This window comes from Parabacteroides sp. AF17-3, assembly GCF_003635445.1.
Classification (GTDB): Bacteria; Bacteroidota; Bacteroidia; order Bacteroidales; family Tannerellaceae; genus Parabacteroides; species Parabacteroides goldsteinii.
In genome coordinates this window covers 57672-108045 of the sequence record NZ_QTMM01000024.1, presented here as the reverse complement: position 1 = coordinate 108045, position 50374 = coordinate 57672, and the positions used below count along the sequence as shown (strand labels likewise).

Genomic DNA, 50374 nt, shown 5'->3' with positions numbered 1-50374 from the left:
AACAGATGTTTCCTGTCAACAGTAAGAATCTCCTTTCCCTCTAAAAAACATATATCTTTTGCATTCAAAAGTCCCTTATTTTATCTTCAAAACATATATCTTTCATCTCCGAAATAAGGGACTTTCAAATTTTCAATTCAACCTTCATTCGAATACGTATGAAGATATTTGTTTATCCTTCGTATGCGAATCATTACTATCATCCTTCTATTCATCACATGTAACAAAACCCAAAAGAAATGGCTTTGGTTGTAGCTGAATATCAGATTTGTATATTAATTTGTAGTTAATATTTCTATTAAATGATTCATGCATTTATCTTTACGAAAAAAATTATTGAAAAATAAATTTCCCTTTTTCCCTTTTTCTTTAAAATTATCTTTGTCTGTTAGTACCTTATTTCGAATCATTTCTACAAGAGATTTAAAATCTCCTGATTTTACTGCATATCCGCATCCTGACTCTTTGATTATTTCTGCTCCTTCACCATTTAACATTGCTATTACAGGTTTAGATGCAGCTAAGTATGCTTGTAATTTAGCAGGAACAGTTAAATTGAAAATGAATTCATCTTTAAGTGTTATCAACATTGCATCTGCTTCTTTGAATAATGCAGGCATTGTATCAATAGGATATCGACCTAAGATGTAGACAGTTTCGTGTAGATTGTGTTTTTTGATGAATGAATCAACCCATTCCCTTTTTCTTCCGTCACCAATCAAAATCCATTTAATATCCTTATCTTCTTTCATTAAAAGAGCGGCTTGCATGATAGATTCAAAATCCTGAGCTTCTCCTATATTTCCAGCAAACATTATTCTAAACCCTTTAGGTAGTTGGGGAATCGTAACTTGTGCAGGATTAGAAAAGACATCTTCTCCCCAGTTAGGAAAATAGACAAGTTTAGACTTATAATCTCCTTTTTCTAAAATGGATATTTCAAAACCTTTCGAACTCATCAATATCTTATCTGAAGAAGAATAGAGATATTTTACAATTCGTTCGAAAAAGGCTAGAATGTACCTGTTTTTAATCCCTCCGGCTGCAGATAAACTTTCCGGCCATAAGTCTAGAACCCAGAAATACAATGGTATTTTCTGGATTTTTTTTACAATTACGGCTGGTATTCCTACTGTTACAGGAGATGTCTCATGTACCAATATACAATCAAACTTCTTTGTAAATGATTGAAAAAAAGTAGTTACTGATGCTGTTATAAGATAACTTAGATAATTTAAAAATAACCTTATACCTTTTCCTTCTCCTCTTGGAATAACAGGAACTCTTAAAACAGTTACTCCTTTAATAATTTCCTTTCTATTTTTGAACAGACCATATCCTTCAAAAAAATGTCCAATAGGGTAGTTGGGAATGCAAGTAATAACAGTTACTTCATTCCCTTTTGTTGCCAAATCGAAAGCAACATCATTTACCCGAAATACTTCCGGATAAAAATGATTAGTAACAATTAATACTTTCATGTTAATTAAAAGCTGTTTTCATTCCAAACAACTCTTTTAATATAATCGGTGTAAGAGATAATAATCCGTACAACTTTATCAGAAACATTTGGCATTGAGTAATCGTATACAGGACGGAAATTTCGGATTTTCAGATTTTGATTTTGTAATTCGGCTAATCCTTGCATAACTCTTTCCGGGTTTAGTCCTACCATCATTACGCTTGCCTCTTCCATAGCCTCTGGTCGTTCATGTGCCTCTCGCATATTTAATGCACGGAAATTCAGAATGGAAGATTCTTCGCTGATCGTACCTGAATCTGATAACACAGCATTAGCATTGACCTGAAGTTGATTATAGTCACTCAGAGACATTGGTTTCATCAACTTCACGTTCGGATGAAATTGAATTCTTTTTTTCTCTATCATTTTGCGAGTACGAGGATGACAGGAAACGATAACCGGATATCCGTAAGTGGTAGCTATGCTATTAAGGATTTTCACTAAATTACTAAAGTTTATCTCTGATGTAATATTTTCTTCTCGGTGTGCAGATACTACAAAATATTTGCCTTTTTCTAAATTTAATGTTTGAAGGATTTTTGATGCCTGTATTTTGGGTAAATATTGTGTCAATACTTCAAACATGGGACTACCAGTCTTTATTATTCGATCGGCAGGTAGACCTTCTTTTAATAAATACTCGCGAGCTATAGAGCTGTAAACTAGATTTATATCGCTGATATGATCTACTATTTTACGATTACTTTCTTCTGGTACTCGTTGATCAAAACAACGGTTGCCAGCTTCCATATGAAAAATAGGAATGTGGCGTTTTTTGGCAGCTATAGCGCACAAACATGAATTAGTATCTCCTAATACAAGAAAAGCATCTGGTTGCACTTTTTCTAATATAGGATCTATATTGATTAGAATCTGACCAGCCGTTGCTGTTGCATTTGCTCCGGCGGCATTCAGGAAATAATCAGGTTTACGTAATCCTAAGTCTTCAAAGAATAGTTCATTTAACTCGTAATCATAATTTTGTCCTGTGTGAACCAATATATGTTCAATAGCCGGACTAGCATCCAACTTTTGTAATACACATGCCAAACGAATAATTTCGGGACGTGTACCAACTACTGTCAATACTTTTAATTTTTGCATTTTTATTTTTCTACTTGTTCAAAATAAGTATCTCCATCTTCCGGGTTATACCATTCGTTTATCCAAAATTGGGCATAAAGTACATCTGTCCCTATATTGGTTATATTGTGAGTGTACCAGACTGGTATATCTACATAGGCAGGATTTTCTCCGTCTAACTCAAAATTCAATACTTCTTCTGTTCCAACTTTCCGTAATTGGATTCTGGCTTTACCTTTGATAACAATAAAACGTTCGATTTTGCGAGTATGATAATGGTTTCCACGGGTGATACCCGGAATAGTCGTTGAAAAAGATACCTGACCACCTATTCCTAATTTTATTGTTTCAACAAAAATTCCTCTTGTATCTGCATGTTTAATTAGCTTACGGGGATAAATATCCTGAAGGTCGATATAACTACAAAATGTATTAAATAAATTAATCTCGTTTTTATCTTGTAAATCAGGTATAAAACCTTGTTCGAAATATAGATATTTGAATTTTTCCAGCGAACTGAGTATTTCTGTTACCCTTTTTTCGAAATCATATGGTATGGAATCACGTTCTATCAATCTGTCATTACATTTTTGTTTTATTCGAATCTTATTTATAATGTACTGACATAAATTTCCGACATAAATTAGATTGACCTGACTGTCTTGTAGAATCTCTGGTGTTTCTCCGTGAGTTAGTTTATAACAAAAGGTTGCTATAAATGAATTATAATTAGGGCGGCCAAAAGGACCATATACATTTGGTACTACCATACCTGTGAATGATGATTTGTTTCTTTTTGCCCATTCTTCTAACAATGCCCGTCCTTCACGCTTGGATTTGCCATATTCGTTTTCCCGTTCTTCCTGGGTGGAGGAGGAGAATTGTACATAAGGCGTAACTTGCTCTTTTTCCATAGCGGTTATCAGTTGACGTACTAATAAAAGATTAGTATCGTATATAACCTGCGGATCCGGATGACGATTTATTGCAGCCAAGTGCACTATAACATCGCATTGTTTAACAAAATTTCCTAATAGGTTTTCTTCTTTGAAGAAAGAATCTTCAAAAGGAATACGCTCGAACTCTTCCGGATACAATCCTAATGTATTATAAAGATGTGTTCCGACAAATCCAGCCTGTCCGGTTATGCCAACTTTTATCATAGTCCTAAATCTGTTCGGATTATATCCAGTTTTAATAACAACTGCTTCATTCCTTCTACATCCAGACGACGTGTATTGTGAGAATGGTAATCTTCTATTTTGGCAATTTCCTTATTACCTTCAACAAAGAACTTGTCATAATTTAAATCACGATTATCGCAGGGTATCCGGTAATACTCTCCTAAGTCCTCCGCTTTCGACATTTCTTCTCTCGTAACTAGCGTTTCGTATAATTTTTCTCCATGGCGGGTTCCTATTACGCGTACAGTGGTATCAGACTTATATAAATCTTTTAAAGCATTTGCCAGAACCTCTAATGTTGCAGCAGGAGCTTTTTGTACGAACAAATCTCCATTTTGACCATGCTGAAATGCATATAATACTAAATCGACAGCATCATCCAAGGTCATCATAAAGCGTGTCATATTAGGATCTGTAATCGTAATATCATTACCTGCTTTGATTTGTTCAATCCATAAAGGAATCACAGAACCACGGCTGGCCATTACATTTCCGTAACGGGTACAACAAATAGTAGTTTTCCCTTCCAACCCTAATTGACGTCCTTTAGCCATAGCAACTTTTTCCATCATAGCTTTACTTATTCCCATAGCATTGATAGGGTAGGCAGCTTTGTCTGTAGAAAGTACTACGACATTTTTTACTCCGTGAGCTATAGCTGAATCAAGAACATTCTCCGTCCCCAATACATTGGTCCGAACGGCTTGAGTCGGAAAAAATTCGCAAGAAGGGACTTGTTTTAAGGCGGCGGCATGAAATATGTAATCTACTCCATCCATGACCCCATCTACACTGCGTTTATCACGTACATCACCGATGTAAAATTTTACTTTAGGATTTTGTAGTGAATGACGCATGTCATCTTGTTTTTTTTCGTCGCGGGAGAAGATTCGGATTTCTTTTATATCTGAATCTAAAAAACGTCTTAAAACTGCATTACCGAAAGAACCAGTTCCTCCGGTGATTAATAAAATACTATTTTGGAACATTGTATTATTTGTTGTGTAAATTTTGTTATATTTGTAATATGTTTTTGTATAGTTGTATGTATTTATCATACTGATTATTTTTGCAAAAATGATTATTTGCATGTTTGCAACATGTCTTTAAATAGTATGATTTTCCATTAATTTTTATTTTGTTTAAAACACTTAATAGCTCGTTTATATTTCCTTGATCCACAATAAAACCTGTCTGATCTGTAATTGACTCTACACTACCTCCTGTTTTATATGTTACAACTGGCGTGCCACAAGCAAGAGCTTCGATATTTGTTGTGGGAAATGTATCTAAATAAGTAAGATTGAGATATACATTGGATAAAGAATATAAAATAGCTAAACTCTTTATATCATTTGTTCTTTCGAATCCTATAATATTAGAGGGTAACTGGTTCATTTGCGTTTTATTTAAACCTACAAGAATGATAACAGAATTATTGTCAATCAATTTTGATAAATTGATAAAATCATCGAATCCTTTCTGTTTGTTCCAAATATTAGCCACACCAAGAATAACAAATTTGTCTTTAATGCCTAATTTTTCTTTTTCTTTTGTATATGATAGATACGGTGTAAATATATTTGTATTAATGCCATTATTGATAACTGTTATTGGGTATTTATTTAAAAAGGATGTAGAAAGAATTGATTTCATCCATAATGAAACAGCAACTATTTCTATATGATTTATCTTTGTGAAATATTCTTTCTTTTCTAAGAAATTTTTGTAGGATCTATCGTAGATTAGACTTTTTGGATAAGATTGTATTTGTGGACAATTATGGCATTGTATTTGCCATTTATTACAGTTTATATTTTCAAAATGAGAACAATGTCCTGTGAAAGGCCAGCAATCATGCATTGTCCATACTATTGGTATATCTTTTTTTGAAATATATTCAAATAGTATCTTATAATTAATATAATATCCATGAATATTGTGGATGTGAATTATATCAGGTTTAATTGCATCAAGCCATTTGATAAATTGTTTTGTGGCTCTATTAGAAGATAAACCATGTCTATCAAATAACCTTGTTTGCAAAACGTGGTAATATGTGTTGAACTTAGAGCCTATATGGTATAACTTAGATTGGCTATGGTTTGCATATCTTCCATAAGCAATATAACTATTAAATCCTTCTTCAATTAGTTTTAGTCCTATTTCTTCTGCTATACGTCCAGTAGAACCCCAATTAGCAACTATATTTATTTGGACTATTTTCATTATTTGTATTTAATTGATTGTATAAAATTAGAAACGACTTTAGAGCGATTATATGTTTTCTCATAAAGATTATAGCTGATTTCTCCCATTTCTAACCATAATCTTCTGTTTTTCATTATGCTATCAAAAGCATTAGTGATTGATGTTTTTGAAGTTGGATCGAAAATAAAACCATTTTTACCGACAATTAATGCTTCAAAGTGATTTCCACAGCGTTCTGATAATAATAATGGTTTTTTTAATCTAATGGCTTCTACTACAGAAAGAGGTGAGGGATCAGAGTAGGATGGAAGAGCAAAAATATCAGCATTTAAATACTCTTCAATAATCTCAGTATAAGAACAAAAACCTATTAGTTTGATATTGTTGTCGTATGAATTGTCTATTATGTATTTGTTTATTAAGTCTTTGTCTTCTCCATCTCCTGCAATTCTTATTTTACAAGATTTTATTCTATCAGTTCCTAAAGAATTTAAAAAGTTTATTATGCCTTTTATTCTTTCATTTAAACGAGATACTATTAGAATAGTAGGTTGCATATTTTTACTAATTACTTCTTTGTGTTCATTTTTTGAAAAAATATCCTCTGATATAGTATTAGGAAGAAGTGAATATTTTTTTATATTTATATCCCATTTTTTTAATGTTATCAAAGCCATTTTCCCTGGTATAATATATTGACCATCTATTCCATTTAAGATGAATTTCCTGAATAAATGTTTTATATTGTTTTTTTTTATAGCACCTATTGTTAGATAATTAGCTTCCGACCATATATGTATGATATTTTTTAAAAAACCAATTTTCTTAAGAATTAGTAGTATAATTATGTTAATATCATTCCATGAACTTCCAAGTATACATTCTGAGTTTTTATTCTTTATAATATATTTTATTATTTTGGGGTTGAAATGTAAATGAAAATAACTTATTTGTTTATAAAATCCATTATCAATATAATATTCATATTGGATATTATCGGAAATTTTCCAATTACGATCTGATTCTTTTTCAGACATATATAAAACTTTGAAGTTTAATCCTTGTTTTTGAAATTCATTAAATAATGAATTTCTATATGGTGTCCAGGTGTTTTGTAATATAATATACTTATTCATAATGAGCTTAAAATATATAATAATAATAATAGTGAAATGAATACTTGTAATATAATTATCCATTTTGGATTTGTTTTGTAGTAATATTTGTAACAATTATATAATAATGGGTATATGATTATAAAGGCCATTTTATGGCGATGTTGCATAGAGATATATGTTATAAGTATTAAGGTAAATATGAAGTATATTGCTAAAGGGAAATATTCAATTCTTTTTTCAGTAAGAAATTTATATAATCCTATGAAAAAAGGAAATATACAGATTGTCCAAATTAAAATATTTATAATCTCCCAAATTGTTTCTATTCTAAATCTTATGATTGTAGTGGGGATATTTTCTGCTAATGAATCTTCAATGATAATAAAAGGACCAATATTTATTGGACTCACTAGATATATAGGTAACATTAATGAGATAGCAATAGGATTTCCACTATTATATAATTTCATAATACCACTAGAATCTCCTCCCTTTTCTAAAAAGGAATCAGTTCTTTCTGATATACTTTGAACTAATCCCTCTGTATCATTATTTTCATTACCACTAAAAGATCTAATATATTTTGAAGCATCAAATAAATAATCAGAAATGAGAAATAATGCTAAAAGCGAGGTTAGAATGATGAAAACATAATTTTTTTTTCTTATCATTTGTTTATTTACAAAATATTGTAAAAATAAAAACATTAGTGCTAGTAATCCATTAGCTCCTCTTAAGAATCCAGTAAGTATGCAAAAAACGAATGAAGAAATATAGTGCTTATTTATCGCTTTATTTATTGCCTTTGTTAAAAATAAAAGCATCAATCCATCTCTAAATAAATGAACAATCCCATTGGTGAAATTTGCATTGAATAAAATAAGAGCTAATGAAATGATGTATATTGATCTATTTTTATTTGGATAAAAATGATTTGCTAACTTTATTGATTCATTTACAACTAATGCTCCTATAAACCAGTTAAACGGAAGAAAATAAATATGTTTCAGAGGAATGAAGTATTGAAAGGGTAATATGTACATTGTTAGGACATATTCATATAAGGTCGAATTTTCAACGATGTAATATTCTAGTATTTGTTTTACATGATCATAATAATACCAATCATCGAAATAAGGTGTGTAACTACCTCCGGTCGATATTTCATATGATATAGCTGCAGTACTTCCACAAAATGAATAAAATAAATAACAGTTAAGGACTAAATAATTGTTACTTTTGTTTCTTGAAGATATGTAACAAAATAATAAAAAAAAGAATATTGATTGATAGTCAAAAAAAGTTCCTAGTAAGAAACTTATAATTGCAATAAAAAGAAGTTTAAAATAATTATCTACCATTCGACCGACCTCTAAGTTTATTGTAGATGTATGTTAAAGTTCTGTATCTTCCTATAAAATCCAGTATTTTTCTTTTTCTTATCCCTTTTTTCCCCATCCATGAACCAGCAAAGTGATGTATTGTATGTGTATTCTCTGTTATTATAATTTTTCCATGATCATTAGGACAAAAATATTCTTTAGGATAGAATACAACTCCTGTTCTTAATGTTTGAAATCCTTTTTCTGATTTAAATCCATATTTCTCTTTTGTTATTTGTGTAATTGTAATCACATTCGTTGTTAAATCTAAACTTCCATCTGGCTTTATAAAAGATTTATTATTATAATAATCTAATAAATCTTTTATCCAAGGATGTCCTTTTTCTGAAGCCATTATTCCTGTAGGTATATCATAATCATTTTCATATCCAGAGAATGCTCTATGATTTAAGAAAGCATCTAAATTTTTTAAAACTTCGACATCTGCATCCATATATATTCCTCCATATTGGTATAAAACATATAATCTAACATAGTCTGTTATAAAAGCCCATTTTCCTTTTTCATATGCTTGCTGTACATATTTATTGCTATTAATATTAAAATTTTGTTCGTTCCAGCAAATTATTTTGTAATCAGGTAAATGGATTTTCCAGCTTAATTTGTATTTTTGAACAATTTCTGGTTCTTTATTTGGACCAAACCAACAGTAATGAATTGTTTTTGGAATCATAAACTTAAATAATTGATTATTCTTTCGCTTGCATGACCATCTCCATAAGGATTTATTGCCAAGCTCATTTGATTATATAATTCTTTATTTTCTAATAGTGTGGAGACTTCTTTGGTTATTTTATTGAAATCTGTTCCTACTAGTTTTACTGTTCCTGCATTTAAAGCTTCTGGCCTTTCTGTTGTATTTCGCATGACGAGTACAGGCTTCCCTAAGCTAGGAGCTTCTTCTTGAATGCCACCACTGTCAGTTAATATAATATCACTTTTATTCATCAAATATAAAAAAGAAAAGTATTCTAGTGGTTCAATCAGAAATATATTATCATTGTTGTTGTTTGATAATATTTTAGTTATAGGTTCTCGTACATTTGGATTTAAATGCATTGGATAGACGAAATCTACATTTGGATATTTTTCTACTAAATATTTAATAGCATTACATATATTGATGAATCCATCTCCAAAATTTTCTCTTCTATGTCCTGTTATAAGTACGAGTTTTTTTTCTTTTTTTAAGCGATTTGTATTGTATCCAGATCGTTTTATTGTTGAAATTAAATTTGATGAAAGTTCGATATCATTTTTGATTTTATTAATTACAAGATGAAGAGTGTCTATAACTGTATTTCCTGTAATTATTATTTTATCATCGCTTATATTTTCTTTTATTAAATTTGCTTTGCTAAGTTCTGTAGGTGCAAAATGATACGTTGTTATTCTACTTGTGATTTGTCTATTTATTTCTTCAGGCCATGGATTATAAATATCATTTGTTCGTAAACCTGCTTCTATGTGTCCTACAGGTATTTGCTGGTAGAAAGAAGCTAAAGCAGCAGCCATAGAAGTTGTAGTATCTCCATGCACTAACACAAGATTTGGTTGTTCTAGTTTTAGAACTTTACCCATTTCTAATAAAACACAAGATGTTACATCATATAGATCTTGTCCCTTTTTCATTATATTGAAATCATAATTTGGTATGATTTCAAAGAGATTCAAAACTTGGTCTAGCATTTCTCGATGCTGTCCTGTTATACATATAGTAACTTTAAATTTTTCGGGAAATTTTTCTAACTCTTTGATAATTGGAACCATTTTTATCGCTTCAGGTCGAGTTCCAAAAACTAACATTATTTTTTTTATCATATTTAAATATTGAATTGTAAAACTTTTTTTAAATATATGATTTGTGCTATAAAGTGTAAAAAATAGCTAATAGTAATAGCTATTGCTAGGCCTGATGCACCAAGGTTTTGATTTACAAATAGTAAAGTGAATAGGATGATCCAAATAGACCAAATGGCATTAAAAAAAAATGCATGCCACATTTTTCCTCTACTAGCAATCACTTGCCCAACAACATTGCAACCGGATATCATAATGGATGAAATCATCATAAAAATAAGCGGAGTTGTATCAATAAATTCTTTCCCATATAATTCTAAAATATATTTTCTTAAAAGAATTACAAAGGCAGATATCACAAATGAAATTGCAATATTTAGAATGATATTTGCTTTAACCAGTTTAATGTATTGTATATGTTTATTTCCACTCAATGTGTTGGATAGTAATGGTAGTGTTATTTGAGTTAAGGTACTTGGAATGAATAGGACCATTATTGACCATTGATCTGCAATATCAAAAATAGCCATTTCACTAAAGCTAGATTTCGAAATTAAAAAAGTTCTGGCCCACCATAAGACAGGAATAACTAAAATTGAAGATAATACTGTTGGAAGTGAAAAAGACCAAAGGATTTTTATCATATCTTTTGATATTCGCATTAATAAATACGTTTGTTTGTGTTTTGTATTATACTTTGTTAGTTGTTTCTTTAACGAAAAATGATTGAATAATGATAAGAAAATACATCCAAAACCTAGTGCTATAATACATCCTGAAATGCCATAATAATAACTTAATAGTACTAGTAATAAACTTTGTATAGTGCCAGATATGAAAGTATTTAATGCAATTGATTTGAAATCTTCAAAACCAGATAGAGCACCACTTTGAGCTCCATTTATTGTTGTAAACAATAATACGATTGCTCCTAGTTGTATTTCAAAAGTCAGATAAGGAGCTTCTAATGATTTATCAGCAATATATGGAGAAAATACGATTAATGAAAAGGCTCCTATAAAACCAATAATGATTGAAATTGTGTTTGAAAGAGAATATATGTCTATAATTCTATTGGGTTCATTATTTCTATATTGAGAAATAAATTTAGAGGCTGTAGCTCCAATTCCCATACCTGCAAAAACAGTAAACATATTTATTGTGGAACGGATAATACCAAGTTCTCCATATGTATGCTGCCCTAGTATTCTTGCGACAAAAATGAATGAAAGTAGTACGAATCCTCTTCCACTAATAGCTCCTAATAATGACCAAAACGCTCCATTTAAGAATCTATTCCCTAAATCTGATTTGTAGATTTTTGTTATAATATGAGATTGTCTGTCTCGTAGCATTTTCTCGATAATTATAGATAGTTCTAAATGTTATTAAAAGGAAGGGTATTTCGATTTTTTTTAGTTGATTATATTTTATTTTTTTGAATCTCTTATCCAATCAAACCATAAATTCAAGATAATCCAAGTGACTATATCTACCAAAAGTAGTATATTATTATTTATGACAGATGCTAATATAATATTGATAACACTAAATGATAACGCCATCGTTAGTATACAAATCATTGCTTTGAGAGAACTGAAACCCATATCCAAAAATTTGTGATGTATATGATTTCTATCTGCGTTAAATAATCCTTTGTGATTTCGGGCGCGTACCAATATTACCCTAATCACATCGAACATAGGTACGATTAGTGTAGAGAAAGCTATAACGATAGCTCCCTCTGAATATGGTGCTCTTTCAGGATTGTTATTGGTATAGGAAATCGCCAAAAAAGCTAATATATATCCCAGTGTCAAACTACCTGTATCTCCCATAAATATCTTTTTACAGCGATCTACATTTCCAAAAACATTATAATAGAAGAAGGGAAGTAGTACTCCCAGTGTAGAAAATGCAAGCATGGCATAAATCCATTGGTCATAATAGATATATAAGCTGCCGAGAGTTAACAGTGATATACTGCTTAACCCGGACGCTAACCCATCAATACCATCAATTAGATTGATCGCATTAACAATGAATACAGTTAATAGGATTGTAAAAGGGATTCCTAGCCAGGGAGTCAGTTCCTCAATTCCGAAAAGGCCATACAGGTTGTTGATCCATAGGCCGGACAGGGGGATAAGGGAGGCTGCTATGATCTGTATAACGAATTTGCTTCGGTAACGCAGTCCGACCAGGTCATCTTTTATGCCTGATAAATACAATAACGTTAAGCCACAGACTAAGAAATAAAATTCAGGAACTATGAAATGAAGGCTCTCAATGGCGATTTCATAACCGATAAGATACCTTAATCCGGTGGTGAAAGCCAATGAAAATAGGATGGTGGGGACAAATGATATGCCGCCCAGACGGGGAATTATTCCGCTATGGACTTTTCGTTCGTCGGGGATGTCGAATAACTTTTTTCGGAAAGCTACGACGAGAATCCTTGGAATAATAAGCGCTGATAGAACTATTGATATAAGTAGAGAAATAGCAATGAATATATAAATCATAACAAACTATAAGGTATTGACACAACAAAGTTCGTCAGTCACAGATGTGAGCTGACGAAAAACAATGACTAGCTAAAACGATCGTTTTTTTTAGTCACCGCAAAGGTAGGCATTTTATTCATATCTACAACAAAGAAAAAATATTTAGATTTTAATTTTCAAAACTTATATAGAAATTGCTTCAATTGTTAAAATAGACAAAATAATGACTACTTAAAACGATCGTTTTTTTTAGTCATTACTTTTTATGGTATGTCTGTGGGTTATAGCTTGTTATTGTGTATTGTGAAAGGCGGTTCAGACCCTTGTTTTGAAGTTTTTTTGAAGATTGTTTTTATGTGTTAAATGATACAATAAGTAATGTGTGGTTGCTGGTTAAAAATAACAAATATAGTCTATGGTATATACAAATATTTGTATTTATTATAATGTAGTGATGAGTAATCTCTTATGGAAGTATAATATTTCTTATCACAATATCTGAAACTTCAGGCCAAATGACAGGCTGAGATAGTCTTTCGGCTTCAGATATTTGTTTCCAAATTTGTTAAGGATATACAGATCGCATGAGCTGAGTTCGTAAAACAGCGTGACTGATTTATGCCATCTTCCCGGATTATTGAATTTAAAGGTGACACGTTCGCCGAGAAAAATATGGGTCCGTACTCTTGTTGAAAAGAAGTAATAGCCTTTAGGGTATTTGTCAGGGCTTTGTACCCAAAAATCTCTGTCAAGCAGGGTGTTAATGTATAACCCTGTTGTTAACGGTTCGAAATCAATGTTTTTATGCAAAGGAACTCTCCAGGGGATATAATTTTGCTTTACCGTGAATGTTGCCATGGTGTGACGTTTTTTTGAACTTTCAGCTTTCAGGTTACGGGCGGTTTTGGGAACAAATCCGAAGAGAAGGTCTGTTTCCCAGTGATGGCGGTAGTAGTCCCATCCGATCCCGAAAGAGAACATGCCCATGGAACCGGCAAATTGTATTTTACTGTACCGGGGGATAAGATTTTCCCATAGTGAAGTGTATCTTTCTATATGTCTGTCATACAAAGTTGGGGCAGGGATACTGTCCTGAGCATTTGTATAAAACGGAAAAAGCAAGGTTAAGAGCAGTAGTAATTTAAAATTTAACGATTTCATATGAGTAGTCATCAGGTGTTACGGTAAAGAGTAAATAAGTACGTTTGCCGATATTGTCGCAGCAATAATAAATGATCCCGTCATCGAACAGGTCGCGGGCGGCAATGTTATGGTCGTGGGCATGCAAGCAGAAAAGAGGATTGGGAAATTCCCGTATCTTTTCCTGGAAGATATCTGCCACATTGTTATTGAATTGCTCGCTTCCGGGCGGCACATGCATAACAAAGATCGTGCATTTATCATCTTCTGTTGTACTGTTCAGTATACCCTTTATAAAGGAGAAATCGGGTACAGGAATAGAGTAATCGTATTCAAGCGCATTTGTATTCAGGCAGATGAAACGGATTGCACCACCTCCACCATAATACTGTGAGGGGCCGACGCTGAATGAGAAGTTTTTAGGACCGTACATATCCTCGTATACCAATTCCCCGTTGCCGATAATGTCATGATTGCCGATCAGGGCAACATAAGGTATTTTTAGCTTGGATAAAATTGAATGTTGCCAGATATATTCTTTTTTGATACCAAAATCGGTCAGGTCACCTCCGTGAATGACAAAATCGATAGAGTCCCGTTGGTTGACATGTTTCACGAAGTCATTCGTTTCATCCAGCCAGCGCTGAGTGTCGCCTGTAAAGATAAAACGGATGGTGTCTTTATCCTGGCAGGCGTTCCGGATTTTAAAAATATTCATTTCATTGATATCTTTGTCTTCCTTGTACGTGATTCTGCCGTCGTATGGATGGTAGTCTATCAGGTCACATGATGTGAGTAGTACGAATAGTACTAGTGCATATTTTTTTATCATAAAAGTAGTCCTGTCTTTTTGGTAACAAAGATAGGACTACTTTTGAGATTGGAAAGGTTTCTATTGAATTATTGATGGTCAGAAAGTCTATAGGCTGAATGCCTGTTCCAGTTCTGTGAAATCGGTAATAACCAGGTCGGCCGATTCATCCCCCCGGTAATCGCTCCAGCCGATGCTTTTCAGCCAGATTGTTTTGCAGCCGATAGACGTGGCGGGGATAATGTCTTTATCGTGAGAATCCCCGATTACGACGATCGTTTCTGCCGGTAATGATAATTCTTTTACACCTAATTCGAATATAGCCGGATCGGGTTTGCGGATACCGACAACTGCTGATTCGACAATCGATTTAAAATAAGTATCCAGATGAAAATCTTTTAGTACGGATTCGATGTTCCCATAGAAATTGGAGACCAGTACCAGCGGGTATTTTTGAGACAATGCCTCCAGTATGGGACGAGCTGTGTCGATCGACTTCCGTGCATAAGCATAGCACCAGTCGGCCAGCCGCTGTTTTAATCCGGGAGTGGCATACGCTTCGGGGATAAAATCGCCGGCTTTGAGCCATTCGATCTGTATGTCTGTCTTCAGGCGCAGCATGTCGAGGAAAGTGTGATGGGGCTTTACGATCGGATTTTTACCTAACGTCCGTTCGCCGTGCACATAGGCATTCCGGAAGATCTCTTTGCTCACCGGTACTTCTTCGGCCTGATAAGCCATCCAGATCACTTCGGCCCAGTGCATGCCATTGCTGTCGATGGTACCGCCATAATCGAATATGATTCCTTTTATCTTGTCTGATTCGAACATATATTTATGATTTTGATTCGAGTTCTTTAGTGAATTGGGCACAGAAACGTTCGTGTGTTACGATCATATATGCCAGCATGATATTCAATACTGTCATTTCAAATACGAAATACAGCCAGGGCATATCGATGAAAAGACTGACGAATAAAGCAATGACACGTGTGTTGAATGACAGCATATTCGTGTATTTCATCATCGGAAGGCTCTTTTCACGGAAGGCTTTCCGGAACCATTCCGGAGCTTCATCGTGATACTTGGTCCGGATGATGTTCATCATTTTCTGAAACTTCGGTGACAATGCTTCCTGCCCGACGGTATAGTTGATATAAAATGTTTCAAAAAGTTTGTAGATAAAATCTTTTTTCCAACTCATCGTCTTGTATTTCTCTTTCAGGGCGGGAGAGTGGGAGAGTTCGCTTCCGGCTTTTCCTTTCAGGAATAACAGGTGGATATTCCGGTAATAATCAGCCATGGCGGCTTGTTTGCTGTGGAAAAATCCGGTGATAGCAGCAAATATCCAGATCCAGATACCCCATTCCGGTGTCAACCGAAGGCAGATGGCGGCATAGATAGCAATAAACCAGCAGTCGCCGGCTGTTCCGTCCAGAATACGACCCAATGGTGTTTTCTTACCAGTCATGCGGGCCAGCTGTCCGTCGGCGCTGTCGTATGAGTTTGCCCAGATAAGCAATAACATACCGATGATATTTATTGTCAGGCTCTGGTAATAGAAACAAATACCGGCTGCAATACCTATAAATATACTGGCTACGGTAATTGTATTGGGGGATACTCCCAGCTTATTGAAGAATAACGCCCAACGATAACCGATCGGGCGATAGAAGTGGATATCGATGAATTCTTCGGTATCCAGGGATTTGAGTGTAGACTCTATATCGGGTTTCTTTTTTGTTTCTTCCATTACTTGCTGATTAAATTATAGATGCGGCGGGCAATCAGGGGGGCAGCTTCGTCCCGGCAGGGAGCAAAACTGGGCCAGTCATTGAAATCGATCAGCCGGATCGATCCGTCATCTGAAATAATACAGTCACCACCGTAAATATGAATGTTCAGTACTTCTGCCGCCTGGCTGCAAAGTTGCTGCAACTTTGAATCGTCAAACGGAATGCCTTTGGCCGTTCCGTTTATCTGTTCTAACCCGAATTTACTGTGATGTTGGTTGGAGGGGTAGAACCAATAAAAGAAATCAGTTCCGGTCACGCCATAGAACTTAACCAGGTCGCCAACCAGATGTTCGTTGACTACGGCAGTCTTGATTCCGCGGATGGCGTATTCTTTCAGGATTGTTTTGGCTTCTTCCGGATTCCTGACGTAGGTGACATCTTCCCGGTGGATGGCGTGAAAGTCGCCTCGTTTGATCCAGCAGTTATAAAATCCGGCTTTTTCCAGTGCGGCTGTCGGGTCTTCATCGGTAGGAAGGATCAGGCTGGCCGGATGTGAGATGTTGTTCGACATTAACAGGCGGGTCATTTTCTCGCGTGTACAGTTTTCTATTCCATAGCCGGAGTTGATAACGGTATAACCCTGATCTTCCATCTGCTGTAGTTTATGGATAGAAGTCCAGTTTCTGACCATATTGAAGATGGCTGTCTCTTCAAATTGATGGATTATCAGATCTGATTCTATGTATTCGTTTACTTCACATCCCAGATCGCGCAGATGTTGGACGGTCAGAGAGAAGATGGCGGCATCGTTACCGATATGGTTGGGGGAAAATTGATTTTCCCGGCGGATGCCTGCTATTGTTAGTTTACTCATTACTTTTTTATTTAGTTGTCACTTGTCAACTATCAACTGTTTAAAAAATCTTCGGCCTTTTTGATATCTTCGGCATGATCGACGTCTACGATTTTGCTGAATGGATAAGCTTTCAGCTTTAATCCTTCAGCAATAAGCTGACGTTGGTAGTTGCGCATACGTGACATGCCTTGTCCGATTGCATTATTCAGAACTTTCAGTCCGGAACGTCGCAGGCAGTAAATACCGCCGGAGATATAAGAACATGGCGGTTCTCCTTGTTTATCCAGAAAGCCCCGGATTACTAAATCGTTGTCTGTATCTACGTATAAAGGTTTTTCGTCATCTATAAAATCGGTTACTGCCATTAACCCGTCCAATTGACTTTCTTTCAGGAACGCCTGGATGTATCCGCCGAACTCTTCTTCTTTGAAAATCGTGTCGACGGTTGTCAGGCAGATATGATCGCTGTCCAGATGGTGGCTGAGCTCATAAAAGCTATGCATGGAACTGGGCGTGGATTTAACCAGCAGATAAAAAGGAACAGGCAGTTCCAGTTTTCGCAAGTGCTCCTGCACTTCCGTCATTTCTTCATTTACAATAATACTGATAGATGACGCATCGTTTTTCAGAAAAACATTGATCAAACGATCAATTAACGCCGTACCGTTTAGTTGTACCAGTGGTTTGGGCCATTTTACTCCTTCTTGCACCAAGCGGGAACCCTCGCCAGCTGCAATGATTGCATAATCCATATTTGTCAGAAACTAATTGAATTAAGATGATTGATATATGAAAAAGAAATTCTTCTATCCGAGGAAAAAATCGTTTTTGGACGGATAGAAGAAGTCTTTTTATATGTGTGTATTAATCCAGATAGCTAGGTGCTTTTTCTCCGATCATATCACGCAAAGTCTGTTTAACCATTCTCCACTGCTGGAACAGGTCGTGAACAGGCTGGTGTTCGAAATCGTGCATCGGGCTCTTGCAGAAGAATGACAACCAAGTCTGGATACCGGACATACCGGCACGCATAGCCAAGTCGCTGAACAATACCAGGTCGAGAGCGATAGGAGCGGCGAGGATAGAGTCACGGCAAAGGAAGTTTACCTTGATTTCCATCGGATAGCCCATCCATCCGAAGATGTCGATGTTGTCCCATGCTTCCTTGTTATCCTTGCGGGGAGGATAATAGTTGATACGTACCTTATGATATACGTCACCATAAAGGTCCGGATATTTTTCAGGTTCGAAGATATTGTCGATCACAGACAGTTTACTAACTTCTTTTGTCTTGAAGTTTGCAGGATCATCCAATACTTCGCCGTCGCGGTTTCCTAAGATGTTGGTGGAGAACCAGCCGCTTACACCCAGCATGCGTGTTTTGAACATCGGAGCCAATACAGTCTTCATTAATGTCTGTCCGCTCTTGAAGTCCTTTCCGGAGATAGGAACATTCATCTGTTTGGAGAATTCCCACATAGCCGGCGTGTCTACACACAGGTTAGGAGCACCCATAATGAACGGAGCGCCTTCTGCGATAGCAGCGTAAGCATAACACATACTCGGGGAAACAGCTTCCGTATTGTTTTCCTTCATCGCTTTTTCCAATGCGGCAAGCGACATGTGTTCATCTGACAGAGGAATGTAGATTTCAGTACTTGCAGCCCATAAAACAGCGATACGTTCGCAATTATTGGCAGCCTTGAAATCGCGGATGTCCTGGCGCAGTTGTTCTACCATTTCCCAACGGGTGGCAGCCTGTTTGATGTGCGTTCCGTTTAAGCGTTTAGCCCAGTTGTGATCGAATGCAGCCGGCATCGGTTTGATGGCCTGCAATTCTTCTTTCACATTGTTCAGGTCTTTTTCCTTTAATACTTCAGCATACATGGCAGCTTCGTATGCATTATCAGGGAATATATCCCAACCGCCGAATACAATATCGTTCAGATCAGCCAAAGGCACAATGTCTTTGATTGCTTTCTCTTCTCCGCTTTCCAATCGCATAGTCGCCATCTGGGCGATTGAGCCGATTGGTTTCGCTACTCCTTTACGAGCAGCCAGAGTACCTGTAATCATGGTGGTTGATACTGCTCCACCTACACCCACAACGAGAATGCCAAGTTTCCCTTTAGCTTCTTTTACTTCGATTTTTTCCATGTCAATTTAAGTTCAAAAATAATTGTGCAAATTTAGGCCTTCTTAATTGAATTAAAAAGGATAAATATGCGATATAATTGGTCAAAAATACTATAATTTCCAATAACTTGCCAGTCTTTCTGTACAAAAGTACTATTCTCTTCGTACTAAAGGCTTGTTTTTTGAGTTGTACGTAAGATAAAAAATATCTATCTCTTGAACTATTTTGTTACAAAACTATAAAAATAGATTGGTTTCACAAATAATTTTGACGAATATAGTTGTTTATCGAATAAAAATACTTTCCTTTGTGGCATGTGAACAACATAGTTTTCAGAAATTGCTCTTTTATCTCCGATGTAATATTCAACAAGTGAATTTATTTTGTAGTAATGGACCTTTCCAAGATTATTTGTTACAGTTTTTTTATTAATTATTTTATATCATTTTTGTATGAATATTTACATTGGTAACCTGAACTATCGGGTTAGAGAATCTGACTTACAGCAGGTTTTAGAAGAGTATGGAGTTGTAGAATCAGTAAAGTTAATCATTGATCGCGACACTAACAGATCAAAAGGTTTTGCATTCGCAGAATTTACAAATGAAAGCGAAGCAAGAAATGCAATCAATGAATTGAACGGTGCTGAATACGAAGGCCGTCAGATGGTTGTTAAAGAAGCTACTCCAAGACGTTGAGTTAGTTTTAACAAATAGTATAAGAGAAGGGGTACGGAAGCTAAACATCCGTATCCCTTTTTTTATTGCTGATAATTTCTTACGTTTGCTGCAAATTTTGAAATAAATGAAAACTCTTCCCTTGAAATCTACCCGTCTGCTTCTGCCGGGTATTTGCTTTCTGATTGCAAATCTATTTGTTGTATGTTCGGCCCAGGCACAAATTTCCGACCGGGTGTTTAAGTCGGACCACCGGATCGATCCGGAAAAGAAAGGGCAATTATCTGTCGAACTGGATAATATAAGTTTCTTTAAAGATAATGAATATACCGGTTCGATTATGAAAGGATATTCTTTGCCGGGATTCTGGATACAACCGAAAGCTGTTTTTTATCCGCTGGGTAATATAAAACTTGAGTTGGGGGTGCATATGCTCCGTTATTGGGGTGCAAAGAAATATCCGAGCCTGGCTTATCAGGATATTGCCGAATGGAAAGGCGACCAGTACCAGCATGGCTTCCATGTCCTTCCTTTTTTTCGGGCGCAGATGGCTTTGTCCGATCATGTGAATATTGTTCTTGGCGATATTTATGGCGGTGCTAATCATAACCTGATCGAACCTTTATATAATCCGGAGTTGAACCTGACGGCTGATCCGGAAGCCGGACTTCAGTTGTTGTATGACTCCCGCAGATTTGACCTGGATGTCTGGGTGAACTGGGAAAGTTTTATTTTCCGGGAAGATACGCATCAGGAGGCTTTTACTGTCGGGTTGTCGGGGCGTTATAAATTGAATGATCCGGATGCGCGTTTTCATTTTTATGCACCGGTGCAGGGATTGGCCCAACATCGGGGAGGGGAGATCGATACGATATTTACTAACTCTGTACAAACTTTGATGAATGGCGCTGTGGGAGTCGGTACGGTTTGGAACACAGGTAATCCGATATTCCGGAATGTAAATCTTGAATTTGATGTCGCTGGTTATTATCAGCAGGCCGGTAAGTTATGGCCATATGGTAGCGGCTCCGGTTTTTATGTCCGGGCATCTGCGGATATTTACGATTTTCGGGTGAAAACATCTTATTGGAACAGTAATAAATTCATCTCCATGTTCGGCAGTCCGTTTTATGGGGCGGTATCGACATCGGATGAAAATGTTTCTTTTGGCGGGCAAAATATGGTTTATCTGGGGTTGGAATACTCAAAGAGTTTTGGGAAAGGTTTTTCCCTGGGGGTAGATGTGGATGTATATCAGCATCTGTCTGTCGATAAGTTTGGACCGGGGGCTGGTGAAGTCGGTAAATCCGGCAGCGCTACCAGTTTTTCGGCAGGGATTTATTTCCGGATCAATCCATCGTTCCTGATCAAGAAGTTTTAAAAGGAGAAAATAATGAAAGTAAATAAAGGTCTAATTTATATTAGACCTTTTTTCTTTCTGATAGGATTCAAGCAAAAATAGTGTTTTTGCTAATGACGGGAAAGTCGGTAGAACGACCGGACGTTCCGGATTCCACTCCGGATCTTCCGTGATCATTGTGGATAAAGTTCCCGCATGCATGAGTACTGTCTGTGCATCTGTGATAGCCGTTATGATATGACGTTTTTCCGTAGGCAATAAAACGAAATACCCTTCATCGACTTCTACTACCGGGGTTGCCGTTTTCGAACAGATGAGAAGTTTGCCTGTAGTGACAAAAAGTAATATGTTTCCCATTTGTTCTGTGTCATATACTACTTCACCGGCTTTTACTTCTTTGCATTCAAATTGATTAATAAAATTCTTCATAAAAAATTGCTACTCGTTCAGCATTGCTTCAATCGGCCTGTTTGGCAGATATTGAAGCATACCGGTAGAGTATTCTATCTGATGTTTACCGTTTTCATCGGAGTAGATTACATAATATTCAATACCGGGAATATTTTTTGCCGCTTCACGTGCTTTTTCCAGCCCCATTGCCATGAAGGCTGTCGCATAAGCATCGGCGGTGATACAATCTTCAGCTACAATTGTTGCGCTTAATATGCTTTGTTCGGATGGGTATCCGGTACGCGGGTCAATCGTATGGGCGTACTTTTTTCCATCTTTGATGTAGTAGTTACGGTAGTTGCCGGATGTGGCAACGCCTCCTTTTTTGCATAACTGGACTACTTCTTCTATATCGTTTTTTATTCCGGTTGAATCGTCTTCCGGTTTATTGATTCCTATACGCCAGCATTTCCCGTTCTGGTTGACGCCTTTCATCGTTACTTCGCCACCAATTTCGACCATATAATTTTCAATGCCTTCACGTTCGAGCAGACGTGCTATGATATCGCTTGCATATCCTTTGGCAATCGCGGAGCAATTCAACAGGATACGGGAATCATCTTTTACTACTTTCCGTCCGTCCAGTCTGACTTTCTGATAACCGACGAATTGTTTGATACTGTCGATCATTTGAGGAGTCACACTGTCCATTTTGCTGAAACCGAATCCCCAGAGATTGACCAGAGGAGCACAGGTGATATCGAAAATGCCTTCCGAATGGTCGGATACTTCTTTTGCTTTGTTGAACACCTCGATAAACCAGTCATCTGCTTCGACCGCCTCATTCCGGTTCACTTTTGATATGATAGAGTTCGGATTGAACGGATTTAACGAAAGATTGAACTTTTGAAACTCGGCATCAATCTTTTCTGTCAGTATTTCAGAACCTTCATATTTAATATGATAGATAGTATGAAAAACGGAACCGCTTTCTTCGAAATATTGTTTCTGTTTTGTACAGGCAGTGAACATAAGTATCCATAAACCGGCCGCCAGAATGATCTTCTTGTACATCTCTTTAAATTTTAGCGCAGCAAAGATACTAAAATTTATTGTAATTCAATCAATGTCAGTTGTCAAGCCTTTTTGTTTTCCATATAAGCCCCTTTCATGGGAGATGCGCAGTTGCGTGTAAAAATATCCAGGATACCGCGGCTATGGCGGGATACAGGCTGTGTCCATTGTTTACGACGCTCCGACAAAATCCGGTCTATTTCCTCCGGTGATTGTTGGAAGCCGTTGGTTCCGATGATCTCGAGCTTACGGGCAGGAATGTCGATACGGATCAGGTCATTGTCTTCAACCAGGGCGATAGGACCGCCGTCGTATGCTTCCGGGGAGACGTGTCCGACGGCCGGGCCGCGGGTAGCTCCGGAAAAACGTCCGTCGGTAATGAGGGCAATGCTTTCTGCCAGTTCCGGGTCGGAGGCGATGGCTTCGGTCGTGTAAAACATTTCCGGCATTCCGCTGCCTTTCGGGCCTTCGTAACGGATAAAGACGGCTTCTCCCGGATGGATATTTTTCTGCAATACAGCTTGCAATGCTTCTTCTTCGCTATCGAATACACGGGCCGTTAATGTTGCCTGCATCAGGTTGGGGGAGATGGCGGCATGTTTGACAACGGCTCCTTCCGGGGCGAGATTCCCTTTTAATATGGCAATCGCTCCTTGTTTCCGGATCGGACTTTTAAAAGGTTTGATAATGTCGCTGACTTTTACTCCAAGCGGGGACAAGTATTTGCGGCATCCTTCATAAAATCCGTTTGTGCGGAGTGTTTCAAGATTTTCTCCCAGGCTTTTGCCTGTTACTGTCCGGATGTCCAGGTTAAGTACGTCTTTCAGTTCTTCCAGAATGGCGGGAACGCCGCCGGCATACCAGAAATATTCGCCCGGCCAGAATCCGCTTGGACGGATATTCAGTAAAAAAGGAATTTGGCGATGGATTTCATCAAATAATTCAGGCGGAAGGTCGATGCCTAGTTCATGCGCAATGGCCGGCAGATGTAGCAGGCTGTTGCTGGAGCCAGCTATCGCGGCGTGCACTATGATAGCATTTCTGAAAGCGTCGATTGTCAGGATATCGGAAGGCAGTAACTCTTCTTTTCCTAATTCGACGGAACGCTGGCCGGCATACCGGGATATCTCTTTTATATAATGTACGTGCGTAGGGACCAAGGCCGAACCCGGCAGTGCGATACCCAGCGCTTCGGCCATTACCTGCATTGTCGAGGCTGTTCCCATAAATGAACAGGCTCCGCAAGTCGGGCAGGCATCTTTTTTATAAGCGAGGAATTGCTCTTCGCTTATTTCTTTCCGTTCGTATTGTGCACTGTATGTTCCGATTTGTTCTAAAGTCAGCAGGTTGGGGCCGGCTTTCATAATACCTCCCGTCAGGAGCAGGGCCGGCATATTCAGCCGGGCGATCGCCATCAGGTGGGCGGGCACCGATTTGTCGCAACTGGTAATGAATATTCCCGCATCGAAAGGCGTTGCTTTTACGTGTATCTCCATCATGGCTGCCATGATATCGCGGGATACGAGCGAATAGTTCATTCCGTCGTGCCCCTGTGCTTCGCCGTCGCAAATGTCAGTGACGTAGTAATTGGCAGCCCGTCCTCCGGCATCGCTGATACCTTTGCCGGCTTCTTCCACCAGCTTGTTCAGATGGGCACTTCCGGGGTGGCTGTGTCCGTAACTGCTCTCAACGATGATTTGCGGTTTGCTGAGATCTTCAATGCTCCAACCACTACCGAGGCGGAGTGAATCGAGTTCCGGTGCCAATTTACGTAATTCCTGACTTTTCATATACATTTATTTTATTAGCAGAAGAACAGGTGTTCTATCAATATTTTTGCTCCGATACCGATTAGTATCAGTCCGCCGATCAGGTCGAGTTTCAAATCCACCTTACGTCCGAAACGACTTCCGAAATAAACGCCTGAAACAGACATAAGGAATGTGATGATTCCGATCAGGGAAGCCTGGATGATGATATCCGATTTCAGGATAGCCAGCGAGATACCGATAGCCAGTGCGTCGATGCTTGTTGCTATGGACAGTCCGAACAATGTTTTGTTGCAGAGCGGATTTGTTTTGCAGTCTTCATCTTCTTCCTGCGTACTGTCGTATATCATTTTACCTCCCAGGTAAAGCAACAGGATGAAAGCGATCCAGTGGTCGAAGGCTGTAATGTATTTCTGGAATCCGACACCGGCCAGATAGCCCAGAACTGTCATTGTGGCCTGTGTGATACCCATAAAAGAGCCGATCTTAACCATATTGCACACAGTGCAATTCCGGATTACTGCTCCGCCGGTTACGGACACGGCCAAACTATCCATCGATAATCCGATGGCTAGTAACACTATTTCTATAATTGACATAAATTAAAAAGTTTCCACCCCGGGTGTACTCATATTTCTGATTCTATCTTATAGTTGTTTCTATTGGATGAATTCCTGGAAATCAACTCGCCGATGAATCCGGCTAAGAACATTTGCGTTCCGAGGATCATCGCAGTAAGCGATATATAGAAATATGGAGAGTTTGTTACCAACGGACGTAAATCGCCGGAGAACATGGAGATCAGTTTCATGCTTAATACGAATACCAATGCGATGAAACCGATAAAGAACATCACGCTTCCCCACAGACCGAAGAAATGCATCGGCTTTTTTCCGAATTTGGAAGTAAACCATAACGTGATCAAATCCAGATAGCCGTTGACAAAACGGTTTAGCCCGAATTTGGTTGTTCCGTATTTGCGTGCCTGATGCTGTACGACTTTTTCACCGATCTTATGGAAACCGGCAATCTTTGCCAGGTATGGAATATACCGGTGCATATCGTTGTACACTTCGATATTTTTGATAACGACATTTTTGTAAGCCTTCAGGCCGCAATTGAAATCGTGCAGGTTGTTTATGCCAGAGAATTTGCGGGCCGTGGCATTGAATAGCTTTGTCGGGATCGTTTTGGATAACGGGTCGTACCGTTTCTTTTTCCATCCTGAAACGAGGTCGTATCCGTCTTCCGTGATCATACGGTAGAGTTCCGGGATTTCGTCCGGACTGTCCTGGAGGTCGGCATCCATGGTGATGACGACATCTCCCTGGGCACGCTCGAAACCGCAATGCAGTCCGGGTGATTTGCCGTAATTGCGACGGAACTTGATGGCTCTGATACAAGGATTCTTTTGCTGTAAACCCTCGATCACTTCCCATGAATTGTCCGTACTGCCGTCGTTTACAAATATAATTTCGTAAGTAAAGTTATGTTCTTTCATCACCCGCTCTATCCATGCTTCCAGTTCCGGTAGAGACTCGGCTTCGTTGTACAACGGAATAACTACTGATATATCCATTATTTGTATTGTTTCTCCTTATTGTTCTTGTCTGATCGTACCGGTTTCATTGTTCCTGCACAGAATGGCTGCTACCGGTATCGAAAGTATAATACCATAAAATATATTATTGAAAACACCCTGAATAGCCATATGGATAGGAGTGAAATTGGTTTTTCCGATTGCTTCCATGACTTCGGTGCTTACCTGTGAATCTTTCAGTACTTCGATCATCTGGTTTACGGAGTTTGCCAGAAAATCGGCCGGAGCGATAAACTGGAAGAACACGAAATGTTCGAGGGCGACGATCAATGCGGCAAAAAAGTAAAGCATTGTGCCGAAGCGCCAGGCATGAAAGAAACTGATCTTTCCGCCGATGTCCTGTTTGTATCGTTTTGTCAGATAATAGGCGATGAACGGTACTGTCAGTGTAAGCACTATATATATAATGTTTAGGGCAGGAACCGTATTGCTGAAAATAAAGAACAGGTACTTGATCACCCAGAAAATTCCCATGGCTAAACCATAAGTCATCGCGCTTTTTAATAGTAGACCTTTATTTTCTTCCATTTGTGCTGCTGTTTTAAAGTTTCTATCAGCAAAATTAATCCTTTTGTTATAATATGCAATGTATAACAATAAAAAAAGAGGAAGTTTATTGTCATAAACCTCCTCTTCCAAATTTTTGAATTTTCAATTGTTAATTATCTATTTCCAATTCTTCTGAGCCTCTTGTCGGATTCGAACCAACGACCCCGAGATTACAAATCACGTGCTCTGGCCAACTGAGCTAAAGAGGCAGGTGGGTAAGCTTGCTACATCGCGCCGCTACAACCAAGTACCCTTGCTGCGGTCAAGCCCTGGGGGATTCCGAGGGAGCATGCCGTGTAGGACTTACCCGGGTGCAAAAGTAGATATTATTTTTTACAATGCAAGCGTTTTTATGCATTACAGGTGATATTTGTTTCTAAGTGGCTGTAAACCTTTTATTTTAGTTGTGGTTAAAAAGTGTTTATTCTTTATTGCCGGCTTGATTTATCTTACCGGTAAACTCTATATCGAGTCAACTTCTATTATAGATGAGGCTGAAAGTAGTCAACTAAAAACATTAACACAGTATAGATAGTGTTTCATTGTAATGAAACAAGTGTTTCTACCTAATGAAACAAATGTTTCAATAGGATGAAACAGATTTTTGGAAGGAGGTATTTTATCAATTGTTTCGGCGGTTATCTTTTTTTCTATAGATTCAACTTTACATTTGGTATATGTATAAATATTCTTGTACATTTGTACCCTAATTCAAAAATCAAAAACACTAAGAACAATGGGTGGTTTTTTCGGAACTATTTCTAATTCGTCTTGTGCAACTGACTTATTTTACGGCACAGACTACAATTCTCACCTGGGAACCCGCAGAGGCGGTATGGCAACCCTACACGAAGGCGTCTTCAAACGCTCTATCCATAATCTGGAAAATTCTTATTTCCGTACTCGTTTTGAAAGTGAACTGGAGAAATTCCAGGGGAATTCAGGTATAGGTATCATCAGCGATACAGATCCTCAACCAATCTTCATTAATTCTCACTTAGGTAAATATGCCGTTGTGACCGTAGCCAAGGTGAACAATCTGGAGGAACTACAGAATGAATTGCTGGATAAGGGATGTCACTTTTCAGAAATGAGTTCCGGCCAGATCAATCAGACTGAATTGATTTCATTACTGATCTCTCAGGGTAAGACGTTTGTTGAAGGTGTGGAAATTGTTTTCGAAAAGATTAAAGGTTCCTGCTCGATGCTTATTCTGACAGAGGAAGGCATTATTGCCGCACGCGACAAATGGGGGCGTACTCCGATCCTGATCGGTAAGAAAGAAGGTGCCTATGCGGCATCAAGCGAACCTTGCAGCTTCCCGAATCTGGGATATGAAATAGATTATAATGTAGGACCAGGCGAAGTGGTTATGCTTACGGCAGACAAGATGACGCAGTTGCGTAAGCCGAATAAGAAAATGCAGGTTTGCTCTTTCTTATGGGTGTACTATGGTTATCCGGTCTCTGAATATGAAGGGGTGAACGTAGATGCTTCCCGTTATGCCAGCGGTCTGGCTATGGCGAAGAAGGATGAGGTGGATGCTGATTTTGTATCGGGTATCCCTGACTCCGGTATTGGTATGGCGCTGGGATATGCTGAAGGTAAAGGGATTCCTTACCGTCGTGCTATCGTTAAATATACACCGACATGGCCCCGTAGCTTTACCCCGGCCAACCAGTCCGTACGTGACCTGGTTGCTAAAATGAAACTGATCCCGAACCGTGCCCTTCTGAAAGGGAAACGGGTGATTTTCTGTGACGATTCGATTGTTCGCGGAACACAGCTTCGCGATAATGTAAATATATTATATGGATATGGAGCGAAAGAGGTGCATATGAGAATCGGATGTCCTCCGATCCTGCATGCTTGTCCGTTTGTCGGTTTTTCTGCTTCCAAGTCCCACCTGGAACTGATTGCCCGCCGGATTGTCAAGGAACTGGAAGGGGATGATGCAAAAGATCTGGATAAATATGCTACAACAGGTACCGAGCAATATAATATGTTGGTGGAACGTATCCGTGAGCAGCTGAATATCACTACACTTAAATTCAATACAGTAGAAGACCTGATCGCTTCGATCGGCCTGCCGAAGGAATGTGTTTGTACACATTGTTATAATGGCAATGGCTGTTTTTAAGAGGGGTTAATTATAGAAAGAATTGAACTATCCTGTTCCCGTGCTTGACACGGGATCGCAACGGCACAGACCATATCCTATATGTATATTTTGATACTGCCGGTTCTTTTGCGACCCCGTGTCAAGCACGGGGACAAGATAGTTCAAACCAGATAAAAAGAGAAATAATTACAAAACAATCGTTGGGTAATTATTTCTCTTTATTATTTTGTTATTCGTCGCTCTTTACCTACTTTTATGCTTTAAATATAAAAGTATACCTTATGACAGTATTAGATAGATTTTTAAAGTATGTAACGTTTGAAACACAATCGAGTGAAGAGACCGGGACAACACCAAGTACTCCGGGACAGCGGGTGTTTGCAGAAGAATTGGTAAAGGAACTGGAAGAAATAGGTCTGGAAGACATCACGCTGGATGAAAACAGCTATCTGATGGCAACACTTCCGGCAAATACCGATAAGAAGATTCCGGCTATCGGCTTTATCGCCCATCTGGATACCAGTCCGGATATGTCGGGAAAAGATGTGGTTCCACGGATTGTAAATTATAAAGGAGGAGATATCGTCCTGTGCGCCGAAGAGAATGTAGTTCTTTCTCCCCAGATGTTTCCGGAACTGAATGATTATAAAGACCAGGATATTATTGTAACCAACGGTAAGACCTTGCTGGGAGCCGACGATAAAGGCGGTGTGGCAGCCATCATCGCTGCTATGAAATATCTGAAGGATCACCCGGAAATCGAACATGGCAAGATACGTATCGGTTTTACTCCGGACGAGGAGATCGGGGAAGGGGCCAACCATTTTGACGTGGAGAAATTCGGTTGTGAATGGGCTTATACGATCGACGGCGGGCAGATTGGCGAACTGGAATATGAAAACTTCAATGCGGCAGCTGCCAAAATAACTTTTAAAGGTTTGAACGTTCATCCGGGTTATGCGAAGAACAAGATGCTGAATGCTTCGTTGCTGGCTATCGAGTTCGCTTCGTGGCTGCCGGCTTCACAACGTCCGGAACATACGCAGGGGTACGAAGGTTTCTATCATCTGACCAATATGTCGGGTACGGTAGAGGAAGCCTCCTTGTCCTATATCATCCGCGACCATGTGCGCACTTTGTTTGAAGAAAAGAAAGCACAGTTGAAGATGTGGGTAAAACGTATGAACGAAATCCATCCGGGCAGTACGACGCTGGAACTTCGCGACCAATATTATAATATGCGTGAAGTGGTTGAACCGAAGAAATATATCGTAGACCTGGCCTTTGAAGCCATGGAGTCTGTCGGTGTTAAACCGCTGGTTAAACCGATTCGCGGCGGAACGGACGGTGCCCGTTTGTCATTTATGGGATTGCCCTGCCCGAATATATTTGCCGGCGGGTTGAATTTCCATGGACGTTATGAGTTCCTTCCGGTCAACTCATTGGAAAAGAGTATGCAAACAATTATAAAAATAACCGAGCTTCTGGCTCAAAAATCTTAAACGTAATAATAACATGAAAACGACTCCGTTTACCGATGTACATATCGCATTGGGAGCAAAAATGCATGAATTTGCAGGTTATAATATGCCGATCGAATATACCGGCATAATCGATGAACACATGACCGTTGTGAATGGTGTAGGTGTATTCGATGTATCTCATATGGGAGAGTTTTGGGTAAAAGGCCCGAATGCGCTGGCTTTTATCCAGGGTATCACTTCCAATGATGCATCTGTTTTGCCATTGGGCAAGGCGCAATATACTTGCTTCCCGAATGATAAAGGTGGTATTGTGGATGACCTGCTGGTTTATCACTATGAACCGGAAAAATATCTGTTGGTCGTAAATGCAGGAAATATTGCAAAAGACTGGGATTGGTGTGTCAGTCACAACACAGTGGGGGCAGAGCTTGAAAACTCTTCCGATCGTACTGCCCAGCTGGCTATCCAGGGACCGAAAGCAACTGAAGTGTTGCAACGCCTGACTCCGGTCGATCTTTCGTCTATCCCTTATTATTCTTTTGTGACCGGAGAGTTTGCCGGTTGTAAGAATGTAATCATTTCCAATACGGGTTATACCGGTGCGGGTGGTTTTGAATTGTATTTCTATCCGGATGATGCAATGACTATCTGGAATGCAATCTTTGAAGCCGGCAAGCCGGAAGGTATCAAGCCGATTGGTTTAGGTGCCCGCGACACACTTCGCCTGGAAATGGGATTCTGCCTGTATGGCAATGATCTGGATGATACGACTTCTCCGATCGAAGCCGGATTGGGTTGGATCACTAAGTTTGCGGACGGGAAAGAATTTACAAACCGTGCAGAACTGGAACGCCAGAAGAAAGAAGGTGTTACCCGTAAGTTGTGTGCGTTTGAGTTGGTAGACAAGGGTATTCCCCGCCATGGTTATGAAATCGTGGATGCTGAGGATCAGGTCATCGGTGTTGTAACATCCGGAACGATGTCGCCGGTGTTGAAGAAAGGTATCGGTATGGGATATGTGAAGCCCGAATATGCAAAAGCCGGCTCAGAATTCTTTGTGAAAGTACGTAACCGTAATCTGAAAGCACAGGTGGTCAAAGCGCCGTTCAGAAAATAATGAAAAACAGGCATATGTAAATAAGAAGCCTCATTCGTTACCGGATGGGGCTTTTTTATATATCTTTGCGCCGAAAATATAAAGATAGGTCTCATGTTGAACTTTCTGAAGAACTGGACATTGCCTGTTGCAATGCTGACCGGTGTATTGGGTTATTTGATGTTTGCCAACTTCACCTTTCTGGAGCCGACAAAACCGTTTATGAACACGCTTATTGCGTATCTTACTCCTTTATTGATCTTTGGTCAGTTATTACTTACTTTTTGTAAAGTGGATTGGCGGGAGTTGATGCCGTCTCCGTGGCACGGATGGTTGTTGTTGTTTCAGATTGTTTCTTCATGTGCCCTGGCAGCCTTGTTGATTTTTGTACCTATGGGAGGTTCCTATCGGGAGGTTTTTGAAGCAGCGATGGTTTGTCTGATCTGTCCGACGGCGACAGCGGCGGCTGTTATTACGGGTAAGTTGGGTGGGAGTGCTTCCAGTCTGACTACTTATACCCTGTTATCGAATATTCTGGCGGCGGTAGCTGTGCCGTTGATATTTCCTTTGGTCGAGCCTCATACGGACGTTACTTTCTTCACCGCTTTTCTGAAGATTTTGAGTAAAGTATTTCCGTTGTTGCTTTTCCCGTTTTTTCTGGCATTGTTCTTCCGGTATTGTCTTCCGAAGATACATCATTTTTTGTTAGGTTTCCATGACCTGGCTTTTTATATGTGGGGGATGGCGCTGGCCATCGTAACGGCTCAGACCGTGAAATCGCTTGCCCACAGTACGATTCCGGTAGAGGTCGAGATATTGATCGCATTGGCTGGTTTTATTACTTGCGCCCTTCAATTCTTTCTCGGAAAACGGATCGGAACTATTTATAAAGACCGTATCAGTGCCGGTCAGGCTCTGGGACAAAAGAACACGGTGCTCGCCATCTGGATGTCTTATACTTATCTCGACCCGGTTTCTTCGGTCGGTCCGGGTTCTTATGTGTTGTGGCAGAACATCATCAACAGCTGTCAGTTGTGGAAAAAGAGAAAAAATGAGATAAAATATTAAATATAAGATATTGGTATTTAGTATTTTATGTTTATTGAGTGTAATTTCCTTTATTTTCCTTGTTTTCTTGTTTAGTCTAATAAATGCCTTTATTTTGTTACTATTTTGTTACCCGTATTCATTGGAGTAACAAAACAAATCGCTATATTTGTATCGGTAACAAAATAAGAACATAATTATGGCGAAGAAAAAACAAGAAGTTAAATTGAAAGAACCTGTAAGGATTAGATTCAAGCAGCTTGCCAATGGCAACCAGTCTATTTATTTGGACTATTATACAGGTGATGTTATTAGAAAAGAAAATTATGTTGGCGGTAAACGGCAATATGAATTTTTGAAGTTGTACCTTATACCCGAAAAAACGAGGGAGGATAAGGCGAAGAACGAAGCTACATTGGCTCTTGCAAAAGCGATTCAGAGTAAGAGGATAGTGGAGTTACAAAATGATGCACACGGTTTTCAGAACACCAACAAGTCAAAAGCGAATGTGATTGATTATTTAATGAACATGAGAAGCCAATCTAAAGAACGTGGCAGCTTGAACTATGAAAAGACTGTTGGTAATACCATCCGTGAACTAAAGTTGTTCAGAGGGGATTACATAGCTTTTCGTGATATAGATAAGGACTTCTTAAATAGCTTTGTGGATTTCTTGAAACAAGCGAAGAAAGCAAGCAAGTTTGGTTTGTTAAAGGCTGGGGGTGTATTAAGTAATAATTCCGTTATTGCTTACTATGGGGTGCTGCGTACCGCTATAAATAGAGCCTATAAAGAGGGGATTATTACGGTCAATCCAACGAAAGAGTTTGATTTTGCCAGTAAGGTAAAAGCGGAAGTCAGCCGCAGGGAGTATTTGACAATAGAGGAATTGAAGCGGCTTATCGGGACAGAGTGCAAGTATGAGATAATGAAACAAGCCTTTCTTTTCAGTTGTTTGTGTGGGCTGCGTGTAAGCGATATAAGAAAATTGAAGTGGAACGATTTGCAGAAAAGCGGTGAAAGAATAAGAATTGAAATAAAGATGCAGAAAACAAAAGAACCGCTTTATCTGCCTATATCCGATGAAGCGTTAAAGTGGTTGCCGCAACAAAATGAAGCAAAAAGCGATGATTTGATTTTTCCTTTGACGCATGAGGGAACTATAAATAAAATACTTCAAAAATGGGCGAAAGACGCAGGGATTATTAAGCATATCTCGTTTCATGTTGCCCGGCATACCCATGCTACCATGATGCTTACATTGGGGGCTGACTTGTACACAGTTAGCAAATTGTTAGGACATAAAAATATTGCCACAACTCAAATTTATGCGAAGATTGTCGATAAGAAAAAAGAAGAAGCTATAAGTTTGATACCGAATTTGACGGACTGATTTAAAAAGAAAGTATGGTTATATCACAGTTACCGTACTTTCTTTCTTTTTTTGTCTTTGTTTAGCCGGAAAAATATATCTTTGTTTCTACTAACTGAAACATAGATTATTATGACAGAAGAAGAACTGAAAATAAAATTCGACCATATACAAGGTATATTCAATCGCTGTATCAATCATGCCAGCCAAGTTATGATAGATAATATTGCCTCTAAGTCCTTATATTTCGACGCAGAACAGGCTGATAAACTGGAACAGCAAGAATATGTTCGTACCACTGATGAGTTGGTGCAGTTATATATTCGTTATTCTGTGTTGAATGATATTCAATATTTTTATTCTGTATCTGATTTCTTTTGGGAAAGCGGTTTTTATGAATCCTTGAAATCCGATGAGAAAAGAAAATACATGTCGTTTAATCCTCTTTCATTTGATTATTCCCGGTATGAGCAAGATAATACGGTTTATGATGAAGAACTGCCTTATTTTTCTGTAATAGTTAAAACTGTTGTATTGGAAAAATATTCTGCGTACTTGCGAAAAAAGAAAGAAAGTAAGGTGCAAGCGGAAATGCAGCCACAACAGAAAGAGCCGCAACCAATTCAAGATAAATGCCAAGAGCCTAAAATTATCTCCCATATTGCTGAAACAGAAAATCCGTTTAAGTCTATTTTAAACGACAGACAAATAGCATTGTTGGTGGATTGTATCAATGAAGTGGAAATTTTCAATGCTCCTATGACTTTTGAAGATTTGAAAGCAATACTTTCCTGTAAGCCAAAAGTTATATTTAGGTCTAATAACAACAGGCAGGTAGCTTTTCTTTTTTCGGAATTAAGCAATCGTGGTTTGATAACACCTAACTGGCAATCTGTTATAGCAAAGAATAAGTTGTTTGTTACGAAGAATATAAAGAAAGATAAATATCTGAATCAAGGTGATTTAGCCACAGCCGCCAATTATGTAAAAGGGGTGGAACATGAAAAAGATTATGTAACCATCAGCAATTATATCAAACAACTGAAAAAACTTTAAGAATAGGTTAATACCTCAAACATAGCTTAATCCACTATCAAGCTATTCCTCAATACTTTTGCCCCCGTAATCGATTACAAGAAACTGGAGGGCATGCACTCCATATTGTCTAACGCAAATACTTTTGTTATATGGAAACAAGTATTGAGAAGCGAGTTGCAGAACTCGAAAATTTAGTGTTCCTTTCAAAGAATGTGCTTAGTTTTGATGAAGCGAGCAAGTTCTTGAACCTTTCAAAAAGTTACCTGTACAAGCTGACTTCGGGTAACTTGATACCCCATTACAAGCCGCAGGGCAAAATGCTTTATTTTGAGAAAGCGGAATTAGAAGCGTGGTTGCGTCAGAACCCGGTGAAGACGCAGGCGCAGATAGAGCAGGAAGCGCAGAAATATATCCTTAACCGTCCCTTAAAGAAATAGCGGCTATGGAAAATAGAAAAGCGACAGAAGCCGGGCAGGATGTCACCATGCAGAAAGAGGATTTTGCAGCCCTTTGGAAAACCATCCATCTAAAGGTGACGGACACTTACGAAGTGCCGCCCGAAATACTCTGGGTGAACGGCTCTACCATTGGCACGCTGGGTAATTTCAGCGCATCCACAGGAAAAGCCAAGAGCAAAAAGACATTCAACATTTCCGCCATCGTTGCGGCAGCGTTGAAGAATGACGAGGTACTGAAGTATTCGGCATATCTGCCACCGAACAAGCGGAAAATCCTCTATGTAGATACCGAGCAGAGCAAATACCATTGCCATAAGGTCATGGAGCGTATTTTGCGACTTGCCGGACTGCCTACCGACAAGGACAGGGACGATTTTGTTTTCATCGTGCTAAGGGAGCAGACCCCCGACAAGCGGAAACAGATTATCGGCTATATGCTTGAAAATATGCCCGATGTGGGGTTGCTCATCATTGACGGAATCCGTGACTTGATGTATGACATCAACAGCCCCAGCGAATCAACCGACCTAATCAACCTCTTGATGCGCTGGTCAAGCGGATATAACCTGCATATCCACACTGTACTGCATTTGAATAAGGGGGATGACAACACAAGGGGGCATATCGGTACGGAACTGAACAACAAGGCTGAAACCGTCCTGCAAATCACGAAAAGCCAGCAGGACGGCAACATAAGCGAGGTAAAGGCGATGCACATACGTGACCGGGAATTTGACCCGTTCGCATTCCGTATCAATGACAACGCTTTACCCGAAATCGTGGATGATTATGTATTCCAACAACCTAAGCAGGACAGGAACTTTTCGCTTGCGGAACTGACTGAACGGCAACACCGGGAAGCGTTGGAGAACGGTTTCGGCAAGCAGGTGGTACAAGGCTATTCCAATGTCATAGCGGCATTGAAACAGGGTTATGCGAGTATCGGTTACGAGCGTGGACGCAATGTTCTTGTGTCGCTTAACAAGTTTCTTGTGAACAAGCGCATGATTGTGAAAGAGGGCAAGGGCTACCGCTATAATCCCGATTTCCATTATTAAAAGTCAGTTTGGTTTAGTCCGGGTGTATATATAAGAGGAACGGACTTACTATTTCCCTGTATCGGAACAGGCAGGTTTAGTATGGTACGGGTGTATATATAACGGACTAAACAGGACTGGCGCACTTTTCAACTATTTTTTTTATCCCCAAAAAAGAAAATGTTATGAACATCGAAGATGTGAAACAAATACCCATCGCAGACTATCTGCACAGTTTAGGTTACTCTCCTGTCAAGCAGCAGGGTAACGGTTTATGGTACAAATCACCGTTAAGGGAGGAACACGAACCGTCTTTCAAGGTGAACACTGACCGCAACCTTTGGTATGACTTTGGCGCAGGCAAGGGCGGTAACATCATCGCACTGGCAAAGGAACTCTATTGTTCCGACAGCCTGCCATACCTTTTAAACCGGATAGCGGAACAGACACCGCACGTCCGTCCGGTCAGTTTTTCTTTTCCCCAGCGTAGGACAGAACCGAGCTTCCAGCATTTGGAAGTCCGTGACCTTACCCATCCGGCATTGCTCCGTTACTTGCAGGGACGGGGTATCAATGTCGAACTGGCAAAAAGAGAATGTAAGGAACTCCATTTTACCAATAATGGCAGACCGTTCTTTGCTATCGGTTTCCCGAACATGGCAGGAGGTTACGAGGTTCGCAATTCCTTTTTCAAAGGCTGCATCGCCCCGAAAGACATCACCCATATACGGCAGCAGGGAGAGCCGAGGGAGAAGTGTTTGGTGTTCGAGGGTTTCATGGACTACCTCTCTTTCCTTACGCTCCGCATGAGGAACTGTCCGACCATACCCGACCTTGACAGGCAGGATTATGCCATTCTTAACTCTACCGCCAATGTGTCGAAAGCCATTGACGTGCTGTACCCGTATGAACGCATCCACTGTATGCTTGACAATGACAAGGCTGGATATGAAGCGACACGGGCTATCGAATTGGAATACCCCTACCGTGTGCGTGACTTCTCGCACAATTATAGGGGATATTCGGACTTGAACGATTATCTGTGCGGCAGGAAGCAGGAACAGAAAAACGCAGCCAGCCAAGTGCAGGAAACGAAGCAGGAAACCGGACAACGTGCCGCCCCAAGACAAAAGAGAGGCAGGGGCATTTAATCCGGCAGGACTACCAACGGCTGGCGGTTTATTTGGAGAGCAAGGTTATGTTTCGGTAAACCGAAACTACCTTGCTTTGCTCACCGCAAAGAAAATTTCTCCCGTTGGTCGCAATTTTTAAGATACCATTTAAATGTAAAAACCTATGACGAATATAAAGGATAAGCCGGGGGGACGTCCGGCAAAGAAACGGATAGAGAAGCAGCAACGGGTTGTCAGTACGAAACTGACCGAGTTGCAGTATTACGCCATCAGAAAGCGAGCCGGGGAAGCTGGGTTACGTGTCAGTGAGTATGTAAGGCAGGCGGTTGTTTCGGTAGAGGTCATACCCCGGCTGAACAGGCAGGATGCGGACACCATCCGCAAACTGGCAGGGGAAGCCAACAACATCAACCAGTTGGCGCACCGGGCGAATGCCGGAGGTTTCGCACTGGTGGCGGTGGAACTGGTGAAGCTCAAAAACCGGATTATTGAAATCATAAACCATTTGTCAGATGATTGGAAAAATAAAAAAGGGAAGCGGGTTTAAGGGCTGTGTGAACTATGTGCTTGGCAAGGAGCAGGCGGTTTTGCTTCATGCGGACGGGGTTCTGACTGAAAGCCGGGGAGATATAATCCACAGCTTCTGTATGCAGACCGGGATGAATCCCGACTTGAAAAAGCCTGTCGGACATATTGCGTTGAGTTATTCGGCAGTGGATGCGCCCAAATTGACAGATGGGAAGATGGTACAGCTTGCGCAGGAGTATATGCGTGAAATGAAAATCACCGATACGCAGTATATCATCGTGCGCCATCAAGACCGGGAACACCCACATGTGCATATCGTGTTCAACCGCATAGACAATAACGGCAAGACCATTTCGGACAGGAACGACATGTATCGTAACGAACAGGTATGCAAGAAGCTGAAAGCCAAACACGGGCTTTATTTCGCCGAGGGAAAAGAGCAGGTGAAGCAGCACCGATTGAAAGAGCCGGACAAATCAAAATACGAGATTTACACGGCTGTGAAAAATGAAATCGGCAAATCCCGTAACTGGCAGCAGTTGCAGCACAGGTTAGCGGAAAAGGGTATCACTATCCAGTTCAAACGAAAGGGACAGACTGACGAGATACAGGGCATATCCTTTTCCAAAGGCGAATACACGTTCAAGGGGTCGGAGATAGACCGCAGTTTCAGTTTTTCCAAACTGGATAAATGTTTCGGGGATGCAGGAATGAATGTTGCCGAAAGCCAACGGCAAACAACTTTCGCACCCGTTCGGGAACAAGCACCTGCACCGGACAAGGCTGACAGTCCGTTGATAACAGGTTCACTCGGTCTGTTTTCTGCTTCTTCTCCCCCAGTGGATGAAGAACCTAATTTTAATTTGAGAAAGAAGAAGAAAAAGAAAAAACAACTTAAACAGTAAAGACATGGAAGATAATTTGATTTTAGAGGGGCTTCTCTCTATGGTTACGGAACTGAAAGAGAAGCAGGAAGCACAGGCAACGCCAGCCAGTCGGGAGGAAACTCTCGAACGGCTGGGAGCAATCGAACAAGCGTTGTCGGAACTGCACAGTAATTCGGCTGTTCCCGAAGAAAAGTTGCGGGTTATTCAAAGCCAACTTGACGACATAAGGAGCAGGATGCAAGGTCAGCAGAAGAACATAGAGGACACCAAGAAAATAACATTGGAAACCTACCGTTGTTTCAAGGTAATGATTGATACTTTGGGCTCTTGCAAGACGGATAAAGAGGAAGCTACGCCCTTACCGTTCTATCAACGGATTTACAACAAGGTCGCTTCTTGGATTCGTCCGGGATTGTTTGTTTTTTCGGCAGTGCTGGTCGTCTGTTCCGTTTCCATATTCTTGAATGTCCGTTTGGCTGAACGTATGCAGCAGTTGCAGGACAACGATATAAAATACCGCTATTTGCTGATGCAAGGACAGGCAGACGGGGAAACTTTTGATATGCTGGAAAACAAGTTCAAGTGGCAACGGGATAACGGTTTTATCCGAAGTTTGACCGATTCAGTGATGGATTTTGAATATCGCATCCAAAAGCAGGCGGAAGCACTGGAACGTGCAAGGCTGTTGAATGAGCAAGCCGAACAGCTAAAGAAAGAAGCCGATAAGTTGGGTAAGCCATAAACGGGGAAAGTCGGAACAGATGAAGTACATTCACCGTTCCGGCTTTTCAGATTCACTTCTTTTTCTTCGTACAGTGTTCTTTCTCGAACTGGCGTAGCGTGGTGACGCTGAACCGTTCTTTAATAAACTCCCGGACATCGGAAGCCTTGTAATACACTTTTCCGCTGATAGTGAAGTAAGGCAGCGCACCGATAGCCCGGTAGCGTTGCAGAGTTTTGATACTTACTTTGAATAATAAACACAAGTCTTGATTATCCAATAGGTTGTCATCTTCGGGTAGTACCTTGTCCGCATTGCGTAGTACCCGTACATCCTTGCAGAGTTCTTCCAGCTTGGCGTACAGCTTCTGCATCCATACGCTGAAATCGTCATTGTCTATATACATGATTGCTTCATTTTTCTGATTATACATTCTTGTCTGTCAATCAATTGATGAAGCAAAGTTCAGAAAATAGGCGCAAAGAAATTACGGGGGAACTAATGGAATCCCCTATAAATAAATCATAAGTCACTGATTATCTATATCCTTTCTTGTCATGTTCCTTTTTGATAAGTTCTACCAATCCATTAAGAAACCCGGTCAGTTTGCCCGGCTTTCGTTTTATCACGTCCTCATGTTTTTGGTAACAGTCGCCTATCTTGATGTTGAACAGCCATTCAAAGGCTTTCGCCAAGTCCACCAAGTAGGCGGGCTTGCCGTTCTGATACACGATGTTTTTGGAGAGGAACAGACCGCTTACCATTTCCATGATGTTGATAAGGGTTGTCTTGTCTGCGAGATAGAGAGGGGAAAGGGGCTGTTTGTTGATACGTTGCTGTAGCTGTTCCGGGTATTTGATGCGCCACTCGATAAGGCGTATTTCAGTGTTCAAAAGTCCTATCGCTTCATCAATTAGATGCAGATGGGGCATTTTTTTCTTGCTCAAACCGTACACGATACGATTTAAGACGGTGCAAACCAAAGGAAAAATAACGTAGTAAAACGTTGTAATCCTGCTCATTGATACTAAAATTGGCTACATGGGTCGCCAATTCTTCGATAGCTTCTGCAAATTCAGATGCAGACACTTTACGTTGTGAGCATTCCGACAATAAGCGGAAAAATCTTTGGTCGAATATTTTTTTCATTGAGTCGATTAAAAATACTATTTGACAGCAATCAAATAGAAATGTTATTGATAATATTTTTAACTTCATATTTTAAAGAATCTGGTCTTATTATAGTTGCACTATCTGCAAAAGACAGATACCAATGTGCAAACTTACTGATTGAAAATGTTAGAAAATGAAGTTCAAACATATCCCCTATCTCTTTCTCAGATGTTAATCCGTAATAATATTTATCATCATTCATTATGGAGGTTTTATTCTTTTCTATTCTTATAACGATTTCATGTAATTTTTCTTTATCATAAAACTCGCGTATGAATTTTTCCAAAGGAGGATGCTCCCGTGATTGTAATTCATTAAGAATGTGCATTTTTTGAATTCTATCTATCCGAAATGTAAGATAGATTTCTTTGGGAAGATAAAAGCCTATTAGATACCAGTTAGTTCTCGAAAAGAAAATTCCAACAGCTTCAATCTTTCGTTCTGAAACACTTAACGCATTACTTCCCAAATAAGATATTTCAATAATTCTTTTTTGGTATATACTTTGTAAAATAAGTAAAAGAATATCAGGTTTATAGGTAGATGATTTATAAGTATCCAATACAGACATGCACTTTTCCATTGTTTCTAACATATTTTTGTCTGCAAAACGCATGACAGACCTAATCTTTTCTATTCCAGACTTATAATGTTCGTTGCTATTTGAATCAGTTAGTTCATGTACTAATTTCTCTGCAATCAAAAAGGACAAAGCCTCTTTTTGAGTAAACATTAGAGGAGATAATTTGAATCCTTCTGCAAGTGAATAACCAATACCGGGATTTCCTATGATAGGAATGCCTGCCTCTTCCAATGTTCTTATATCTCGATATACAGTGCGAATGCTTATATTAAAACGTTCTGAAATTTGCTGTGCTTTCACTAACGAGTGCGATTGTAACTGAATCAATATAGCAGAAATACGGTCTATTCTATTCATTTTGCATCTTTAATTTGAATATTTGAATCTTCAATAATAACAGCTTGTTTATTACTTATAGGAATAAGCTGCAACTTCTCATTATATAGTTGAACTATCTTTTCACCTTTTTTCTTGAATGGAAAATTTCCATAATGGGGAATCGTATAAAAATCGACCAAATCTAAAGAAGTACAGTCTTTCAATTCAGGAGCCTTTTCTATTGGATCAAAATTCACACTTCTCATATATTCTGCATCGGGAGAGGCTATTATTGCTCCGGCAGATTCCCCAATATACAGTTTACCCAATTTCACTTGTTTAGATATAATTTTATCAACACCTTTTCTTTTTAACTCTTGCAAAAGGAAAAATGTATTTCCACCTGTTATGTAGATATAATCGCATTTATGTAATATAGAAGATATTTCCTCTTTGGGCAGTTGGGTAATCTCGACTTCTTCAACAATCATTCCTGCTTCTTCTAAAGCCTTTTTCCCCTTTTTTACATAGAATCGTATTGGTTCTGTAAGGCTTGCAGTTGGTATAAAAGCTATAATTTTCCCTTGCAAATCTTCTTTGGCACAATCGACAAATAGATTAGCAACATCAGCAAATGATGAGCATAAAAATAATCTTTTCATATTCTATAATATTAAGTTGAATACTTTTTGATACAAAGATAGCGTCTTCTATGACAGCCCTATGTCAGTAAGTCTAAATATTGAAGAGTTTTTTTCATCAAAACAATCCATTATTGAAATTTACCCTATTTGTAATGTGGCTGCGTTCCCTTATGAAAAGAAGAAATAATTTTGTTCCCTTTATGAAAAACAAGTGCTACACAACCTGCCGGGATAGAACGTTGAAAGCCTTGCTTTACATCATCTATCCTTAAAAACCAATATTGCTTTATATAAGGAGCGAGCAATTTGGTAGGTTGTATTACTTGAATTTTCTCCATTCTGTTTTAATTATCAAACAAAAGTAAGATTTCTTAGATAGATATTAGGTGTAAAAAAGGGACATTCTAATTAAAACATCCAAATATCTGTTGCCTAAATCATTCAAAGTTCTCTGCATTGGAAGATATGTCATAGATAAGTTGAAAAAGTTATTATAAACACAAGTTTAGTTTGTGTTTTTGTCTATATATCCAAAACGGACTAAACTAATTTCTATTGACAGCAAATTATATATGCTGGCGAAAAGAAAAACAGTATTCTTCTTTTCGCCAGTTTTGCTTTTATGGTTAGAGAGCTTTTGTTACCTTTGCACATGAAGCCCACCGCAAAGCGATTTCTTCGTTTTTTTGTTACTATTTTGTTACCCACTATTAGTAATAGGTGGGCTTTTGCTTTGATAATCAGAGTTATATTATGCTGTATGTATAATATGTGGCAGAATATATTTAATAGCTGGCAGCTGTGGAAGAAACGGAAAAATGATTCTAAAATGTAAATAACAAAGAATAAAATATATGAGATTAAGTAATGAATGGTTCACAGCCTTGTCGGAAGACGAAGACGGGCATTTGGTAACAGTAAGCGGACGCGATGAACTGACGGAATTTATCCAGTCCGGTAAATTCAAGGAACGTGTTGAAATAACCTGGAAATATGAAGGGGATGAGAAAGGAATGCCCATAGACGTACTTGCCGAACAGATGGAGAATGTACAGGAAACTTTACGCAAAGCCATGGAAAAAGATAAACTCTCCATCCTTACCGCTGTTTATACTGGGGCAGGAGAGAAGATATGGGTTTTCTACACCCGTACAGTCCGCGTTTTCGGCGAACGTCTGAACGAGGCACTCGCTCCGTTCGATCTGTTACCTATTTCTATTTATACGGAAGTCGATCCCGAATGGGAAGAGTATCTGGATATGTATGAGATGAAGCAGTGGGCTCTCGATTAAGGCGTGTTTAGCTCTTTTCTGACTAACCAGCTGCCGATGCGCGATTCGGAAATTCCTTCTTTCAACCGATAGCTACAAATGAAACGGTCGTCTTTTATTTCAGATTCCATGTAGTTGAACTGACATGTTTTTTCTGTATAAAAGGCTTCCGCAAGTTCTATGATATGGGTGGAAAGAAGGAATTTGCTTTGCGGATATTTTTTCAGCAGATTGAGAACGATGACCGAAGCCTCATAGGCATCGCGGGCATTTGTTCCCCGGAAGAGTTCGTCGAACACGATGAAATAAGCATCCTCCTCCTTTACTTTTTCCAGTATGCTTTTGATACGTAATACTTCCGCATAGAAATGGCTTTCTCCTCTTTTTAAAGAATCCGGTAAATTGATGGAAGTAAAAATACCCTTATATACCGGGCAACGCATATAAGTTGCCGGTACCGGTAATCCGGCGTGAGCCAACCAAATAACCGACGATAACGCTTTCAGAGTTGTCGATTTGCCAGCCATATTGGAACCTGTGAAAATATTGATATGTTTTTCCTCCAAATGCCAGTCATTACGTACGGCTTGCGGCAAAGCCGGATGGAAAAAGTTGTGTATGACCAACTCTGTGTCGCCGGAATGTAATTCCGGGTAACAAAATCCTTTCTCTTTAGCTATTTGATGCGCAGAACGAAAGGCGTCCAATTCGTATACAATATCAAGTATCCCCTGTACAGCGATTTTTCCCCTATTGCGGAAAATGTAGTCGAACTGGTCGATTTCGTAACAAGTTAATCTGGTTTCCCTGTTCGGGATTGAAGCGAAAACATTGCTGTCCACATAGGAGCGTATCATCCGGAGCGTTTGCTTGATAATGTCCGGTTGTGCGGACTCTTCTATGGGAGATGAGATCTGGCGTAATTCCCGGATCAATTCACATAAATATAAGCATCCACGGCTTTTAATATAGTTCCACGGATTTTTCTGCAATTTGTTTTTTAACCATTGGTAGTAGGAGAGGACGCCTAATACGGTTGTGGGGGACGGCTCATTATAATTCAGGTAATATTCGATGAAGTCCAGGGTGTTCCCGTCTATTTCGAAGCTGGGTATTCCACCGGCGCGAATGGATTCGATGCGGTAGTGGAGTGTTTGGATATTGTTAACAGGATGGGTAACCCAGTTTTGGAGTACGTTACGGCCGCCTTTAGACTGAGTCTTGGTATAAATACCGGTCAGATCAAATTCTCCGTAGGGATTTTGCGTAACGCATAAGTCATTACGGGTCTGTATATCTGTTTCGAGTTTCTTTGTTCCTGTCTGTCCCATTGGACAAAGATAGTTTTGTTTATGAAACTAAAGATACTCCGGGGTAAAAAAATACAAAAGGAGTTGTCTTTGAAAACAACTCCTCCGTGTAAATATATAAACTCTAAAAAATAACTGGCAGATCACCAGGTAATGCTATTGCAATCTGACTAATCTGTAAAGTAATTGCTGGATTGCTTCCTGATAGTCGTCGATAATGGATTGTGAGAATGCTTCAGGGAACAGGTCTCTGTGTTTTTCTACGTAGTTGTAGAAATCTGATGCATGTTTTACGATGTCTTTCGGAGTTTTGGTTTCCGGGATGGCAATCTGGAGGTCGCCTACCAAGGCGAATGTTGTTTCAGTGATTCTGTCGATCACGTCCAGCAAGGAGGCGATGGCTTCATCTAATGCCATATGTTTAGCATAACTGCCGGTTCCGGTTACGCTCCAGTGAAAAAGTTTGAGACTACTGTTGAATGAGAAAAGTTCTCCGATAAATGTTGCGATCTCTTTATTGGAAGTGCGGGTCGCTTTTTCTTTTTGTTCTGATTTTACTGTTGTACTCATAATTTTGTTTATTTATGTTTTGTACTTAATAAACATCATAGGCAACAGGAAAGTTTACGGGAATATTAGAAAATATTTGAAGATGATTTATGGTAACAATAAGGTTGTAAAAGCTGTTTATAAATGGAATATGGATAAATAATTATGACACAGATAAAATTGAAACGGATATATGAAGATCCGGAGCCAACGGATGGTTACAGGGTCTTTGTGGATCGGCTATGGCCCAGAGGTATGAAAAAGGAAGCGGCACATTTCGATTTGTGGGAAAAAGATGTAACTCCCTCTCCAGAACTTCGAAAGTGGTTTCATCAGGCACCCGATGAAAGGTGGAATGAGTTTGCCGCATTGTATAGCAAAGAGCTGAACGGTTCGGAGGCAGCAAGGGTATTTGTGGAGAAGATCAGTCAATATCCGATCGTCACGTTGCTATATGCTTCTAAGAGTCCGGACCATAATCATGCGCTTATTTTGAAAAAGTACCTGGAGGAGCTGATGGTTGGCGATAGGTAATGTGTCATCTGTACTGTACGGAGGGTAGGAAGCGTGCTACATCGGGATGCTCCCTACTGGTAGGTACACTCTGTACCTATTGGTAGGTACAGGTTGTCCCTAGGGATAGGGACGCAACGTACCTACCGCTAGGGACAATCTCTATACCGGACGGAACAGGCTATGATTACTGTGTGATCAGGTAAGCCTTGAACGCTTTGAAGTCTTTGCTGAGTTCGACACTTTGTTTCGTCCCTTTCATAAAGGATTGTAACTTGGCCGGAATTTCAATGTCTGCATCGAGGATACGGTCGACGGTTCCTTTGAACTTCGCCGGATGGGCAGTTTCAAGGAAGAGGCCGGTTTCGTCAGATTCGAGTGCATATTGTATCAAAGCCTGATAGCCGCAGGCACCGTGCGGGTCAAGTAGATAGCCATCGTTTTCATATACATATCTGATGGTGTATTCGATTTCTTCGTCGGTGAAACGGTAGCCGGTGATGTGTTGGCATATTTCATGATGTTTGTCGCCGTAGATATCGAATAAATCCATGATGCGGGCAAAGTTGCTCGGGTCGCCGACATCCATCGCGTTAGCTATCGTGGCTACGGAAGGACGCGGGGTGTAAACGCCTGTTCTCAGATATTCAAGGAATACGTCGTTGCGGTTGTTGGCAGCGATGAAGCGTTTAACGGGCAGTCCCATCCAGTTGGCAAAAAGACCGGCGGTGATATTTCCGAAGTTCCCGCTGGGAACGGAGATGACCAGGTTATCGGCTTTGCCGAGCTTATCCAGTTGTGCGTAGGCATTGAAATAATAGAATGATTGCGGGAGGAAGCGGGCCACGTTGATGGAATTGGCTGATGTCAGTTTCATGTGGCGGTTCAGTTCGTCATCCATGAAAGCCGATTTTACCAACGCCTGGCAATCGTCGAAAGTCCCGTCTATCTCAAGGGCGGTGATATTCTGCCCCAGTGTTGTGAACTGGCATTCCTGGATAGGACTGACTTTTCCCTTGGGATAAAGAACATACACGTGGATACCCGGTACACCTAGAAAACCGTTGGCAACGGCACTTCCCGTATCTCCCGAAGTGGCAACCAGTACGTTAACCTGTTTCAGTCCTTCTTTTTGGATGAAATATCCCAGCAGACGGGCCATGAAGCGTCCGCCGACATCCTTAAAGGCCAGTGTCGGACCGTGGAAAAGTTCAAGGCTGTAAATATTTTCAGAGACGTTTACCACAGGGGTATCGAACGATAAAGTATCTTTTACGATTTCATTCAACGTTTCCGTTTCGATGTCTTCACCGAAAAAAGCCTGTGCAACCGTACAAGCTATTTCGTGGAAAGACTGATTTTTCATATTGTTGATTGTGCCCTCATCCAAACGGACGATACGTTCGGGCATATACAATCCCTTGTCACCGGCAAGGCCTTTTACTACGGCTTCTTCCAGGGTGGCGAGGGGAGCTTGTTTGTTTGTGCTGTAATATTTCATAATAATTCTTTTATAAATTCATCTTTTTCCAAAACTCCATATTTACCGTTCAGGACACTGAACTCGTCGAAGCAGGTCACTGCATCAGGCTCTTGTCCGGGTTTGTAGATCAGGAAGGGGACGGGGGTATTGGTGTGTGTACGAATCGAACAGGGAGTCGGGTGGTCGGGAAGTACGGCAATGGCAACCGGTTCGTCCCATGTCTGCAACTCTTCATAGATAATGCGAATGGCCCGTTTATCCAGATATTCGATTGTTTTTATTTTGAGGTCTACGTCTCCTTCGTGTCCGGCTTCATCACTGGCTTCGACGTGGAGGTAGACGAAATCATTTGTTTTCAGTGCTTCGAGGGCGGCATGCGCTTTGCCTTCGTAGTTGGTATCATATAATCCGGTGGCGCCTTCCACGCTGATAACTTCAAGACCGGCATAAACGCCGATGCCGCGAATCAGGTCGACGGCCGAAATAACGGCCCCTTTATTGAAACCGTACATCTCCTGCATGGTCTGCATGGCAGGACGATAACCGGGCGACCAGGGCCAGATACTGTTTGCCGGGTCTTTTCCGGCTGCCATACGTTTGCGGTTGACGGGATGGTCTTTCAATATTTCCTGGGATTTCAGAATCAAGTCATTCAATAAGTCGGCAGTCTCTTGTGCTTCCGGCACTTCCGGTTTGATCATCAGCGGGCGGAAGGGGTGGAGGGGAACATCGTGGGGCGGCGTGCAATCCAGCCGTTTGTCGCCTCCTTTGATAACCAAAAGGTGACGGTAGGAGACACCAGTGTAGAATTTTACTTTGTCGGAGCCTAATTTCTCGTTGAGGAATTGTATTAACTCGTCGGCTTCTTCGGTGGATATATGGCCGGCCGAATGGTTTTTTAGGATATCTCCTTCAACACAAATAAGGTTGCAGCGCATCGCCATTTCACCCGGTTGAAGGGTGACACCGATGCTTGCAGCTTCCAGTACGCCACGTCCTTCGTATACTTTCGGCAGGTCGTATCCTAATACGGCCATGTTGGCAACTTCGCTGCCCGGATGGAACCCGTCGGCAACCGTTTTCATTTGTCCGGTAACACCCAATGCAGCCAGCTTATCCATATAAGGGGTATCTGCATATTGCATGGGAGTCTTACCTCCAAGTGCCTCAATGGGTTCATCGGCCATGCCGTCGCCCAGGATTATTATACTTTTCATTTCGTATTAACTTAATTCATTCCTTTTCTTACCGAATATTGGCTATAGAGATTATATCGGCGAATACACCAGCAGCCGTTACATCGGCTCCGGCTCCGTAGCCTTTTATTATCATGGGATACTCGTGGTATCTTTCGGTGGAAATCATGATGATGTTGTTGCTGCCTTCCAGTTCGTAGAACGGATGATGGCTGTCGACTGTTTGCAGGCCGATTTCGCAAACACCTTTATCCATTTTGGCAACGAAGCGGAAACGTTTGCCTTCGGCTTCCAGTTGCTGGCGTTTGTTTTCGAATTCGGCATCCAGTTCTTTCACTTTGCACCAGAAATCGTCGAGCGAACCTTCGAAATATTTATCCGGCACGAACAAGTTGCGTTTTACATCTTCCTGCTCCACTTTGTAACCGGCTTCACGCGCCAGGATGACGAGTTTACGCAATACGTCTTTTCCACTCAGGTCGATGCGGGGGTCGGGTTCCGAGTAACCTTCCTCTTTTGCCATCAGGATTGCCTTGCTGAAAGGTATATCGGCACTCAGCGTATTGAATATATAATTTAATGTACCGGAAAGAACAGCTTCCAGTTTCAGGATATGGTCGCCACTGTTTCTCAGGTCGTTCATCGTATTGATGATAGGCAGTCCGGCTCCGACGTTCGTTTCGAACAGGAACTTGACGCCACGGTGGCGGGCCGTTTCTTTCAGTTTGATATAATTGCTGTAAGAGGACGAGGCGGCTACTTTATTGGCGGCTACCACTGAAACGTTGTTGTTGAGCAGCGTTTCATACAGGTCGGAGACAGCCGGGGTTGCCGTACAATCCACAAATACGGAGTTGAAGATATTCATTTTCAGAATCTCTTCTTTCAGATGTTCGGGAGAACTCTCTTCGCCGTTCTTTTTCAGTTCGTCGATACAGTTTTCCAGGTTCAGTCCTTCACGAAGGAAAAGGGCACGTTTACTGTTGGCGATACCGACAACATTCAATTTCAGGCCGTTTTGTTCCATCAGTTTAGGTTGCTGGATACGGATTTGTTCCAGTAAGTTACCGCCTACCGTTCCGACACCTGCAATGAACAGGTTCAACACCTTATATTGTGACAGAAAAAATGAATCATGGATAGAGTTCAGTGCCTTGCGCAGATATTTGTGCTTGATAACAAATGATATGTTTGTTTCGGAAGCACCTTGTGCACAGGCAATCACGCTGATACCGGCACTGCCCAGCGTACCGAACAGCTTACCGGCAATACCTGGCGTACGTTTCATGTTTTCACCGACGATGGCGACTGTTGCCAGGTCTTTTTCGGCCACCGTATCGTTCATATCACCCTGGGCGCGTTCCAATGCGAACTCTTCATCCAGCACCTGCACGGCCAGGTCGGCATCGGCATTGCGGACAGCGAAAGTCGTATTGTTTTCGGAACTGGCCTGTGATACCATAAATACGCTGATACCGCTTTTT

51 protein-coding genes and 1 tRNA gene (1 of these 52 running past the window's edge) are annotated in these 50374 nt (G+C 40.0%); 16 read left to right on the top strand and 36 right to left on the bottom strand.

The annotated features are described in order from the left end of the window. Positions 1 to 275: 275 nt before the first annotated feature. The 18 genes from DWW91_RS25370 to DWW91_RS25285 all read right to left on the bottom strand — a co-directional run bounded on the left by DWW91_RS25370 (position 276) and on the right by DWW91_RS25285 (position 19528). Positions 276 to 1481, bottom strand: a complete 1206-nt coding sequence (locus DWW91_RS25370) for a glycosyltransferase family 4 protein (RefSeq protein WP_122329275.1) — start codon at positions 1479 to 1481, stop codon at positions 276 to 278. A 5-nt stretch (positions 1482 to 1486) separates the two neighbouring features. Next, positions 1487 to 2626, bottom strand: coding sequence for a non-hydrolyzing UDP-N-acetylglucosamine 2-epimerase (wecB, locus tag DWW91_RS25365; RefSeq protein WP_122329274.1), 1140 nt, complete (start codon positions 2624 to 2626; stop codon positions 1487 to 1489). A 2-nt stretch (positions 2627 to 2628) separates the two neighbouring features. Beyond that, positions 2629 to 3768: an NAD-dependent epimerase/dehydratase family protein gene (locus tag DWW91_RS25360; RefSeq protein ID WP_122329273.1), complete on the bottom strand. Its 1140-nt coding sequence runs from the start codon at positions 3766 to 3768 to the stop codon at positions 2629 to 2631. Further along, a complete protein-coding gene (locus DWW91_RS25355) occupies positions 3765 to 4778 on the bottom strand; it encodes a polysaccharide biosynthesis protein (protein WP_122329280.1) in 1014 nt (337 codons plus the stop codon). Before DWW91_RS25355 ends, DWW91_RS25360 begins: the two co-directional genes overlap by 4 nt. A gap of 25 nt (positions 4779 to 4803) precedes the next feature. Continuing rightward, entirely contained in the window at positions 4804 to 6018 is a 1215-nt protein-coding gene (locus DWW91_RS25350; RefSeq protein ID WP_122329272.1) for a glycosyltransferase, read from the bottom strand. Further along, entirely contained in the window at positions 6018 to 7136 is a 1119-nt protein-coding gene (locus DWW91_RS25345; RefSeq protein WP_158599482.1) for a glycosyltransferase, read from the bottom strand. Before DWW91_RS25345 ends, DWW91_RS25350 begins: the two co-directional genes overlap by 1 nt. Next, positions 7133 to 8479 (bottom strand): hypothetical protein, encoded by a 1347-nt coding sequence (locus DWW91_RS25340; RefSeq protein ID WP_122329270.1) that lies wholly within the window; start codon positions 8477 to 8479, stop codon positions 7133 to 7135. The genes DWW91_RS25345 and DWW91_RS25340 overlap by 4 nt, the downstream gene beginning before the upstream one ends. Further along, positions 8469 to 9194, bottom strand: coding sequence for a glycosyltransferase family 32 protein (locus DWW91_RS25335; RefSeq protein WP_122329269.1), 726 nt, complete (start codon positions 9192 to 9194; stop codon positions 8469 to 8471). Before DWW91_RS25335 ends, DWW91_RS25340 begins: the two co-directional genes overlap by 11 nt. Continuing rightward, positions 9191 to 10342, bottom strand: coding sequence for a non-hydrolyzing UDP-N-acetylglucosamine 2-epimerase (wecB, locus tag DWW91_RS25330; protein WP_122329268.1), 1152 nt, complete (start codon positions 10340 to 10342; stop codon positions 9191 to 9193). Before wecB (DWW91_RS25330) ends, DWW91_RS25335 begins: the two co-directional genes overlap by 4 nt. A gap of 2 nt (positions 10343 to 10344) precedes the next feature. Further along, the gene (locus DWW91_RS25325) at positions 10345 to 11676 is read right to left on the bottom strand and encodes an oligosaccharide flippase family protein (protein WP_122329267.1); all 1332 of its coding nucleotides are present in this window, start codon (positions 11674 to 11676) and stop codon (positions 10345 to 10347) included. Positions 11677 to 11751: 75 nt separating this feature from the next. Then, positions 11752 to 12846, bottom strand: coding sequence for an MraY family glycosyltransferase (locus DWW91_RS25320; RefSeq protein WP_122329266.1), 1095 nt, complete (start codon positions 12844 to 12846; stop codon positions 11752 to 11754). 471 nt (positions 12847 to 13317) lie between these two features. Beyond that, positions 13318 to 13989 carry a hypothetical protein gene (locus DWW91_RS25315; protein ID WP_044214539.1) on the bottom strand — a complete coding sequence of 224 codons (672 nt, stop codon included), beginning with the start codon at positions 13987 to 13989 and terminating at the stop codon, positions 13318 to 13320. Next, positions 13970 to 14800: a metallophosphoesterase gene (locus tag DWW91_RS25310; protein WP_007652861.1), complete on the bottom strand. Its 831-nt coding sequence runs from the start codon at positions 14798 to 14800 to the stop codon at positions 13970 to 13972. The genes DWW91_RS25315 and DWW91_RS25310 overlap by 20 nt, the downstream gene beginning before the upstream one ends. A gap of 87 nt (positions 14801 to 14887) precedes the next feature. Further along, a complete protein-coding gene (locus DWW91_RS25305) occupies positions 14888 to 15610 on the bottom strand; it encodes an HAD family hydrolase (protein ID WP_048315873.1) in 723 nt (240 codons plus the stop codon). 4 nt (positions 15611 to 15614) lie between these two features. After that, the gene (locus DWW91_RS25300; RefSeq protein WP_007652864.1) at positions 15615 to 16532 is read right to left on the bottom strand and encodes a CDP-alcohol phosphatidyltransferase family protein; all 918 of its coding nucleotides are present in this window, start codon (positions 16530 to 16532) and stop codon (positions 15615 to 15617) included. Beyond that, positions 16532 to 17389, bottom strand: a complete 858-nt coding sequence (locus DWW91_RS25295) for a hypothetical protein (protein ID WP_048315874.1) — start codon at positions 17387 to 17389, stop codon at positions 16532 to 16534. The genes DWW91_RS25300 and DWW91_RS25295 overlap by 1 nt, the downstream gene beginning before the upstream one ends. A 32-nt stretch (positions 17390 to 17421) precedes the next feature. After that, positions 17422 to 18123 carry an NDP-sugar synthase gene (locus DWW91_RS25290; protein WP_007652867.1) on the bottom strand — a complete coding sequence of 234 codons (702 nt, stop codon included), beginning with the start codon at positions 18121 to 18123 and terminating at the stop codon, positions 17422 to 17424. A gap of 112 nt (positions 18124 to 18235) precedes the next feature. Further along, positions 18236 to 19528: an inositol-3-phosphate synthase gene (locus DWW91_RS25285; protein ID WP_007652868.1), complete on the bottom strand. Its 1293-nt coding sequence runs from the start codon at positions 19526 to 19528 to the stop codon at positions 18236 to 18238. A 432-nt stretch (positions 19529 to 19960) separates the two neighbouring features. On the opposite strand from DWW91_RS25285, the gene DWW91_RS25280 reads away from it, so the two are divergent. Then, positions 19961 to 20206: an RNA-binding protein gene (locus DWW91_RS25280; RefSeq protein ID WP_007652869.1), complete on the top strand. Its 246-nt coding sequence runs from the start codon at positions 19961 to 19963 to the stop codon at positions 20204 to 20206. Between the two features lie 106 nt (positions 20207 to 20312). Further along, positions 20313 to 21566 (top strand): hypothetical protein, encoded by a 1254-nt coding sequence (locus tag DWW91_RS25275; RefSeq protein WP_122329265.1) that lies wholly within the window; start codon positions 20313 to 20315, stop codon positions 21564 to 21566. Positions 21567 to 21596: 30 nt separating this feature from the next. Here DWW91_RS25275 and DWW91_RS25270 read toward each other — a convergent pair whose 3' ends face one another. From DWW91_RS25270 to DWW91_RS25240, 7 genes are all read right to left on the bottom strand, one after another. Beyond that, positions 21597 to 21974 carry a hypothetical protein gene (locus tag DWW91_RS25270; protein WP_007652871.1) on the bottom strand — a complete coding sequence of 126 codons (378 nt, stop codon included), beginning with the start codon at positions 21972 to 21974 and terminating at the stop codon, positions 21597 to 21599. A gap of 9 nt (positions 21975 to 21983) precedes the next feature. Next, positions 21984 to 23009: an FAD:protein FMN transferase gene (locus DWW91_RS25265; RefSeq protein WP_122329264.1), complete on the bottom strand. Its 1026-nt coding sequence runs from the start codon at positions 23007 to 23009 to the stop codon at positions 21984 to 21986. A gap of 62 nt (positions 23010 to 23071) precedes the next feature. Next, complete coding sequence (gene ilvD / locus DWW91_RS25260) at positions 23072 to 24799, bottom strand: dihydroxy-acid dehydratase (RefSeq protein ID WP_122329279.1); 1728 nt, start codon at positions 24797 to 24799, stop codon at positions 23072 to 23074. Between the two features lie 14 nt (positions 24800 to 24813). Further along, a complete protein-coding gene (locus tag DWW91_RS25255) occupies positions 24814 to 25377 on the bottom strand; it encodes a manganese efflux pump MntP family protein (RefSeq protein WP_122329263.1) in 564 nt (187 codons plus the stop codon). Between the two features lie 29 nt (positions 25378 to 25406). Then, the gene (locus tag DWW91_RS25250; RefSeq protein WP_010799880.1) at positions 25407 to 26357 is read right to left on the bottom strand and encodes a glycosyltransferase family 2 protein; all 951 of its coding nucleotides are present in this window, start codon (positions 26355 to 26357) and stop codon (positions 25407 to 25409) included. A gap of 18 nt (positions 26358 to 26375) precedes the next feature. Beyond that, positions 26376 to 26906: a DUF4199 domain-containing protein gene (locus DWW91_RS25245; RefSeq protein ID WP_122329278.1), complete on the bottom strand. Its 531-nt coding sequence runs from the start codon at positions 26904 to 26906 to the stop codon at positions 26376 to 26378. A 156-nt stretch (positions 26907 to 27062) separates the two neighbouring features. After that, positions 27063 to 27136: transfer RNA gene (locus tag DWW91_RS25240), tRNA-Thr, on the bottom strand. Positions 27137 to 27663: 527 nt separating this feature from the next. Between DWW91_RS25240 and DWW91_RS25235 the strand changes: the two genes are divergently transcribed. From DWW91_RS25235 to DWW91_RS25180, 12 genes are all read left to right on the top strand, one after another. Then, positions 27664 to 29067, top strand: coding sequence for an amidophosphoribosyltransferase (locus tag DWW91_RS25235; protein WP_010799878.1), 1404 nt, complete (start codon positions 27664 to 27666; stop codon positions 29065 to 29067). A gap of 263 nt (positions 29068 to 29330) precedes the next feature. Further along, positions 29331 to 30551, top strand: coding sequence for a peptidase T (pepT, locus tag DWW91_RS25230; protein ID WP_122329277.1), 1221 nt, complete (start codon positions 29331 to 29333; stop codon positions 30549 to 30551). Positions 30552 to 30564: 13 nt separating this feature from the next. Further along, positions 30565 to 31650, top strand: coding sequence for a glycine cleavage system aminomethyltransferase GcvT (gene gcvT, locus DWW91_RS25225; protein WP_122329262.1), 1086 nt, complete (start codon positions 30565 to 30567; stop codon positions 31648 to 31650). Positions 31651 to 31743: 93 nt separating this feature from the next. Then, positions 31744 to 32697, top strand: a complete 954-nt coding sequence (locus DWW91_RS25220; protein ID WP_122329261.1) for a transporter — start codon at positions 31744 to 31746, stop codon at positions 32695 to 32697. A gap of 178 nt (positions 32698 to 32875) precedes the next feature. Then, on the top strand, positions 32876 to 34069 hold the full coding sequence (locus DWW91_RS25215; RefSeq protein WP_122329260.1) for a site-specific integrase: 1194 nt from the start codon (positions 32876 to 32878) through the stop codon (positions 34067 to 34069). A gap of 111 nt (positions 34070 to 34180) precedes the next feature. Next, complete coding sequence (locus tag DWW91_RS25210) at positions 34181 to 35104, top strand: hypothetical protein (protein ID WP_049702057.1); 924 nt, start codon at positions 34181 to 34183, stop codon at positions 35102 to 35104. Positions 35105 to 35235: 131 nt separating this feature from the next. Beyond that, positions 35236 to 35523 (top strand): helix-turn-helix domain-containing protein, encoded by a 288-nt coding sequence (locus DWW91_RS25205; RefSeq protein ID WP_005802192.1) that lies wholly within the window; start codon positions 35236 to 35238, stop codon positions 35521 to 35523. 5 nt (positions 35524 to 35528) lie between these two features. Continuing rightward, complete coding sequence (locus tag DWW91_RS25200) at positions 35529 to 36602, top strand: AAA family ATPase (RefSeq protein ID WP_049702058.1); 1074 nt, start codon at positions 35529 to 35531, stop codon at positions 36600 to 36602. A 164-nt stretch (positions 36603 to 36766) separates the two neighbouring features. After that, positions 36767 to 37732 carry a toprim domain-containing protein gene (locus DWW91_RS25195; RefSeq protein ID WP_049702059.1) on the top strand — a complete coding sequence of 322 codons (966 nt, stop codon included), beginning with the start codon at positions 36767 to 36769 and terminating at the stop codon, positions 37730 to 37732. Positions 37733 to 37877: 145 nt separating this feature from the next. Next, a complete protein-coding gene (locus DWW91_RS25190; protein WP_049702060.1) occupies positions 37878 to 38261 on the top strand; it encodes a MobC family plasmid mobilization relaxosome protein in 384 nt (127 codons plus the stop codon). Next, on the top strand, positions 38227 to 39147 hold the full coding sequence (locus DWW91_RS25185; RefSeq protein WP_049702061.1) for a relaxase/mobilization nuclease domain-containing protein: 921 nt from the start codon (positions 38227 to 38229) through the stop codon (positions 39145 to 39147). The genes DWW91_RS25190 and DWW91_RS25185 overlap by 35 nt, the downstream gene beginning before the upstream one ends. A gap of 4 nt (positions 39148 to 39151) precedes the next feature. Continuing rightward, positions 39152 to 39871, top strand: coding sequence for a hypothetical protein (locus DWW91_RS25180; protein WP_122329259.1), 720 nt, complete (start codon positions 39152 to 39154; stop codon positions 39869 to 39871). 52 nt (positions 39872 to 39923) lie between these two features. On the opposite strand, the gene DWW91_RS25175 is transcribed toward DWW91_RS25180, so the two are convergent. The 6 genes from DWW91_RS25175 to DWW91_RS28440 form a co-directional block, all read right to left on the bottom strand. After that, positions 39924 to 40256, bottom strand: coding sequence for a helix-turn-helix domain-containing protein (locus tag DWW91_RS25175; RefSeq protein WP_008997282.1), 333 nt, complete (start codon positions 40254 to 40256; stop codon positions 39924 to 39926). A gap of 130 nt (positions 40257 to 40386) precedes the next feature. Next, positions 40387 to 40806 carry an RteC domain-containing protein gene (locus tag DWW91_RS25170; protein ID WP_008770715.1) on the bottom strand — a complete coding sequence of 140 codons (420 nt, stop codon included), beginning with the start codon at positions 40804 to 40806 and terminating at the stop codon, positions 40387 to 40389. After that, complete coding sequence (locus DWW91_RS28215; RefSeq protein ID WP_004315356.1) at positions 40760 to 40999, bottom strand: hypothetical protein; 240 nt, start codon at positions 40997 to 40999, stop codon at positions 40760 to 40762. Before DWW91_RS28215 ends, DWW91_RS25170 begins: the two co-directional genes overlap by 47 nt. 31 nt (positions 41000 to 41030) lie before the next feature. Next, the gene (locus DWW91_RS25160; protein ID WP_004315355.1) at positions 41031 to 41963 is read right to left on the bottom strand and encodes a YafY family protein; all 933 of its coding nucleotides are present in this window, start codon (positions 41961 to 41963) and stop codon (positions 41031 to 41033) included. After that, a complete protein-coding gene (locus DWW91_RS25155; RefSeq protein WP_004315354.1) occupies positions 41960 to 42586 on the bottom strand; it encodes a Type 1 glutamine amidotransferase-like domain-containing protein in 627 nt (208 codons plus the stop codon). Before DWW91_RS25155 ends, DWW91_RS25160 begins: the two co-directional genes overlap by 4 nt. 125 nt (positions 42587 to 42711) lie before the next feature. After that, positions 42712 to 42906: a DUF6597 domain-containing transcriptional factor gene (locus tag DWW91_RS28440; protein ID WP_049702064.1), complete on the bottom strand. Its 195-nt coding sequence runs from the start codon at positions 42904 to 42906 to the stop codon at positions 42712 to 42714. A 516-nt stretch (positions 42907 to 43422) separates the two neighbouring features. On the opposite strand from DWW91_RS28440, the gene DWW91_RS25145 reads away from it, so the two are divergent. After that, positions 43423 to 43860 carry a DUF695 domain-containing protein gene (locus DWW91_RS25145; RefSeq protein WP_046146749.1) on the top strand — a complete coding sequence of 146 codons (438 nt, stop codon included), beginning with the start codon at positions 43423 to 43425 and terminating at the stop codon, positions 43858 to 43860. Here DWW91_RS25145 and DWW91_RS25140 read toward each other — a convergent pair. Together DWW91_RS25140 and DWW91_RS25135 are read right to left on the bottom strand one after the other, a co-directional pair. After that, positions 43857 to 45170, bottom strand: a complete 1314-nt coding sequence (locus DWW91_RS25140) for a hypothetical protein (protein ID WP_122329258.1) — start codon at positions 45168 to 45170, stop codon at positions 43857 to 43859. The two genes, DWW91_RS25145 and DWW91_RS25140, sit on opposite strands and share 4 nt — an antisense overlap. A 135-nt stretch (positions 45171 to 45305) precedes the next feature. Further along, the gene (locus tag DWW91_RS25135; protein WP_007652890.1) at positions 45306 to 45719 is read right to left on the bottom strand and encodes a DUF5856 family protein; all 414 of its coding nucleotides are present in this window, start codon (positions 45717 to 45719) and stop codon (positions 45306 to 45308) included. A gap of 144 nt (positions 45720 to 45863) precedes the next feature. On the opposite strand from DWW91_RS25135, the gene DWW91_RS25130 reads away from it, so the two are divergent. Beyond that, complete coding sequence (locus tag DWW91_RS25130) at positions 45864 to 46232, top strand: DUF488 domain-containing protein (protein WP_122329257.1); 369 nt, start codon at positions 45864 to 45866, stop codon at positions 46230 to 46232. Positions 46233 to 46398: 166 nt separating this feature from the next. Here DWW91_RS25130 and thrC read toward each other — a convergent pair whose 3' ends face one another. The 3 genes in view from thrC to thrA are tightly spaced (at most 28 nt apart) and all read right to left on the bottom strand, a layout consistent with a single transcriptional unit that may run on beyond the window. After that, complete coding sequence (gene thrC, locus DWW91_RS25125; RefSeq protein WP_007652894.1) at positions 46399 to 47712, bottom strand: threonine synthase; 1314 nt, start codon at positions 47710 to 47712, stop codon at positions 46399 to 46401. Continuing rightward, on the bottom strand, positions 47709 to 48911 hold the full coding sequence (locus tag DWW91_RS25120; RefSeq protein WP_122329256.1) for a cofactor-independent phosphoglycerate mutase: 1203 nt from the start codon (positions 48909 to 48911) through the stop codon (positions 47709 to 47711). The genes thrC and DWW91_RS25120 overlap by 4 nt, the downstream gene beginning before the upstream one ends. Positions 48912 to 48939: 28 nt before the next feature. Continuing rightward, a protein-coding gene (gene thrA, locus DWW91_RS25115; protein ID WP_007652897.1) for a bifunctional aspartate kinase/homoserine dehydrogenase I crosses the window boundary here: on the bottom strand, positions 48940 to 50374 show its 3' portion. Its footprint extends 1007 nt past the window's final position; the window shows 1435 of its 2442 coding nt (coding positions 1008-2442); its start codon lies beyond the right edge, outside the window; the stop codon is at positions 48940 to 48942.

Excerpts from the sequence above, each read along its gene's own strand:
- DWW91_RS25370 (WP_122329275.1), bottom strand. The coding sequence starts at position 1,481 with ATGAAAGTATTAATTGTTACTAATCATTTTTATCCGGAAGTATTTCGG.
- wecB (WP_122329274.1), bottom strand. The coding sequence starts at position 2,626 with ATGCAAAAATTAAAAGTATTGACAGTAGTTGGTACACGTCCCGAAATT.
- DWW91_RS25360 (WP_122329273.1), bottom strand. The coding sequence starts at position 3,768 with ATGATAAAAGTTGGCATAACCGGACAGGCTGGATTTGTCGGAACACAT.
- DWW91_RS25355 (WP_122329280.1), bottom strand. The coding sequence starts at position 4,778 with ATGTTCCAAAATAGTATTTTATTAATCACCGGAGGAACTGGTTCTTTC.
- DWW91_RS25350 (WP_122329272.1), bottom strand. The coding sequence starts at position 6,018 with ATGAAAATAGTCCAAATAAATATAGTTGCTAATTGGGGTTCTACTGGA.
- DWW91_RS25345 (WP_158599482.1), bottom strand. The coding sequence starts at position 7,136 with ATGAATAAGTATATTATATTACAAAACACCTGGACACCATATAGAAAT.
- DWW91_RS25340 (WP_122329270.1), bottom strand. The coding sequence starts at position 8,479 with ATGGTAGATAATTATTTTAAACTTCTTTTTATTGCAATTATAAGTTTC.
- DWW91_RS25335 (WP_122329269.1), bottom strand. The coding sequence starts at position 9,194 with ATGATTCCAAAAACAATTCATTACTGTTGGTTTGGTCCAAATAAAGAA.
- wecB (WP_122329268.1), bottom strand. The coding sequence starts at position 10,342 with ATGATAAAAAAAATAATGTTAGTTTTTGGAACTCGACCTGAAGCGATA.
- DWW91_RS25325 (WP_122329267.1), bottom strand. The coding sequence starts at position 11,676 with ATGCTACGAGACAGACAATCTCATATTATAACAAAAATCTACAAATCA.
- DWW91_RS25320 (WP_122329266.1), bottom strand. The coding sequence starts at position 12,846 with ATGATTTATATATTCATTGCTATTTCTCTACTTATATCAATAGTTCTA.
- DWW91_RS25315 (WP_044214539.1), bottom strand. The coding sequence starts at position 13,989 with ATGAAATCGTTAAATTTTAAATTACTACTGCTCTTAACCTTGCTTTTT.
- DWW91_RS25310 (WP_007652861.1), bottom strand. The coding sequence starts at position 14,800 with ATGATAAAAAAATATGCACTAGTACTATTCGTACTACTCACATCATGT.
- DWW91_RS25305 (WP_048315873.1), bottom strand. The coding sequence starts at position 15,610 with ATGTTCGAATCAGACAAGATAAAAGGAATCATATTCGATTATGGCGGT.
- DWW91_RS25300 (WP_007652864.1), bottom strand. The coding sequence starts at position 16,532 with ATGGAAGAAACAAAAAAGAAACCCGATATAGAGTCTACACTCAAATCC.
- DWW91_RS25295 (WP_048315874.1), bottom strand. The coding sequence starts at position 17,389 with ATGAGTAAACTAACAATAGCAGGCATCCGCCGGGAAAATCAATTTTCC.
- DWW91_RS25290 (WP_007652867.1), bottom strand. The coding sequence starts at position 18,123 with ATGGATTATGCAATCATTGCAGCTGGCGAGGGTTCCCGCTTGGTGCAA.
- DWW91_RS25285 (WP_007652868.1), bottom strand. The coding sequence starts at position 19,528 with ATGGAAAAAATCGAAGTAAAAGAAGCTAAAGGGAAACTTGGCATTCTC.
- DWW91_RS25280 (WP_007652869.1), top strand. The coding sequence starts at position 19,961 with ATGAATATTTACATTGGTAACCTGAACTATCGGGTTAGAGAATCTGAC.
- DWW91_RS25275 (WP_122329265.1), top strand. The coding sequence starts at position 20,313 with ATGAAAACTCTTCCCTTGAAATCTACCCGTCTGCTTCTGCCGGGTATT.
- DWW91_RS25270 (WP_007652871.1), bottom strand. The coding sequence starts at position 21,974 with ATGAAGAATTTTATTAATCAATTTGAATGCAAAGAAGTAAAAGCCGGT.
- DWW91_RS25265 (WP_122329264.1), bottom strand. The coding sequence starts at position 23,009 with ATGTACAAGAAGATCATTCTGGCGGCCGGTTTATGGATACTTATGTTC.
- ilvD (WP_122329279.1), bottom strand. The coding sequence starts at position 24,799 with ATGAAAAGTCAGGAATTACGTAAATTGGCACCGGAACTCGATTCACTC.
- DWW91_RS25255 (WP_122329263.1), bottom strand. The coding sequence starts at position 25,377 with ATGTCAATTATAGAAATAGTGTTACTAGCCATCGGATTATCGATGGAT.
- DWW91_RS25250 (WP_010799880.1), bottom strand. The coding sequence starts at position 26,357 with ATGGATATATCAGTAGTTATTCCGTTGTACAACGAAGCCGAGTCTCTA.
- DWW91_RS25245 (WP_122329278.1), bottom strand. The coding sequence starts at position 26,906 with ATGGAAGAAAATAAAGGTCTACTATTAAAAAGCGCGATGACTTATGGT.
- DWW91_RS25235 (WP_010799878.1), top strand. The coding sequence starts at position 27,664 with ATGGGTGGTTTTTTCGGAACTATTTCTAATTCGTCTTGTGCAACTGAC.
- pepT (WP_122329277.1), top strand. The coding sequence starts at position 29,331 with ATGACAGTATTAGATAGATTTTTAAAGTATGTAACGTTTGAAACACAA.
- gcvT (WP_122329262.1), top strand. The coding sequence starts at position 30,565 with ATGAAAACGACTCCGTTTACCGATGTACATATCGCATTGGGAGCAAAA.
- DWW91_RS25220 (WP_122329261.1), top strand. The coding sequence starts at position 31,744 with ATGTTGAACTTTCTGAAGAACTGGACATTGCCTGTTGCAATGCTGACC.
- DWW91_RS25215 (WP_122329260.1), top strand. The coding sequence starts at position 32,876 with ATGGCGAAGAAAAAACAAGAAGTTAAATTGAAAGAACCTGTAAGGATT.
- DWW91_RS25210 (WP_049702057.1), top strand. The coding sequence starts at position 34,181 with ATGACAGAAGAAGAACTGAAAATAAAATTCGACCATATACAAGGTATA.
- DWW91_RS25205 (WP_005802192.1), top strand. The coding sequence starts at position 35,236 with ATGGAAACAAGTATTGAGAAGCGAGTTGCAGAACTCGAAAATTTAGTG.
- DWW91_RS25200 (WP_049702058.1), top strand. The coding sequence starts at position 35,529 with ATGGAAAATAGAAAAGCGACAGAAGCCGGGCAGGATGTCACCATGCAG.
- DWW91_RS25195 (WP_049702059.1), top strand. The coding sequence starts at position 36,767 with ATGAACATCGAAGATGTGAAACAAATACCCATCGCAGACTATCTGCAC.
- DWW91_RS25190 (WP_049702060.1), top strand. The coding sequence starts at position 37,878 with ATGACGAATATAAAGGATAAGCCGGGGGGACGTCCGGCAAAGAAACGG.
- DWW91_RS25185 (WP_049702061.1), top strand. The coding sequence starts at position 38,227 with ATGATTGGAAAAATAAAAAAGGGAAGCGGGTTTAAGGGCTGTGTGAAC.
- DWW91_RS25180 (WP_122329259.1), top strand. The coding sequence starts at position 39,152 with ATGGAAGATAATTTGATTTTAGAGGGGCTTCTCTCTATGGTTACGGAA.
- DWW91_RS25175 (WP_008997282.1), bottom strand. The coding sequence starts at position 40,256 with ATGTATATAGACAATGACGATTTCAGCGTATGGATGCAGAAGCTGTAC.
- DWW91_RS28215 (WP_004315356.1), bottom strand. The coding sequence starts at position 40,999 with ATGAAAAAAATATTCGACCAAAGATTTTTCCGCTTATTGTCGGAATGC.
- DWW91_RS25160 (WP_004315355.1), bottom strand. The coding sequence starts at position 41,963 with ATGAATAGAATAGACCGTATTTCTGCTATATTGATTCAGTTACAATCG.
- DWW91_RS25155 (WP_004315354.1), bottom strand. The coding sequence starts at position 42,586 with ATGAAAAGATTATTTTTATGCTCATCATTTGCTGATGTTGCTAATCTA.
- DWW91_RS28440 (WP_049702064.1), bottom strand. The coding sequence starts at position 42,906 with ATGGAGAAAATTCAAGTAATACAACCTACCAAATTGCTCGCTCCTTAT.
- DWW91_RS25145 (WP_046146749.1), top strand. The coding sequence starts at position 43,423 with ATGAGATTAAGTAATGAATGGTTCACAGCCTTGTCGGAAGACGAAGAC.
- DWW91_RS25140 (WP_122329258.1), bottom strand. The coding sequence starts at position 45,170 with ATGGGACAGACAGGAACAAAGAAACTCGAAACAGATATACAGACCCGT.
- DWW91_RS25135 (WP_007652890.1), bottom strand. The coding sequence starts at position 45,719 with ATGAGTACAACAGTAAAATCAGAACAAAAAGAAAAAGCGACCCGCACT.
- DWW91_RS25130 (WP_122329257.1), top strand. The coding sequence starts at position 45,864 with ATGACACAGATAAAATTGAAACGGATATATGAAGATCCGGAGCCAACG.
- thrC (WP_007652894.1), bottom strand. The coding sequence starts at position 47,712 with ATGAAATATTACAGCACAAACAAACAAGCTCCCCTCGCCACCCTGGAA.
- DWW91_RS25120 (WP_122329256.1), bottom strand. The coding sequence starts at position 48,911 with ATGAAAAGTATAATAATCCTGGGCGACGGCATGGCCGATGAACCCATT.